Source organism: Pseudovibrio sp. Ad26 (assembly GCF_001623285.1).
Taxonomy (GTDB): Bacteria; Pseudomonadota; Alphaproteobacteria; order Rhizobiales; family Stappiaceae; genus Pseudovibrio; species Pseudovibrio ascidiaceicola.
The window spans coordinates 55,559-111,373 of sequence record NZ_LMCE01000094.1 but is presented as its reverse complement, the minus strand read 5'-3'; the positions used below and the strand labels follow the sequence as shown (position 1 = coordinate 111,373).

The window sequence follows — 55,815 nt, the reverse complement described above, 5'->3', positions numbered from 1 at the left end:
TGCTTGAGAAGAAGGACCAGAGACTTGATGCTGTTGTGCAGCTGAAAGTTGATGAAGGTATCCTTCTTGAGCGTATCGAAACACGTGCTCGTGAAAGCGCGGAAGCTCGATCCGATGACAATGCAGAGTCTTTGAAGAAGCGTCTTGCAGTTTACAACGAGCAGACAGCCCCGCTTATCAAATACTATGGTGAGCGGAACATGCTGATGAGCGTTGATGGCATGAAGTCCGTTGACGAGGTTGCTTCAGAGATCGATACGATTTTGAGCACGGTTTAATCCGTGCTTTTTGAAGGCAGGCGCTTGCGCTTGCCTTTATAATAAAGTATAGCCGGCGCACATCGACACCATAATCGATTGGCGCCGGTTTTCCTTGGGAAACCGAGGCTGATCTTTTTGCTGTGTGATGGTGCGCCCTCAACCTGCGTGGTTGTAGGTGTGTTATCGGCAAAAAAATGGGAGAGGGAACAAACGTACCCTCGTAATTGGAGAAAACAAACGTGGCACGTATTGCTGGCGTCAACCTTCCGACGAATAAGCGCGTAGTTATCGCGCTGCAGTACATTCATGGCATTGGTGCGAAGTTCGCGCAGGAAATCACCGAGAAAGTCGGTATTGCTGCAGAGCGTCGCGTCAACGAACTTTCTGATGCAGAAGTTCTGAAAGTCCGTGAAGCAATCGACGCTGAATACACCGTTGAAGGTGATCTTCGTCGTGAAACTGCAATGAATATTAAGCGTCTCATGGACCTTGGCTGTTACCGTGGCCTGCGCCACCGTCGTGGTCTGCCTGTTCGTGGTCAGCGCACTCATACCAACGCTCGCACCCGTAAGGGCCCTGCTAAAGCGATCGCTGGTAAGAAGAAATAACTAGCCGGTTATCCGGTGGAGCCGCCGGCTATACGGCGGTGTAGATATCGAAGTTAGGAAATATAATGGCTAAAGAATCGGCGCGTGTGCGTCGTCGCGAACGGAAGAACATTTCTTCAGGTGTCGCGCATGTGAACTCTACGTTCAACAACACCATGATCACCATCACCGATGCTCAGGGCAATGCGATCTCTTGGTCGTCTGCCGGCGCGCTTGGCTTTAAGGGTTCTCGTAAGTCTACCCCTTATGCTGCACAGGTCGCTGCCGAAGACGCTGGTCGTAAGGCTGCTGAACACGGCATGCGTACTCTCGAAGTAGAAGTACGTGGTCCAGGTTCTGGACGTGAATCCGCTCTGCGTGCGCTTCAGGCTGCAGGTTTCGTTATTACATCTATCCGTGATGTAACTCCGATCCCGCACAATGGTTGCCGCCCACGCAAGCGTCGCCGCGTCTAACAGTTCGTTAGGCTAGTTTTCCACCCAGGCAAGGATTAGTTGACTTTTAGGTCAACGGGAAAGCCAGAGGGTTTATGAACGTGACTATTCAAAAAAATTGGCAAGAGCTTATCAAGCCAACTAAACTCGACATTCGTGCTGGCGATGATGCACGCTTTAAGGCTTCTGTGATTGCAGAACCTCTTGAGCGTGGCTACGGCCTGACTCTTGGTAACGCACTGCGCCGCGTTCTGCTCAGCTCCCTTCAGGGTGCTGCAGTGACTGCGGTTCAGATTGATGGCGTTCTCCATGAGTTTTCATCTATTCCTGGCGTTCGTGAAGATGTGACTGACATCATCCTGAACATCAAGGAAATCGCGCTTCGCATGGAAGGTGAGGGACCAAAGCGTATGGTTCTGCGTAAGCAGGGTCCTGGTGCGGTCTACGCTGGCGATATTGAAACTGTAGGTGACGTTGAGGTTCTTAACCCAGGTCTGCTGCTGTGTAACCTTGATGAAGGTGCGGAAGTTCGCATCGAATTCACTGTAAACACCGGCAAGGGTTATGTCCCAGCTGCCGCTAACCGCCCAGAAGACGCTCCAATCGGTCTGATTCCGGTTGACAGCCTGTATTCTCCGGTTAAGAAGGTTTCTTATAAGGTTGAGAACACCCGTGAAGGTCAGGTTCTTGATTATGATAAGTTGACTTTGACTGTTGAAACTGACGGATCTGTGATCCCTGAAGATGCAGTAGCATTTGCTGCTCGTATCCTGCAGGATCAGCTGTCTATCTTCGTGAACTTCGAAGAGCCACAGCGTGAAGTTCAGGAAGATACAGTCGCGGAACTTGCGTTCAACCCAGCACTGCTGAAGAAGGTTGATGAGCTTGAGTTGTCTGTACGTTCGGCAAACTGCCTGAAGAACGACAATATCGTATATATTGGCGATCTCATTCAGAAGACAGAAGCAGAAATGCTTCGTACACCGAACTTCGGTCGTAAGTCTCTCAACGAGATCAAAGAAGTTCTGGCGCAAATGGGCCTGCATCTCGGTATGGAAGTGGCAAACTGGCCGCCTGAAAATATCGATGAGCTCGCTAAGCGCTACGAAGACCACCAATATTAAAGGAACAGGAACTGAGCGCGCTGCGTGAGGTTCCGGCGATCTGATGTACTAGATCGTAATTGACTTAACAAAGGAGAGGGCCATGCGCCACGGTAATTCCGGCCGCAAGCTCAATCGGACGTCAAGCCACCGTAAAGCGATGTTCGCTAACATGGCAGCTTCGCTCATCCAGCATGAGCAGATTGTTACGACGCTTCCGAAAGCAAAAGAGATGCGTCCAATCATCGAGAAGCTCATCACTCTGGGTAAGCGCGGCGACCTGCATGCACGTCGTCAAGCAATTTCCCAGATCCGTGACACTGCAATGGTAGCAAAACTGTTTGATACCCTCGCAGAGCGTTATGCGGACCGTCAGGGTGGTTATTCTCGCGTGCTGAAAGCTGGTTTCCGTCATGGTGATAATGCACCAATGGCTGTTATTGAGCTGGTTGAGCGCGATGTAGAAGCTAAAGGCGCTGCAGATCGTGCACGCGCTGCTGCTGAAGAAGCTGCTGAGACAGCTGAAGCTGCTGCATAAGCTTTTCGCATAAGCGATTTGAAAAAGGGTGCCTTCGGGTGCCCTTTTTTGTTGCCTGAATGAAATTCGCTCAGAGGTCCTCACTTTTGGCAGAGCGAATCTGATGAAATAGTTCGCGTTACGTGAGTTTTGGCAGGTGGAACTGGATTGCTCGTGTCAGGTCAGTGCTGCAACTTATGATAGTACAGCGTGCTTCCAGTTTTGTGAGAAAACACTGCTAAATCATATCGGTATTTCAATTTTTCTTCGATTTGAAAAGCATTTTAAATATTTGTTTTAAGCGGAGATTAACACTATAGCCCGACTATGCTCCCAACGTATTACTCGGGGGCAAATATGCGTTCTAAATCTGATGAGAGCGGCTCTGTATCCTCACCTAGAGTCAAAAATTATTTTAATCGTATTGCTGTTCGTCTTCCATTCATTATGGTTGGGCTTGCAATTATTGCGAGTGCCGTTGTGGCATTCCTTGGGTATACGCGTGCTGAAAGTGCGCTGACTGAAGCGAGCAAGACACAGCTCGTGCTCGTGGCACAGGCTCGTCGGGATACTCTCGATGAAAAGCTGGAGCGCGTTGATAGTGATATCAAGCGCCTGGTCAAAAGTAGCGCGATGCGCGTTACCATGACTGACCTACTAGCTTCTATGGATTCTCTAAGTGCAGATAAGGATGATATCCTTAGCTACTTCCAAAAGAGCGGGTCGTCTGTGGCAGACCGTCTGCAGCTGACTGGGAATGGCAACAAGACGCTTTATTCCTGGCGTCATGCTGTTGTTCATCCAGATTTTGTGGCGAGTGTAACCGGTGGAGGTTATGCGGACATCCTGATCATGGATGCAAACGGTCTGGTGATTTACTCTGCGACCAAGTCCTCTGAGTTTCTTGAGAGCGTGAAGGATGGCAAGCTATCCGGTACATTGCTCAGTCAGGAATTCAATAAGGCGGCGAAAGCTACAGAAGGCGACGTGGTCTATTCTGAGATCGCTCAATATGCGCCTGATGGAAATTCTGCATCCCTTTTGATTTCGGCTCCTGTGTTTGTTGAAGACTTCAATCAGGTCACGTTTAAGGGTGTGATCGCCATTCGGCTCGGCTCTGAGTTCTTCGATAGTGTCTTGCAAAATCGCGAGAACATGGGTGAGACAGGTCAGACGTATCTGGCACGCATTGACGGTACGATCCTTTCTAATCAGGTTCTGTCTGATGTGCCGACAGCGCTGGTGAAGAAAGATGATCCAGAGGTTGTTGCGAAAGTTGTCGAAGATCTGCAGGCGAACCTGGAAAGCAATGTTGGCTTTGCGGAAGTGAAGGAACAGTTTATTCTGGCCCTGCCACTTGGCTTTGAAAAACTGCCGACTGTTATTGTCGCAAAGACTGATGTGAGCGAAGCGCTGGCTGTTGTGCATGCACTCGCCAAAGAAATCATTATCAGCGGATTGATCGTATTGTCAGTCGTTGCTGCGATTGGCATCTTCATGGCACGTAGTCTGTCTACTCCGCTTAATCGCCTGTCTGCCAATCTTAATAAGATTGCGAATGGCAATCTGGATGTGGAGATTGTCTCTGCTCAGCGTAAGGATGAGATCGGTGATATTGGCCGAGCTGTTCAGTCCTTCCAAGCTGGTCTTGTCCGTGCAAGAGAGTTGGATGAGAAACAGGTGCGTGAGCAGCATGAACAGGAAGAGCGCGTGAAACGTGTGGATGCCTTGAACGAGAACTTCGATGTGGGCGTTCGTGATATCCTGACCACTGTGACTGATGCTGGCGGTAATCTGGAAACCACCGCGAAGAGTATGGCAAGCATCTCTGAGCAGACCAACACTGAAGCTCAGACAGTGTCTTCTGCTTCTGAGCAGTCCCTGATGAACCTTCAGGCTGTTGCTGGTGCCGCTGAAGAGCTTTCTGCTACTGTTGGTGAGATTGACCGTGAGGTTCGGCGTTCTGCTGACGTCTCCAAGCAAGCGGCTGAGAAAGCTGCTGCGGCTGAGGTGTCTGTGAACGGCCTTATGGAAGCGGCGCAGCGCATTGGTGAAGTTGTCTCTCTCATCAATGATATTGCTGATCAGACCAACCTGTTGGCGCTGAATGCGACGATTGAGGCTGCACGTGCTGGCGAAGCTGGTAAGGGCTTTGCGGTTGTTGCATCCGAAGTTAAGGGCCTTGCAAACCAGACTGGTCAGGCAACTGGCGAGATCAGTGTTCAGATCCAATCTGTTCAGGCTGAGACCGAGAAAGCCGTTGCAGCTATCAAGGAAATCAGCACGGTTATTGGTGACGTGAATGAAGCGGCGACTGCGATTGCAGGTGCTGTTCAGGAACAGGCTGTAACCGCAACAGATATCTCCAGCAACATTCAGCAGGTGACTTCTGGTAGCTCTGAGGTTGCTCAGGCTATTACTCGCGTGAGCATGATCGCAAGTGACGCCGGGCATGAAGCTGAAAATGTTCTTGGCGCTGCAAACCAGCTGACGCATCAGTCCGAAGAGCTAAAGAACATGGTTGAGCAATACCTTGAGAATATCCGGGCAGCCTAAGTTCTGTCAGGTTTAGTTGAGATGAGTGAGGCGCCGGGGAGACCCGGCGTTTTGCGTTTTGAGCAGATGTGTTCTGTTTAGTGCACTCAAACTGTTATTGGTTTGAAATCCACATGCAGTTTTCGGGGATGCGAGCCCGCTGCTTAAAACCGACAGATTGGCCTTTTCATTTCCATATTGCAGACTTATCTGTAACCTGCTGCTCCCGAATTTTTTGAAAGAAAATCATTTTGAACTGGGGGCTCTTGCCGAAGGGATTTAAGAATGGGTCAAATCAGGAAGTCTGCTGCTCACCTGCTTTTTTGTGCAGTTCTTGGGACTACTGGCGTTGTTGCAACGCAAAGCACTGGTGCGCTGGCCAGTGAGAAGACTGTTCCAACATCTCAAGCTGAGATTTCACTTTCCTTCGCTCCCATTGTGAAGAAGGTCGCCCCTGCGGTGGTGAATGTGTACGCAAGTCGTACCGTTCAAGAGCGCCGCAGAGTTTCTCCATTCTTTGATGATCCTTTCTTCCGTCGTTTCTTTGGTGAGCAATCTGATCGGTTTGCACCTCGTTCGCGCAGTCGGGTTCAAAGCTCTCTGGGCTCTGGTGTGATTGTGTCTGCTGATGGGACAATTATTACCAACCATCATGTTATCGCCGGCGCTGATGAGGTGCGCGTAGCACTTTCTGATCGGCGCGAGTTTGATGCCGACATCATCTTGATGGATGAGCGCACAGATCTTGCCGTTTTGAAGGTACGCAACGCAGAAGGGGCGTTCCCTGTTGTGCCGTTTGCCAACTCAGATGAACTTGAGGTGGGTGATCTGGTACTGGCGATTGGTAACCCGTTTGGTGTCGGGCAAACTGTGACGCAAGGGATTGTATCCGCTGTCGCCCGAAACCAGGTAGGCGTCTCGGATTATCAGTTCTTCATTCAGACAGATGCCGCCATTAATCCGGGCAACTCGGGTGGAGCGCTGGTTGATCTAAACGGGCATCTTGTTGGCGTGAATACTGCGATCTTCTCGCGCTCCGGAGGTTCCAACGGCATTGGATTTGCAATCCCTGCCAATATGGTGGAAGTGGTTGCTTCGGCTGCTGATGACGGCGGTATCGTGCGCCGCCCGTGGGTTGGCACCAGTGTGCAGCCAGTTAGCTCTGATATTGCTGCCAGCCTTGGGCTGGAGCGTCCCAGCGGGGTTTTGGTGACGCGTATTCAGGAAGGAAGCCCTGCTGACCGTGCTGGTATTCGTGTGGGTGACCTGATCCTGTCAGTTGGTGGAACCCAAGTGGATGATCCGGATGCTTATGGCTATCGTCTTGCCACGAAGAAAGTTGGCGGTGTAACGAACTTTGAGATGTTGCGCGGTGGCGAAGCTTTTGCCGTTGAAATCAGTCTTGAGCGTGCTCCGGAAACTGTGGCTAGAGATGAAAGAGAGATCAAAGGGAACTCGCCATTTACTGGTGTACGGGTTATGAATCTTTCTCCTGCTGTGGCAGAAGAGTTGCGCATGTACAACGAGTTTTCAGGCGTTGTAATTGCTGATATTAAAGCTCGTAGTACTGCGGCCTATGTCGGCTTTAAACCCGGTGATATCGTGGTTGAGATCAATGGTGCTGAAGTTCAAAGCACCAAAGACCTTTCCAAGCTGACTGGCAAGAAGCAGCGCACCTGGAACATCACCTTCAAGCGTGATGGTCAGCTACGACAGGTAAGTTTGCGATAATGCTGTTTTGAGAGGCTTACTCTCCACGACAGCTTAAAGGAATGTTGAGAGACCATGAGTGATCTGTTTTCCGCCAATGGGATGGATCAGCTGGAAGACAGGCCGCTTGCAGACCGCATGCGGCCTCGTGTTCTGGAGGATGTTGTCGGACAAGGCCACCTTTTGGGTGAGGCTGGTATTTTAAGCCGTATGCTACGGTCCGGCTCTCTGGGATCTCTCATCTTCTGGGGGCCTCCGGGTACTGGTAAAACCACGGTTGCCCGCTTGCTTGCAGATGCAACGGAATTGGAGTTTGAGCAGATCTCTGCCATTTTCTCCGGAGTTGCCGATCTCAAAAAGTGTTTTGAGCGCGCAAGAGGACGTCAGATTTCTGGTAAGCGGACCTTGCTGTTTGTTGATGAGATCCATCGCTTCAACCGTGCTCAGCTGGATAGTTTTTTACCTGTGATGGAAGATGGCACCATCACACTCGTAGGTGCGACTACTGAAAACCCAAGCTTTGAGCTGAACGCAGCGTTGCTGTCCCGTTCGCATGTTCTGACGTTCCATTCTCTTGATGAAGATGCGCTGATTGATTTGCTTAAGCGCGCAGAAGAGGTGATGGGGCGTGACTTGCCTTTGGATGAGGATGCGCGTTTATCTCTTGTACGTATGGCGGATGGTGATGGCCGGTCTGCTTTGACTTTGGCGGAAGACGTTTGGCGTACGGCTGGCGATGATGAGATCTTCGACACAGAACGCCTGGCGGAAGTAGTGCAGCGACGTGCGCCGATCTATGACAAGACCAAGGACGGGCATTACAATCTCATTTCTGCGCTTCATAAGTCCATTCGCGGGTCAGACCCGGATGCTGCGCTCTACTGGATGTGCCGGATGTTGGAAGGCGGAGAAGATCCGCTCTATATCATCCGTCGCCTGACAGTGATGGCTTCTGAAGATATTGGCATGGCTGATCCCAATGCGCTGGTTCAGGTGAATGCTGCACGTCATGCGTTTCAGCTGGTAGGCTCGCCAGAAGGGGAGTATGCGCTGGCTCAAGCTGCCGTCTATTTAGCCACGGCACCCAAATCCAATGCGTCCTATCTGGCTTATAAGGCCGCTCGCATGGATGCGCGGGAATATGGATCTCTTGTGCCGCCAAAACACATTCTGAACGCACCGACCACGCTCATGAAGAAGATGGGCTATGGTGACAGCTATCGCTATGACCATGATGAGCCAGATGCGTTTTCTGGTCAGGATTACTTCCCTGAGAAAATGGGCCGTCAAAAATATTATGAGCCGAATGCCCGTGGGTTTGAGCGTGATGTTCAAAAACGTTTGAGCTATTGGGATCGGTTGAGAAAAGAGCGGGGCACTTCCTAGAGCTATCTGTCCGGTTTCTCTTTAGGACGTTGTCGCGGAACTTGTTGTTTCGCCTTTTTCGAAAACTGACGGTCATTTTTCAAGACGACACATAAACTACACGTAACTTTGTTTGGGTTTCCCGATTGCAATCGGGCATCTTAGTTCGCACACTGACATATGAGCTTGTTGCGTTTATTTACGTCTGCGCATCATGCTCTGACTTCTTTTTATAAGCGAATTTTGGTGCATGCATGAGGCAACTTGAGCTGAGATTGGGACTGGTGCTGTATGGCGGGGTTTCACTTGCCATCTATATGCATGGTGTCACCCGTGAACTCCTAAATCTTCAGCGTGCCTCCCATGCTTTGCATCAATTGCGGCGGGACCGAGAGCGCGGTGTTGAGAGTGATGTTGCTCTCGAAGGCTCGGCAAAATCTTACTTTGATCTTCTGGAAAGCTTTGGGCCGCAACTTGACCTGCGGGTTGTGATTGATGCGATCTCTGGTGCTTCTGCGGGAGGTGTGAATGCGATCATGCTGGCGCGAGCACTGGCGCATGATTTGCCGCTCAAGCATCACAGTGATTTGTGGCTGTCGCTTGCTGATGTCGATAAGCTGGCCAATGAGACCTCCGGGGTTAGCAAACATGCCAAGCGGGTGCTCGCACCCATTCTGGATAAGCTGCTGGTGTTCCTCGGAACTGATGTTCCCCAGAACAAGGAAACGCGCACTAAACTGCGAGATTTTATCAGTTCACGATGGTTTACGCCGCCGTTCTCAGGTGAGCGATACTCAGGGTGGTTAGTGGATGCATGCCGCGCGATGGATGAAGAGGATCGCGGAGAAACGCTGATCCCTTATGGACAGCGGTTGGAGTTGTTCGTGACACTCACTGATTTTCACGGTGTGCTGCGGCGTATTGCGTTGCATGATCCGGAGTTCATTGAGGAGTTGGATCATCGCCGTATTGTGAAGTTCAATGCCATTCATCGTGTTTCCAGCGGTTTGCATAGCCAAATGAGTGCAGAATGTATTCCTGATCTGGTTTTTGCGGCCAGAGCGACCTCAAGTTTCCCCGGAGCCTTTCCTCCCATGAGTGCTGAGGAGATGGATGGGGTTCTTGAGCGTCAGGGCCTTGAGTGGAGCGGGCGTGAGGCATTCCTGACCAACGTGCTCCATGCTAATTGTGATGCAGAAGGGGAGCGGATCTTCATTGATGGCTCGCTCGTGATGAACAAGCCCTTCGAGCCGCTCATTAGCTCCATTGCGCAGCGACCAGCTGCCCGAGAAGTTGTGCGTCGGTTGCTTTATCTGGATCCGTTGCCCTTTTCGCACCGAGATGTGCCATCAGAGCTAGAATCTCCCGGTTTCTTCAAGAGTATCTTCGCGTCGCTTGCTCATATTCCGCGCAATGAACCGATTGGTGATGAACTGCAAGAGATTGAGCAGATCAACATGAAGGTGCGGCGAATACAGGAAGTTGCTGAAGCTGCATTGCCAATGGTGCGCCATGAAGTGCGGCTGTTGCTTGAAAAACATGGCAGCCTGCCGGAGACTGAGGGTGACTTCTCAGTTGTGCGACAAGGGGCTGAGCTGGCGGCGATGGAGCAATCTGGTTTCGCCAATGCTGGTTATCTTCAGCTTCGTTTAGGGCATCTGGCCCACCGTGTTGTCTTGTTGATTTCTGAGCTTTCCGGCACGCAGCAAGAAGGGTGCGTTCAAAAGGGCGAAGAGGTTGCTCTCTGGTCCTGGGAAAGCGTGGAAGACGTGGTGGTGAATGCGTTGACCTTCTCCAAAGAAGAGGAGGGGGAAGCGCAGCGGGATCAGGCTAAGATTCTTCGTGAACTGAAGAGCCTTGATGTTGACTATCGCATTCGTCAGTTACGGTTCTTGATCGAGCAGATCAACAAGTTCTATCACCATGAAGAGATTGCTGGTTCTGTTGAGTTTGCACGTCATCTGGACGTGTTTAAGCGTGAACTTTATGGGCAGATTGCCAACTTGCGGAGCCGTTGGTCCCAGGAGTTTTATGGCACAGAAACCATCTATCTTGCGACATTGCTGAAAGAAGCATCACCGCAGTTGGAGACGGTGCGCAAAGTGCTTGGGGTCCTCAGCCTTCGTATGGGGCTTTCTGATCTTGATAAACTGACAGATTCCATCGTGTTCGAGGGAGTTGGTAAACTAGGCGATCTGAAGGCGGCGCAAGGTATTCTAGAAGGCTATATCGGCTTTCCATTCTTCGACACCAGCATGTTTCCAGTTCAGCAAGCCCTAGATGCTTTTGAGCTTCGTAAGATTGAGGTGGGGCGCATCAGCCCAAAGGATGCGCAATTGCTTTGTCCCGGCGGCGTTGATTTGAAAGGCGCGCAATTGCAGATGTTTGGTGCCTTCTTCAATCGCGGATGGCGTGAGCATGATTATCTATGGGGACGGCTCAACGCTGCTGAACGGTTGGTGCGGTTACTGCGGGATGTTTATCATCAGTGCCATGGTTCTGCTCAGCGTATTGCTCCTGTTGATGATATGAACCTGCGCGCGATATTCCTTGATATTCTGGATGAGGAAGAAGCACATTTGGAAGATCATGAAGAGTTGGTGGAAGCTTGCCGGGAGAAGGTTGATGAGGTCTTCTCTAAGGGATGTTAGTTACACCACAATTTATGCAAGACATGCCATTCAAAATCCGATAGGGAGAATGCATGAAAAATCTCATCCTGATTGCACTTGGTGGCGGGGCAGGAGCGGTTTGCCGGCATCTGGTTTCAATGGCCGGACTTCGCCTTCTTGGTCCTTCTTTTCCGTGGGGCACTGTCACCGTAAACATTCTTGGTTCATTGTTGATGGGGATCTTTGTTGAGGTTCTTGCTCAGCGACTGAACGCTTCTTCTGAACTGCGTTATCTGATCGCGACTGGTTTCCTTGGCGGCTTTACCACCTTCTCAACCTTCTCGCTGGATGTCGCTGTGTTGTGGGAACGCGGAGAACCTATTGCGACCGCTGCTTATGTGCTGGTCTCACTTGTTCTTTCTGTCTCAGCCTTGTTTGCAGGTCTTTATCTCACGCGGCAGGTTCTCGCCTAATTTGCAAGTTGCCGGCAAAAACTCATAGAAACTTGATGGTTTTTCGTTTTTAGCGGCTGAATCTGCGTGAAAGACTTGCATGTTGTGCCTTCAGCTGCCAAATGAGCGCCAACGGATTTAATAGGAACGGCTGGCGCACCCTTCGTGCTGCCGCCGCGTTAGAAGTCAGGACCTTCACCCATGAGTGGCTCCCAGAACAAAGCAGCGCCGCAAAACAACGGTGGCAGCCCAGTTAAAATTGAGATGCGCCGCGTTGATGCCGACGAAGCTGGCATGCGTCTTGATCGCTGGTTTAAAGAAAACTTCCCGGAACTTGGCTTTGGCCGCTTGCAGAAACTGCTGCGCACTAAGCAGGTTCGTGTTGATGGCAAACGTGCCGAAAGCTCTACCCGATTGGAAAAGGGGCAAGAAGTCCGCATTCCACCGCTCGGTGTTGAGCTTGCTGCTGATGACCGCAAGAATGCCAGACCTCGTCCGCGCAAGCTGGTTGACAGTGACCGTGAAGCCATTGAGCAGATGATGCTCTTTGAAGATGCACATGTGATGGTGTTGAATAAGCCAGCCGGTCTTGCTGTGCAGGGTGGCTCAGGTCTGACGCGTCACGTAGATGGAATGCTTGATGCCTTCACCAACCAAAAGGGCGATAAGCCACGTCTGGTGCACCGTCTTGACCGCGAGACCTCCGGTATTTTGCTGGTTGCGAAGACCCGCCGTGCAGCTCAGGAGCTGACAAAGGCATTCCGTCATCGCAATACGCGTAAAATCTACTGGGCGATGGTTGCTGGCGTGCCAAAGCCGCGTCAGGGTCGGATCTCGACCTATCTGGCGCGTGATGAGGGCGAAGAGCGTATGCGTGTTGCCCGTCATGGCGATGATGAAGCACAGCACGCAGTCAGCCTTTACAATGTGGTTGAACAGTCCGGTCAGAAGCTTTCCTGGGTATCACTGAAGCCTGTAACAGGCCGTACGCACCAGCTGCGTGCCCATGCAGCGCATATTGGTTGCCCTATCGTCGGTGATCCAAAGTACTTCAATATCAAGAACTGGGAGCTGCCCGGTGGCATCCAGAACAAGCTGCACTTGCTGGCTCGCCGGATTATGATCCCGCATCCGTCAGGCAATGGTGTGATTGATGTTTCTGCTCCGCTGCCATCGCATATGCAGCAAACCTGGAACTTGCTTGGTATGGATGTGAAGGACTATGATCCAGACATCAATGAACCAGAATAAGTAATAGCAAAGTTACGGGCTGATCTTCATGTATCTCATTGTGTTTGATTGCGACGGTACGCTTGCGGATAGTCAAGACAACATCATGATTGGTTTTACTGCTGCGTATCGGTTTGTCGATCTGCCTATGCCATCGCGAGATGAAATTCTTGCAACGGTTGGCCTGACACTGGATGTAGCGTTTGAACAATTGCTAGGGCGGAATGATCCAGACTTGATTGAGCATATGGTCAAGGGATACCAACAGATCGTCTGGGAAATGCGTTCCAAGGGGCGCGATTATGACCCCCTTTATGAGGGGGCGATTGACGCTTTGCGAGAGTTGGATAGCCGAGAGGATGTGCTTCTTGGTATCGCAACAGGCAAGCATTCCTGCGGTATGAAACACCTGATCAGCTTACATGAGCTGGAAGGGTTTTTTACCACCATGCAGACAGCAGACGTTGCGCCATCCAAGCCAAATCCAGGTATGATTTTTCAGGCGATGAGCGAAACCGGCGTTGATCTGGAAAACACGATTATGATTGGTGATACGACTTTCGATATGCACATGGCGCGTAATGCGGGTGTGAAATCTGTCGGAGTTACATGGGGTTATCACAGCGCTGAAGATGTGAAGAGCGCTGGAGCCACCTATATCATCAATCAGTTTAAGGAACTCATTCCGGTGCTTAGTGAGCACTTCAAATGGAATAAGGAAGTTGCATAATGCGTGACATTTTTGAGCAGATTGCAGATGACATTGCAAAAGGGCCTGTTGATGCTGTTCAGGCTGCGCGTGAACACACCAAACGGAACTTGCCAAAACGCTTTTACGAGCGTGTGAGTGTTGAACTGAAAGATGACGTCTTCGCTGTTCTGCTAGATGGACGCTCCATTAAAACACCTGGTCGCAATGCGCTGGTGTTTAAGGATGAAGTGATTGCTGAAGGCGTGGCTGCCGAATGGGAGCTGCAGGAAGAAGAGATCGACCCGGCGACGATGCCGCTGACGCGTATTGCCCATTCTGCGATTGATGCCGTTGAAGATAAATTTGCGGAAGTTGCAGACGAGATCACACGGTATGCCGGAAATGATCATTTGTGTTACCGCGCAGATTCCCCTGCAGAACTGGTCACACGGCAGAAAGATCAGTGGGACCCAGTCTTGGATTGGGCAGAAAAGTTGTTTGCTGGTCGCTTCAAGCTCGTTGAAGGGATTATGCATGTTGCGCAAGATGAGGCGGTTACAGCTGCCTATCGCGTGCAGCTGGATAAATATGATGCGCTTCAGTTGACTGCGATCCACACTGTGACGTCCATTAGCGGCTCTGCTTTGCTGGCGCTGGCGTTGGCTGAAAAAGCCCTTGAAGCGGATGTTGTCTGGTCTGCTGCTCATGTTGATGAAGACTGGAACATTGAGCAATGGGGACAGGATGAAGAGGCTGCTCGTATTCGTCGTTTCAAAAACGACGAGTTTAATGCAGCAGTGCTTATTCTCGTTGGGGCACCAGAAGAAAGCTAAACACGGTTTCTTCGCTAAATTGTTTTAAAGCGCGGCTCTTGGCTGCGCTTTTTTGCTGGAGTTGTGGTTTCTCCTGATATCGTAGAAAGAAATCAATAGTTTGTAGTATGTGGGCAAGTGGAATTTGGTTGCCGTATTACTATCGAATCTGTTGAATTATGCACTCCTGCTGCACATATGGGTTCAGGGCTCTCGTAAAAACGAGAACATCGCCAAATATTGCCCTAATCAAGAATATTGAGGAATTCCGCCGATGAAACATAATGAGAAAGTTATTGAGCGGCTTAACGAAGCTCTGAAACTGGAGCTTGGTGCCGTCAACCAGTACTGGCTGCATTACCGCCTGCTGGATGACTGGGGTTTTGGAAAGTTGGCGCAGAAAGAGCGCGAAGAATCCGTTGAAGAGATGCAACATGCCGACAAGCTGATTGAGCGCATTCTCTTCCTTGGTGGTCATCCAAATTTGCAGACTGTTGGCGCTTTGAAGATCGGCACCAATCTTAAGGAAGTTCTGGAAGCGGATCTTGCTGGTGAACATGAAGCTCGCACCTCTTATAAGAAGAGCCGTGAGATTTGTGATGCTGAAGGTGATTACGTCACCATGAAGCTGTTTGATGATCTACTGGCTGATGAAGAAGGTCACATTGACTTCCTTGAAACTCAGCTGGATCTCCTTGAGAAGATTGGTGAACAGCACTACGGCGCATTGAATGCGAACTCGGCTGATACTGGCGAATAAGTTCGCCTAACCGTTTGTTTTGATTAGAAAGAGCTGTCCTGTTGGGCGGCTCTTTTTTGTTGGGTTAAAGTTGTTTGTTTCAGACTAGCGCTTCATTAGGAACGATAGGGGATTTGGGTTGGCGGCGGGTTAGGCTGATCTATGTTTATGGGATCAAAGCTCGTTTTAGGGTCGGTTCAAAACGAGTTGTGTTTCACCTGCATTCCCTAAGGAGCAGTGCTTGCACTGAGAACTCATGAGAGCAAAAGACGGTGTCATTGAACGTTTAAACAAAGCCATTTCCATGGAACTTGGAGCTGTCAATCAATACTGGGTGCATTTCAGACTTCTTGAAGATTGGGGTTATACCAAACTCGCAAAGAAAGAGCGGGCTGAATCGATTGAAGAAATGCATCATGCGGATCGGTTGGTGGAAAGAGTTGTCTTTTTGGAAGGGCACCCAAACCTGCAGCATATCGCGCCCTTACGCATCGGTTCCTCAGTGAAGGAAGTGCTGGAAGCTGATCTGGCAGGGGAGCGTGAAGCGATTGTGTATTACAGCGAATCTCGTATGTTCTGTGAGCAGCAAGGTGACTTCGTGACAATGGCTCTTTTTGACAGCTTACTGGCAGATGAAGAAGGCCATTGTGATTTCCTTGAGACTCAATTGGGGCTTCTTGAGAAAATAGGCGAAGAAAAATATGGATTGCTCAATGCTGGCAGTGCTGATGAGGCAGAGTGAGTTTTAGCTGTCAAAGCATCAAAGAATGCTTGGTTTCCCAAGGATTATTGGTTGTTGGGTTGAGGCAGTAATCAGTTGCATTGCATGAGGCTTCTCAATCCAACGGCTTACTAGTTTTTGTGCGTAGGGGCGTGCTAGGAGATAACTCAGTTAGATTGGGAGCTGAGATATCTGATGAAGGAAGTTCTAGCTGAATTAGAAAAAAGACGTGATGAAGCGCGGCTTGGTGGGGGACAGCGCCGAATTGATGCGCAGCACAAACGCGGAAAACTCACCGCACGAGAGCGCATTGAAATTTTGCTAGATGAAGGTTCCTTCGAAGAATTCGATATGTTCAAGCAGCACCGCTGTACCGAGTTTGGTATGGAGGAAACGCACTTTCCAGGTGATGGTGTTGTTGCTGGTTGGGGAACAATCAACGGTCGTACCGTTTACCTCTTCTCGAAAGATTTCACTGTGTTCGGCGGCTCTCTTTCTGAGACTCATGCCGAGAAGATCATGAAGATCCAGGATATGGCGCTGCAGAACCGCGCGCCGATTATCGGGATCTTTGATGCAGGTGGTGCTCGTATTCAAGAAGGTGTTGCTGCGCTTGGCGGATATGGTGAAGTGTTCTGGCGCAACATTCAGGCATCTGGCGTTATTCCGCAGATCTCCGTGATTATGGGACCTTGTGCTGGTGGTGATGTTTATTCGCCAGCCATGACCGATTTCATCTTTATGGTGCGCGATACCTCCTACATGTTCGTCACTGGTCCTGATGTTGTGAAAACAGTGACCAATGAGACCGTGACGGCTGAGGAGTTGGGCGGCGCGAGTATTCATACGACCAAATCCTCCATCGCAGATGGTGCGTTTGACAATGATGTGGAAGCGTTGCTGCAGATTCGTCGTTTGGTAGATTATCTGCCGATGAACAATCAAGCTCCGCTGCCTGAACTCTCCGTTTATGATGATCCATCTCGTTTGGATGAGAGCCTCAACACGCTTGTTCCAGATAATCCAAACAAGCCGTATGACATGCGAGAGCTGATCCTGAAGACAGTTGATGAGCAGGATTTCTTCGAAATTCAGGAGAGTTTTGCAGGAAACATCATCACTGGCTTTGGCCGTGTCGAAGGACGCACAGTTGGTATTGTTGCCAACCAGCCGATGGTTCTTGCGGGTGTTCTGGACAGTGATGCAAGCCGTAAGGCTGCGCGTTTTGTTCGTTTTTGTGACTGCTTCAACATTCCACTGGTGACCTTCGTTGATGTTCCGGGTTTCTTGCCAGGAACTGCTCAGGAATATGGTGGGCTGATCAAGCATGGTGCAAAGCTGCTGTTTGCTTATGGCGAAGCGACTGTTCCGAAAATTACTGTGATCACGCGTAAAGCCTATGGCGGTGCGTATGACGTGATGAGCTCCAAGCATATTCGCGGTGATATGAATTATGCATGGCCATCTGCTGAGATTGCTGTGATGGGTGCCAAGGGTGCCGTTGAGATTCTCTATCGCAACGAACTGGGTGATGCTGAAAAGATCGCGGAGCGTACCAAGGACTATGAAGACCGGTTTGCAAACCCGTTTGTTGCTGCAGAGCGCGGTTACATTGATGAGGTGATCATGCCGCAGTCCACACGCATGCGCATTTCCAGAGCGCTTGCAATGCTACGGACCAAGAACCAGCAGATGCCTTGGCGCAAGCACGACAACATTCCGCTTTAAGGATTGTTGTCTGATCGAGCTGAATAACAAAAAACCCCGGCCTTCTTACGAAGGCCGGGGTTTTTTGATGGGAAGGGGGACTAACTTGGGGCGAGTTAGGTCTTATCTTTCGTCATTTTCGACGACGCAGGTGTAACCAATGAGGGAACGATTGGAGTCTTTGGTTACGACGTAGGCGCGTTGTGTTTCTTCGCTTGGGCTACAGTAAGAGCCATTTGCAACGTAACGGTCATAAAGGCCAGGACCGGTTGAGAGAACGATCGCGCCTTTGTCTTGCACCAGAGACTTAACCTGAGAACCTGTGAGGTCAGTTGTGCTGGTGAGTGGAACGTTCATAGCCTGAGCAACAGAAGCAACAGATACGAGGCTGAGGACGGAAAGGGTTAGGGCGATCTTTTTCATTGATTTAGCTTTCGGTTCTTAATTCTTATGGGGATGGGAGAGGGAAAGGCTAGAGGCATAGCCTTTCCCTGAGGCATGTTGATGGGGGAGTGCTTCTAACTTGGGGCGAGTTAGAAAATTAGCTGTTTTTGTTGTCAACCACGCAGGTGTAACCAATGAGGGAGTGGTTGGAGTCTTTGGTTACAACGTAGGCGCGTTCTGTTTCTTCGTGTGTTGCGCAGTAGGAGGCGTTTGCGACATAGCGGTCATAAAGACCTGGGCCGGTTGAGAGAACGATTGCGCCTTTATCCTGTACAAGTGACTTTGCCTGGGAAGCGGTCAGGTCACCAGTATTCACCAGGGCAGCCTGAGCGATGGAAGCAGCAGATACGAGGCCGAGTACGGATAGGGTCAGAGCGATCTTTTTCATTGGTCTTACTTTCAATTTATAATTCGGGTCATTTGGGGAGGGAAAGACTGGGGAGGAACAGTCTTTCCCTAAGAGGGTGATGGGGGAAGCTCTCTAACTTGAGGCGGGTTAGACGCTTAGTTGTTTCTGTTTTCTACGACGCAGGTGTAACCGATGAGCGAGCTGTTGGAGTCCTTGGTTACGACGTAAGCGCGCTGTGTTTCTTCGTGTGAGGCGCAGTAGGAAGCGTTTGCAACGAAGCGGTCATAGAGGCCTGGGCCAGTTGCGAGGACGATTGCGCCTTTGTCCTGTACGAGTGACTTTGCCTGGGAGGCAGTCAGGTCACCGGTGTTTACCAGAGCGGCCTGAGCGATAGAAGCAGCAGATACGAGGCCGAGTACGGATAGGGTCAGAGCGATCTTTTTCATTTGTTTTACTTTCAGTTCTAGTCATTTTCAGAGCGAAAGACCGGGAGGAGCAGTCTTCCTGATGGGGTTTTGCCGATGTTGGTTGTTATTTCGGCGTGTCTTTTCAATTTAGACTGATACAAGGCAACTCCGTGCCGCCTTATATCTTGTAACTTGTAGTTATATTGTTTTTGTTCAAGCTTATTTTTGTTGTATGCTTTGTGTTTTGATGTTTGTGGTTTGTTGTTGTTCGTTGATGATTGTATGTTTACTGGAAATTTTTGAGTAAGATGTGTTTTGGAACACAAAATTTTCTTTTCACAACTATGAATTTTGGCCGGTAACGAATTCGTGTCTTCGTGTTCTTGGGGATTACTTGCCTGTCTGTGATCAAACGCACATTTTTGCTTGATGGTGGTACAGAAAGGAGTTCTCAACCGCTTGTTGGTCATGCTGAACGGGCAAGGTGAGTTTCGCAGGATGTGGATGAAGGATTCGCATGTGGGTAACTGCAGCTGCGTTTTGTGGTGCAACTGCAGTGTATTTGCTCGAAACGTGGATCTTCAGAGGACTCAGTCGAAGATATCGGAGCCGAATGGTCCTTCGCCGCTGTTGTAACCCGGTTCACATGAATAGCCGATGAAACAGCGCTTTTGATCTTTCGTGGGAACCCAACGGCTCATCAAGCGTTCGTAAGGCTGGCAGAACTGGAGGCCTGCGACGAACCGATCATAGGTACGGACGCCAGTGCTCAATACAATGCCGCCTGCGCGTTGCACGACAGAGCGGGCTTCCAGACAGGACATTTGCCGGGTATCAGGCCGTGCCTGTGCAGCGGTGGAAACTATGAGGGCCAGAGTGCTCGAAAGAACGAGTAATGTTGATATCCGCATAGTCTCCTCCCTCTTTATTGGTTACGGCGAGTGCGTGGTGAGCAACGATAGCCGATCTGGCAGGCGTTGTTATCTTTGGTCTGTGCCCACTCTCGGCGCAGTACTTCGTTGTGCAGGCAATACCTGATGTCGCTCACATAACGCTCATAGGTTCGCTGACCCGTGGTCAGAACAACGCCTCCACGGCTGTTGACCAGCTGCTTGGCCTGTTCACAAGTCAGGCTCCTTGCATCCGGGCGTGCCTGAGCATTGGCTGAGGCTACCCACAACAGAGTTATGAGACTACTGGCAATAATGGTGGAGGAGGCATTACGCATGGGATCAGTTGCCTTACAAAGCAGATGTTGGTGCTGGCGTGAACGCCGCAGTTCCATATGTTTTGAAGGCAATAGCCCAAAAGTGCGAGTATCAAGGTGAGCGGTGGTTAGCCGGTTCTAAAGAAGATGCCGTTGATTTAACTTTTTGCAGCAGGGCGTGCACGTGTGACTTCTACGCCAAACCCGCCTGTATGAACCGGCACCGGGGCAGAGGGTTTATTCACTTTCACAGTGATCTTGGAGATTCGCTGATCCATCGCGAAAACGGCCTCACAAATAGCTCCGGCAAGACGTTCCAGCAGATTGAAGCGGGAGTTGGTCACAACATCCTCGACAGTTTTTGCAAGGGTGCCGTAGCAGATGGTGTCTTCGTAGTCATCTGAAACAGTTGCCTTTTCAAAATCGGCCCAACAGGTCAGATCAATGATAAAGCGTTGGCCCAATTTAGCTTCTTCATCATGGAGACCATGGAATGCATAGAAAGACAGGCCTTCCAGAAAAATCTTGTTTTCATTCATTGTTTGGCTCCTGAGGACTTTCCGACTGTTGGAAAACTGTGTTGCCAGAGGTGAGCGAGAAACTCAACGCATTTTAAGAGATAATGCTCTGTATTCGGGTGAATATCCGTCAAAATTTAGATGCTCTATGCATCCATTGCCCCTACGAAAGTGCGATGGTTCTTCGCCCAATTGTGAGGTTGCGGAAGTGCGTAGAGATGCCTACAACCCTGCACTGTAAATAAAGAAGGTGTGTATGTGGGATGGGCATGTTTTCAAAGATTCTGATCGCAAACCGTGGGGAAATCGCTTGCCGTGTTATCAAAACGGCAAAAACGATGGGGATCAAAACGGTTGCTGTTTACTCCGATGCTGACCGGGATGCGCTTCATGTGGAGATGGCTGATGAGGCCGTTCACATTGGTGAACCGGCTGCAGCGAAATCATACCTTGTGATCGACAAGATTATTGAAGCATGTAAGCAGACCGGTGCTGAGGCTGTGCATCCAGGTTATGGCTTTCTTTCCGAACGCGCAGAATTCTGTGAGCGTTTGAAGCAGGAAGGCATTGTCTTTATCGGCCCCAATCCAAAAGCGATTGAGGTGATGGGAGATAAGATTACCTCCAAGCGATTTGCGGCTGAAGCTGATGTTTCCACTGTACCTGGTTATATGGGGCTGATTGAAAGCCCTGAAGATGCCAAGCGGATTGCCTCCGAGGTTGGTTACCCGGTGATGATTAAGGCCTCCGCTGGCGGCGGCGGTAAAGGCATGCGTATTGCCTGGAATGATGAAGAGGCCATGGATGGCTTCGAGCGCGCAAAGTCTGAAGCTATCAGCTCCTTTGGCGATGATCGTATCTTCATCGAGAAGTTTATTGAGAACCCGCGCCATATTGAAATTCAGGTGCTGGGCGATAAACACGGCAATGCAGTTTATCTGGGTGAGCGCGAGTGTTCCATTCAGCGTCGTAACCAGAAAGTGATTGAAGAAGCACCTTCTCCTTTGCTGGACGAAGAAACTCGCCGCAAGATGGGTGAGCAGGCAGTCGCGCTTGCCAAGGCTGTTGACTATGACAGCGCGGGTACTGTTGAGTTTGTTGCCGGACAGGACAAGAGCTTCTTCTTTCTTGAGATGAACACCCGCCTTCAGGTGGAGCATCCGGTGACTGAACTGATCACTGGTGTGGATCTGGTTGAGCAGATGATCCGTGTCGCGGCTGGAGAAGAGCTTTCTTTGAAGCAGGATGAGGTCAAGCTGAATGGCTGGTCTGTTGAAAGCCGGATCTATGCTGAAGACCCGTACCGCAACTTCCTGCCATCCATTGGCCGCCTGACGCGCTATCGTCCGCCTGCAGAAGGTGATCACGGTGCTTATGTGGTGCGTAATGATACTGGCGTGGTGGAAGGCTCTGAAATCTCCATGTTCTACGATCCGATGATCGCAAAACTGGTGACCTATGCGCCGACACGAGCTGAAGCGATTGAAGGCATGAGCACTGCACTTGATGAGTTTCAGGTGGATGGTATCCAGCACAACGTGCCGTTTCTTGCATCTCTCATGAAGCATCCGCGCTGGCGGTCTGGTCAGTTGGCAACCGGCTTTATTGCTGATGAGTATCCTGATGGGTTTGAACCAGCTACTCCTGATGCTGAGGCTCGTAATGTGTTGGCGTCAGTTGCTCTTTCCATGCATCTGATCGAGCGTGAGCGTCTGGATCACTTGCCGGGTCGCCTGCGTCCGCATCATGGCGGTGTGCGCCGTGAGTGGGGTGTTCTCATCAATGGTGAGAAGTTGGATGCTGAGTTGATTGAAGGCATGGCGGCAACACCACTTGATATTGATGTGTGTGTTGAGGGTGGTGCTCGCGAACGTGTTGCGTCCTCCTGGGTTCCGGGCGATATGCTTTGGAAAGGTCACGTTGGTGATCGTGCTGTAAGTGCCCAAGTGCGGTCTGTTGAGAATGGCTACCAGCTGGACTGGCAAGGCTACTCTGTTGTTGCCAAGGTGATGACGCCTCGTAATGCTGAACTTGCAGCACTGATGCCTGAGAAGGTTGCACCGGATACATCCAACCTGTTGCTTTGCCCAATGCCGGGCCTTGTTGTTTCTCTTCATGTAGAAGAGGGGCAGGAAGTGAAAGCTGGAGAGCAGCTGGCCATTGTTGAAGCCATGAAAATGGAAAATGTGCTTCGGGCCGAACGCGATTGTGTGGTAAGCGCTATCAAGGCTGCACCGGGTGACAGTCTGGCAGTTGATGCTGTTATCATGGAATTTGAATAAGGAGTTGGTGCGAAGCCAATTCCTATGTTGAGGATTTGGCTTTGCGCACTCTGCTTTTTGATCTGGATGGAACGCTGACAGACCCTTTTGTCGGCATTGTAACGAGCGTGCAATACGCGCTTGAAAAGCTTGGTCGCGACGTTCCTCCCGCTGAAGATCTTGCCTTTGTTATCGGGCCACCTCTCACAGAAACATATCGCCAGCTTCTGAATACGGAAGATGAAGAGCTGATCCTTGAGGGGATTCGCCTTTATCGTGAGCGCTTCACCACTGTTGGGCTTTATGAAAACGTGCGTTACGATGGGATCATTGAGCTGCTGCAGGCTGCTAAGGATCGCGGAGATCGCTTGTTTGTTTGCACATCCAAACCTTGGGTTTATGCAGAAAAGATTGTCGCGCACTTTGAGATGGATGGTTTTTTTGAGAAAACCTACGGCTGCGAGCTTGATATGACCCGTGGCAACAAGGTGGACCTTCTGGCTTACCTGTTGGAACAAGAAAATCTGGACGCGTCTCAGTGTCTTATGATTGGTGATCGCAAGCACGACATTATCGCAGCGAAGGAAAATGGCGTCCGCTCCGTTGGTGTGCTCTGGGGCTATGGCTCTGAGGGGGAGCTTGCAGATTGCGGAGCTGATACAGTGGTTGCTTCGCGTGAAGAGCTTGCTGCTCACCTTGCTGACAGTCTTGTCGCTTGACCTTCTTTGTAATGAGTTGAATTGATGCCGATTTATTTCGCTTATGGCCGCCTGATGAACCTGAAGACCATGGCAAGCCGCTGTCCTCACGCCAAAGCGCTGGGGCCAGCTTCCATGGATGGTTACCGCTTTATCGTGACTTCTGAGGGTGTTCCTTCCATGGTGAAAGCGCCGGGGAAGCGTGTTCACGGTGTTCTTTGGGATTGCCGCATCGGGGAAGTTGCGATTCTGGATGGCGCAGAGGCGCTTTTCCGCAAGGGTCTGGATAAGGTCTTTCTTCCAGTTCGCAGCGACGGGCAGAATAAATCTGCCATCATGTATATGAGCCGCACAGTGCGGACGGGTAAACCTCATGTGAAAGCGTGGGAAGGTGTTCTGGAAGCTGCAGAACACTGGGATTTCCCCGAGACATATCGTGAGGAACTGCGCCAGTGGGATCTGCGATAGCAGCTCTACTGCCAGCAGGTTGCGAGGCTGTCTTCGGGTGACAATCCGTTCACAAATGTGTTTTCAGTTAGACTGAAAGACAACTCGCAATTTCCTGAGAATCTGTTAGAAATCAGGTCTCCCTATGATGGGAGATAATTCTCAGGGCGGGGTGTAATTCCCTACCGGTGGTGATGGGCCTTCGAGTCATAAGTCCGCGAGCGCCTTCCATGTTCAGGAAGGGTCAGCAGATCCGGTGAGAACCCGGAACCGACGGTTATAGTCCGGATGAAAGAGAATGTAGGTGAGGGGTGCTTAGAAGAGCACTGTTGGCTTGCGCGTCCTGATTCAATGAAACGTGGCTGTTGTTGGCCCTTTGGATCAGAAAGATTTCTTATGTTTAATCCGTTTTTATCTCGTGAATTTGAGGTGCGTGCATGAGTTCAACACGCAGTTCTACTCGTGCGTCTGCAGCCGTTGTGGGCGCAAGCTGGATGGTTTTTGCCGGTGCTGCTTTTGCTATCACCAACTCAGCTATGCAGTATCTGACGATGGTGCAGGGATTGAGTTCTACCAGTGCAACCTTCTGGCAATACCTGATCTCGCTTGTTGCGATGCTGCCGGTGATCTGGCGCATTGGTGTTGACGGATTGCACACAGAACAATTGGCGCTGCATATCTTCCGCGTCTTTCTAGCAGCGCTGGGCGTTCAGTTCTGGGTCGCCGGTTTGGCGAATGGTGTGCCAATCTGGCAGGCAATTGCGCTTTTGATGACCTCTCCGTTCTTCGTGACGATTGGAGCGGCGTTGTTCTTGCGAGAGACCGCAAGCAGGCAGCGCTGGGCGGCGACGGCGGTTGGCTTTGTGGGCGGCATGATCATCCTGAGCCCATGGGATGATGCCTTTCAACTGGTTGCTTTCCTGCCGATTATTGCCGCTCTGCTGTGGGGTTCTTCTATTCTTTGTATGAAGAAGCTGGAAGAGCGTGAGAGCCCGCAGTCTGTAACGCTATATCTTCTTCTGCTGCTGACACCAGTTAATCTTGTTCTGGCTTTTCTGGCCCCAGGTGGCCTTGCAATGCCGGTTGGCATGAACATGTGGTGGTTGATTATCCTGGCTGGGCTTTTAGGGGCGATTGCACAAGGCTCGCTGGCTATGGCCTATGAAAAGGTGGATGCAGCTTATTTGCAGCCGTTTGATCATCTCAAGTTGCCGCTTAATGTGCTTTGCGGTTTTCTCATCTTTGGCTGGGTGCCACCGGGCAACTTGTGGCTTGGGGCTGCGCTGATCATTGGCGCATCGCTTTATACCGTGCATGTGGAGCGCAAGCAGAACTAGTTGAAAAGCCCGGCCAAGTTGCCGGGCTTTTTCTTTGTGTGAGCAGTTAGTTGAACCAGATCGCAAATGAACCGAAGTTTCGGCCCATTGGGCGTGTGATTGTGCGCATGAAATTTCCTTCCCAAACAGGGCCTTGTTGCACATAGTCAACGGAGTTTGGTCCGGTGATGAAGAGCACAAGATCGAAGGTCTTTGCGGTTTCGAAGAAGGTCTTCATATTGATCCCGCCGTCAAACACCATGGACGGAATCAAAAGCTCTCCGTTCAGTACCTGTTCGGAGGCTTTGACGGCTTCCAGCCAGCTGTCGATGGTCTCTTGGGTGACGGGGAGCGCTTGAAACGGACTGGTCTGATTGGGGTTTGGCAGCCATTCATTGTCGTCATCCGTTTCTTTCTGAATTAGATCCCATGTCTCGTAGTTCAGTTGCATTACCTTCAAGAGGTTTTGGCGTGTTGCCTTGAGGCGATCGGGGTTCTCTACAGTCCAGTTAATGGAATGCAGAAAATTGATTGGGGTAGCGAAGGAGCCAGAGCCGCGCCCGTTGTCTGCTTTGCCCCTCTCCTCCAGCTGCTGGCCGTAAGTGGTTGCTGATGGGCCGAAGACGCTATGAAAGGTCAGGTCGTAAGTGTTCTCATAGTCAAAGGTGAGTAGGAAATTGCCCATTGACATGAGTAGGTTAGAGTACCCCTGTAGCCATTTTGCGTCCGCCTGGTCAAAGCTGATAGGAAGCGTTGTTGGATCATCCTCAAGCTGAAACGGGCTTCTTCTGGAAAGGCCTGAGAGAATTGTGGCGAGGTTTTCGTGGGGGTCCACGGTTCTGCTGTTGTCTGCATCTAAGCCGATCTTCAACAGGTCTACCGTAAGCTTCACAGGCTGCTCGGAGATGCCACTGAGTGTTTCATTTGCCTGTTCCAACTGGGTAACGAACTTCTCCAGTATCTCCCGGGTTTTGTCGTAGGAAACGGGTTCTGGCGTTGGATTGGGGGCAACAGGAATTCTGAAGACTGGGAGGATCGACCTTAGGCTTCTGTTTGGGGAGGAGTTTCCGGCGCCGTATTTATATAGGTCCTGCTGGATGCCTTGGAGGGCATTGAGAAACTGGAGTGCGCCCAATGCGAGCTTTGCCTGGTTGTTTTCCGGGTTTTGCTCTGAGGTGCTTACAAAGGATGCGATACCAGTTTCATAGTCAGCGGTTTCGATGATCTCGTTGAACTGATTGCTGAAATCGCTCTGCGCAAAGGCTTGCACTGGTAGAAATACCGTGACTGCAGATAAAGAAAGTGCTGTCAGGCGGGATTTGAGAAAATTCATAAAGTCTCTCCTAAAGGTCTGCCTATTAGATATAGGAGTTGATGTTTTTTTTATGGCTTGCAATCTAGGGCTGTGATGAGACTGGGCAGTGTTGCCAATTTCGCCCTCTGAATCGAGAAAAGCTTTATCTGTGAAGCCTTTAAGCGCACCGGGAGATACCAATGAAAACCAAACACTTTTCCATCACGGGATTGGTGCAGGGTGTTGGATATCGTGCGTGGCTTTATAAAAAGGCCGGAATGCTCGGTGTTTCCGGTTGGTGCAAGAACAATGAAGATGGGTCGGTGGAGGCAGTTGTCACCGGTGATCCGGAGAAAGTGGATGCCCTGCTGATGGCTGTTCAGCAAGGGCCAGTCGGGGCACAAGTTGAAGCGGTGACACTGCTGGCGGATGCCCCTGACGAGAAGGGGTCTTTCCGCATCGAGTACTAGTTATTCGCTCTCTGGTTTTTGGACGAGGCCGGACGGGCCAAAGGATTCCGTTGCGCCAAAGATCTCTTCGAACTGTTCGCGCAGGATGATATCCACTTCTGGCATCGTGAGCGGAAGGCCAAGATCTACAAAGCTGGTGACGCCATGCTTTTGCACGCCGCAGGGGATAATGCCTGTGAAGTGCTCAAGGTCTGGGTCTACATTCAGTGAGATGCCGTGGAAGGTTACCCACTTGCGCAGGCGAATGCCGATGGCGGCAATCTTGTCTTCTACGTCTTTGCCTTTTTCAGGGCGCTGAACCCAGACACCAACGCGATCTTCCCGTCGTTCTCCGCGGACGTGATGCTGCCATAGGGTGTCGATGAGCCATTTTTCCAATGCTGCGACGAAGGCGCGGACGTCTTGCTGGCGGCGCTTCAAATCGAGCATAACATAAGCAACACGTTGTCCGGGACCGTGATAAGTATACTGCCCTCCGCGGCCTGTTTCATAAACCGGGAAGCGATCTTTGGCGATCAGGTCGACTGGGTCGGCGCTTGTGCCTGCTGTGTAAAGGGGCGGGTGTTCCAAAAGCCAGACGCGTTCGTTGGCTTCGCCAGCTGCGATTGCGGCAACGCGCTCTTCCATTTCCTTCTGGGCAACTTCGTAAGGCACGAGATCGTCGTCGATCACCCACTCAACAGGGGGAGATCCCTCTAGGGGGAAGAAGTCTGTTTTAAGGGTTTGACGATCGGCCATGTTGTTATCCCAAAATGATCTGCGGATTTCGGTTAGTTGGTTTGCCCTAATGAGATGTAAGCGTCTACACTAAAAATAACAGGGCACCAACTCACAGAGATGAGACGGGTGCATTTTATTCCCTCAGATGGAGGCAGACAGAGATGAACAGGTTCGATGATATCTCCGTCGACATATCAGTGGTGCTGGGCAAATCTGAAATGCCAGTGCACCAGTTGTTGCGCATGGGACGTGGTGCGGTGATTGAGCTGGACACCCATGAAGCTGATGATGTTACGATTTTGGCAAACAGTACACCTGTTGCTGAAGGGCAGGTGACCGTGGTTGGCGATAAAGTTGGCATTGTCATCACAAAGGTATTGCAGCGTGCTGTGGATATGCGGCCTGTAAACATGGAAGATCGGATCTGAAATATCTCGTGCAGTGGATAAGTGCCCGTCTAAAAGAGGTTTTTTCGATTTTTTTCCTCTGCGCTGTGAATTTTTGAAAAAGGGTACTTGCGCAGGTTCGAGGGGTTGGCTATATCACCGCTCACCAGCCGACGGGGCGAGGCCAACGAGCCAAACAAACCGGAGGCAAGCCAAGGTTTTGCGGCCGTGGCGGAATTGGTAGACGCGCAGCGTTGAGGTCGCTGTGGGGTAACACCCGTGGAAGTTCGAGTCTTCTCGGCCGCACCAAAAGCCCCGAGCTCTTTATGAGACGGGGTTTTTTGCTATCTAAGCCTCTGTTTTTTCTCAGTATAAAAATGCATATGCCATTCCCTGAAAAGGGGAGTGTCGCTGTTTTGCGTTGCTTTGTGATTTTTTGCGCGAATTTGCGTTATTTACGTTTTTGATGCGTTCGTTGGTTGAACGTGCGTTCTCATTCTGAGTGCGGGCGCTCAAACAGAATGCGTTTTGATGTAAATCGCGAATTCTTCGTAAAAGGATTGCACGGTCTGCGAAGGTCGCTATAAACACAAAACTGTGCATAGGGACGATGGTACCACGTGCATTTCAATTTTCAGCAATCTCGAAGGACGATGCTCACGCCAAGCATTTGACACTAGAACGCGTCGCGGTCATTTACATTCACGCACCGCAATCTAGCATCTTTGGTGGAGCGAGTTCTTGTCGTTTGATTGAATCCAATCAAACGGAACGCGCTCTAACTTGTGGAGGTCACATGACCCAATCGGAAAATCCCGGTGCGCTTCATGCCGCGCCCCCTCCACCACATGTTCGAGATGCAAGCGGACACCTTGATACGGACTTTGTTGCGCGTGTCGAAGCTGCTCTGGATACTCGGGATGCGGCTGTTGTGCGCGAGCTGGCGGGTAATCTGCATGATGCGGATATGGGTGACCTGCTGGAGATGCTGCGCGAAGATGATCGCGTCCACCTGATTCAGCTGCTTGGTGAAGAGTTTGACTTTGCAGCCTTGACTGAAACCGAAGAGCCTGTGCGTGCGCAGGTTCTGGAGGCATTGCCGGAAGGGGATGTTGTTGAGGGGATTGGCGAGCTTGAGTCAGATGATGCTGTTTATCTGCTTGAGGACATGGAGCAGGAAGAGCAGGAGAAGATCCTTGCTCAGTTGCCCAATGTGGATCAGGTCCAGATTAAACGTGCGCTGGAGTTTCCCGAGGATACTGCTGGACGTATTGTTCAGACTGATTTTATTGCCGTGCCGCCGTTCTGGACTGTGGGGCAGGTGATTGACCATCTGCGCAGTTCTCAAGATCTGCCGGACAGCTTTTATGAGCTTTACGTGGTTGACCCCGGCTTCCATCTTTTGGGTGCTGTGGCGCTGGACCGGCTGTTGCGCACGAAACGATCTAAAAAGATCTCCAAAATCATGGAGGAAACCCGTCATTCTGTTCTGGTCACCGATGATCAGGAAGATGTGGCGCGTTTGTTTGAGCGCTATAACCTTGTTTCTGTTGCGGTGACTGATACCTCCGAGCGACTGGTCGGTATTGTGACCGTTGATGACATTGTTGATGTCATTCAGGAAGAGGCTGAGGAAGACATGCTGGCGATGGCCGGTGTGGGTGATGAGGAGATCTCAGACAGTGTGCTTGAGATTGCCAAGTCTCGTTTCTCCTGGTTATCGGTAAATGTGTTTACCGCAATCTTTGCCGCTTTTGTCATATCGCTCTTCACGGCCACGATTGAGCGCATGGTGGCTTTGGCTGTGTTGATGCCGATTGTGGCGTCCATGGGCGGAAACTCCGGTACGCAGACCATGGCGGTGACGGTGCGCGCAATTGCGACTCAGGAATTGAACCGTCGTAATATTCTGCGCGTTTTGCGACGTGAGTTGCTGGTGGGCCTCATCAACGGTGTAGGCCTCGGATTCCTGATTGGTGCTATTGCGGGGGGATGGTTCCTCAACCCAGAACTTGGGGTGGTTATTGGCAGCGCAATTCTGATTAACTCAATCTGCGCTGGTCTGTTTGGATTGCTGGTTCCTATGGGCTTAGAGAAAATTGGAGCGGATCCTGCCATTGCTTCTTCAGTTTTTGTGACCACCATAACGGACGTTGTTGGCTTCTTTACATTTTTGGTCCTGGCTGCGTGGTGGTTCGGTCTGCCATACTAGCCAATCAGGAGGTTAGGAATGGACGCCCCAGGTATTAATGGAATTGTCGAAACTGCCGTTTACGTTGACGATTTTGCCAGTGCGCATGATTTTTATGGTGAGTTTTTGGGGTTGAGGCGGGTTGTTGAAGGCGAGCGCATGCATGGGTATGACGTTGGTCCCAATCAGATGCTTCTGGTCTTCAGGCGCGGTGTGTGCCGTGAGGATGTTGAAAGCCCTTATGGCATGGTGCCGGGGCACAGCACTGACGGCCCTTCTCATTTTGCATTTGCGATCTCCAGAAGTGCATTGATCGAGTGGCGTGAATACCTTGAAGAGAAAAAAGTTGCGATCAGCAGTGAGGTGCGATGGCCTCAAGGCGGTGTGAGCCTGTTTTTCCATGATCCGTTTGGCAATGTGGTGGAACTGGCAACGCCGGGACTGTGGCCCAACTACCAGGATTAGAGCACGTCTCGTGTTTTGCGATGTAATCTCCTTTTGTGGTTCCAGTCTCAGGATTGGCAGATGACTTTTTGTCGAAAGGCTGGAGCTATGGTTCAGGAGTGCAAGATCATAATCAGAAACCGGTCAGATCAGACCTGTGGTTTCTATCTCTTTCAGTTGCAGCCCTCCTATGTGGTGCTGGGTGGTGTGCCTCCAGTTGTGCAGTCCTGCTGTGTTTGTTCTGGAAATGTCGCGCCTTATAGCGCTTCGGGACCTCAGCTTGAGTTTGCGTTTCGTGAGCATGTTTTGGCTGGTGCTGTGCGTGAGAAAAGGTCGGCTTCTAGCAGTGGTCGCTACGTTTCTACAACGGGGCAAGATGAGACAGATGCCTTGGAGTTCGTCTCGCAACGGATGTTGGGGACACAAAGTTCCGCTGATCGTGTTTCCCTCAACTGCACTCGTTTAAACGCAAAGCTGCTGGGCTTGTCCCCTTCTGCTAATGAAGCTGGTGTGACCCTTCGCAGTTTCAGGATATCGATCCTATCTGATTCTGATGATGACTTGCTTGGGGTTGGCTGCGGGAATGCCATTCAACATTCAGATGGGCGTGTGGTGCTTTCCAGCTTTGTACGGCCTGTTGCTGGAACTCAGATTGATTGTGCGCCGCTGTTTGCTTTTTGGCTGAGTATCGGATCCTACGATGAGGGTGAGGTTGTGCCTTACAATCTCGCTGGTTCCGCACCTGTGCTGATTGAGTTTGCTATTGATGGGCCGCAAATCGTTGTTGTTGACTACAATACTGATGGCACGTTCTCTCCAGGAGAGTAGGGCGCGTTGTTGTCCGGGAATACGCTTTCTTGTTCCCCTGAGTGTTCACTGGGATATGCTAGGACTTACTGAGAGATGTTTTGAGTGCTGAGAGAGGGAGCCATTGGGTATGACAATGCGCGGCGGACTGGATTTGCAAGAACTTCTCGCTTCCATGGAAGCCTCTCTTTCTGAAGAGAGCTTTGTGTTTTGCTGCTTTCCCAATGGCAGTGTTGAGAGTTTAGCTGAGCACTCACCTCTCGGGTTGTTCTGGGAGAACGAGGGCCTGACAGCCATTTTATCTATTGAGAATGCAGGCAAGGCTGGTGTTGATACTGAGCCGTGCTTCCGGCGTATTTCGCTTGCGGTTCACAGTTCGCTGGAGGCTGTAGGTCTGACAGCAGCGCTTTCCAAGGCACTGGCAGATGTGGGGATCTCTGCCAATGTTGTGGCTGCGTATTATCACGACCACATCTTTGTGCCGGAAGAAAAGGCCGAGGATGCGTTGTCTGCTCTGGAAGAGCTGAGCCGCTCCGCGAAAGCTGGGTTAAGCTAAGGCGCCGACTGTGGGGGGAGACGTGACGGTTTGCTGCCCTTTGAGCAGACACTCGAAGGTGTGAGGGGAGACCGCAGGGGAATACAAGTATCCCTGATATTCATGGCACTGCAGTTTTTGGATCTGGCGGAGCTGCTCTCGTGTCTCGATGCCTTCTGCCACCAGTGTCAGGTTCAGCAAACGGCCCATCTGCACAATCATTTGTACGATTGGCCAGCGTTTGGTGTCGGCGATGAAGGAGCGGTCGATCTTGAGGGCTGTCACCGGATAACGCTGGAGATAGCCCAGATTCGAGTATCCGGTTCCAAAATCATCAATTTCCAGCGTAAAGCCCAAGTCGCGGAGTGCGGTGAGTTCCTTCAGCGTTTCATTGGCATCACTGAGAAGAGCGCTTTCGGTGATCTCAAGGCGGATTGATCTGGCAGAGGCGCCGGTCTCAATCAGTATGCGGTGGAGGCGCTGGGATATGCGTCCGCGCCGGAACTGTGCCGGAGACAGATTGATTGAGATTGCGATGTCGTGGCCAGACAATGCCCATTGTTTTTGCTGGAGCATGGCTTCGCGCGCCACCCAGTCTCCGATTTCATCAATCATGCCCGCTTCTTCAGCGATCTCGATGAAGCTGGCGGCGGATACAAGGCCTCGCGTTGGATGGTGCCAGCGCAGCAGGCCTTCTGCTCCCACAATGCGATTGGTTGTGAGACACACACGCGGCTGATAGTGGACGGCCAGCTCCTGATTGCGCAGAGCCTGACGCAGTGCTGTTTCCAGACTGACACGCTCTTCCGCTTCGCGGGACATGGACACATCAAAGAAGCAGATGCGGTCGCGGCCCAGATCCTTGGCTTTATACATGGCAAGATCGGCTTTACGCATGAGCGTGTCCAGATCAACGCCGTGTTCGGGATAGGTGCACACGCCAATGGATGGGGTCACCTGCAGCATATGTCCGCGTACTTTGCAGGGCTTGGACAGGGCGGTTCTGATTTCGCGGCTGATGTCGTCGAGCAGGTCGTAATCTGCGAAGTTGGCAATGAGGACTACGAACTCATCCCCTCCGAGACGGGCCACAAAGCCTATGCCTTCAACAACCTCTTTGAGGCGCTTGGCGATGACGACGAGCAGGTCGTCGCCGACCAGATGGCCGAGTGTGTCGTTGATTGTTTTAAAGCGGTCGAGATCAATGAAGATAAGTGCGCCGGGATTTCCGGTGATACGCGTTTCATCCAGATAGCGTTCAGCTTCAATCTCAAGAAATGTTCTGTTGGCAAGGCCTGTCAGAGTGTCATGGTGGGCCAGGTAGCGGACTTCGTGTTCTGCTTTCAGGCGTTTGGTGACATCTGTGGCGCTGAGCAGGATGGCCCGGGAGCCGGAATAAGGATCGTATCCACTGCGGGCGTTGAGATCGAACCAGCGTTCTCCCTGAGAGGAATGCATGAGTGAGACCAGATTCGCTCTGCCTGTTTTGCGCAGTTCATCCAGCAGCGCATCAAAATCGCGGCGGTTGCACATGCGGTTGATCAGGTCTTCGCAGCCGTCTGGACGGTTGAGGCGGCTTGCCGGATTTTCAAAGATGAGTTTGCCGTTCTCATCGAACATGCTGATCATGGACGTGGTGTAAAGCAACACCTGCGCACTGCGGACTTGTTCAGGCTCGTTTCCAACTTCCGAGAGGACCTGCACCAGAAGCGCTGGGTTTCCGGTGGTCAATGGCTGTGGGGAGATGGAGCAATACACAGAGATCGGCTGTGAATTGGGAATAACGGTGATGCACTCTGTAATGCGGCCTTCTTCGGTGACCCGGCTCAGATAAGAATGAAGCTGGCGCTGATAGGAGAGGTCATCGAACGGCGCTGGCAGGTCCATTCTGAAGGTTCCGGAGGCGTCGATGCATTCGCGCAGGCTCAGGCCCAGGAAGGAAAGACCTGCGGAATTTGCCCAGACGAGCTTGGTCTGGCTGACGTCAACAATGTACATTGGAACGTCCACGCGCGCAAAAGCCCGCTGGTCTTCCGCCGGGACAGGCGAATGATATTGGACGTTGGCATCCAGCGCTTCAGTAAAACCAGTCAAACCCGAAAATCCCTTTGTGCCGTGTCCAAGGACTAGACACCGTCCCCTGCATGTCTATATCAGCTATAGGTAGATCGTTATTTTTACCGATTATGTGAGTTGCAAGGTTATTAAAACGTTATTCCTTTGCCTTTAAGTTGGAACAAAGGAACTGAAAATGTGCAAATTGCATTGATTAGAAGTGGAGAAACGGCGGTTTTCCGAAAGGCCTATCAAAAGTGAGGGGAGAACACCCTCTTTTTCCTAGGGAATTTCTGTTAGGCTATGACTTTGCGTGTTTGCGGTCTGCCGCAGTATCTTTTAGTTATGTTTGATCACAGTCTGCCGCGTGGGGCGGTAGCTAATATAAGGGAGCATGTCATTCGCATGACGGACATTTGTGCTTCGACGTCAGTTCGCCTCGAAGGTGATGAAGACGCGCCAAAGAATCCTGACAAGTCCATCCCGGTGGACAAGCATCTTTTTGATGCGCGTACAGTGCTGATTACAGGACCTGTGACTCAAGAGATGGCTCAGGAAGTCTGTTCCCGTCTGCTTGCGCTTTCCCAGGTTAGCAGCGACCCGATTACCGTTATTGTTTCTTCTCCGGGTGGACACGTTGAGTCCGGTGACATGATCCATGACATGATCAGGTTCATTCAGCCGGAAGTTCGCATTCTCGGTATGGGCTGGGTCGCAAGTGCGGGCGCTCTGATTTATGTGTCTGTGCCTAAAGAGCGTCGTTCCTGCACTAAGAACACACGCTTCCTGCTTCATCAACCATCTGGTGGTGCTGGCGGTATGGCAACTGATATTGAAATTCAGGCCAAAGAAATTTTGAAGATGCGTGATCGCTTGAACCAGATCTTTGCAGATGCAACTGGTCAGCCGATTGAGCGCATTGAAAAAGACACTGACCGTGATTACTGGATGAGCCCGGAAGAGGGCATCGAGTACGGTCTTGTTGGCAAAGTCATCAACAACGTCTCCGAGCTTGGCTAAACGGGCTCTTTAATACTTTAAAGAAAAGGCGCTCTTTGGGGCGCCTTTTTTGTGAGATGAAGGTGCCGTTTGCGTCACTGTTTCTTAAATGACGCAGGAAGAATGCACATTATGTAAAATACCGTATTCTTTTTGAATTCGGACATTCCCTTAGGTAATGCGATTTTATCGATAAAGCCAAAAGGGGTGGTAAAAATGAATAAGAAACTCTGCGGCCTGACGCTGCTTTCATCACTTATGCTTTGTTCCGCAAGTGCTTCTTTCGCCGAGGACATTGGTGTGCAAGTTGACCTTGAAGGGCTGTTCCTTTCCAGTGCAGGCACTGGGAAAGGTGCTCTTGCTGTCAATTACAGAACTGAGGAAGTGTTCCGTGCTGATGTTCTAGATCGCTTTCGATTGGCGCCGGGTGGGCGGTTGAGTGTTGTGGTGCCAGGGCAGGGAGAGTGGGCAGACTATAGCCTGCAATTTTCTGGTCTGTATTCTGGTCAAATTAAAGCTCAGCGGGATGTAATCAACGAGCGCGAAAATCTCTCGGCTGCTTACGACAGCGATTATGATCACGTGTCGGATCCAGAAAATCCGCATTTTAGCAACTCTGACGCTGCTTATGCTTCATCTTTTGACTATCAGCGTGAGCTGTGGGGAGGTGAAGTTAATGTACAACGCCAAACGGACTTTTATGGCCTGACTGTTCTTGGTGGGCTTCGCTACATCGGTCAGCGTAACAAGCTCAATGCTGCGACCTTTGATGAGGTGGAAGAGTATCAGGGTACGGATGATCAAACTGACCGTGTTAAGCTAACAACGAACAATCACATCTTTGGTGCCCAGTTTGGTGTTGAAGGAAGATATGAGATTATCGAGAAGATATATCTAGGTGGTCGTGCAACGGTAGGTGCTGGGGTAAATCGGATTGATTTTAGTAGCCGTCTGACGAGTGACAACAATAGCTCAGTTGATGTTCGTAAGAAGGAAAGCTTGAGCCACTTTGCTGCGTATGCAGAGATCGCACCGAAACTGACCTATCAGTACTCAGAGCGGCTTGCCTTTAACCTAGGCGGTTATGCGATGTTGTTGAGTGGTGTTTCTGATGGAACAGAAGAGTATCATCGCGTCGGCTTGCCTGACTATGATGTGCTGGAGGGGGATGATATCCTGCTGTTTTATGGATTTAGCGCAGGTGCTTCGATCCGCTTTTAGAGCTTATGCCTGAAATGAGAAAGCCGCCGCGCTGAGATTGCCGAGGCGGCTTTTTGCTTCTACCGTTGCCAGTTTTTAGAGGCTTGGAGCCATTGAGTGGTGCGGTGTTCTGGGTTTGGCGCGCTGGTGACGTCGGAGATGGTGGCGATGGAATCGGCGCCGCTTTCGAAGACTTCGACAGCGCGGTCCAGGCTGATGCCACCGATAGCGACTAGATGTTTACTTGTGCGGGCACGCCATCTCTTGATTGTTTCGAGACCCTGGGGCTGCCAGCGCATTTCTTTTGTTGCGCTATTGTAAATTGGACCAAGGGCCACATATTCAGGATCTAGTGCCAGGGCTGTGTCCAGCTCGGCTTCATCATGGGTGGAAACACCGTAGTAGATTCCTGCGGAACGGAGTGCGCGGAAATCGGCGGTTTTCAGATCTTCCTGTCCTAAATGCACATAGCCCACGTTTGCGTCGTAGGCGGCTTGCCAGTGATCGTTGACGATAAGCACTGTGCCGGCTTTGTCGCAAAGCTGTTTTGCTTCCCGGACCTGAGATCGGATTTCATCCTCTGACTTGTCTTTGATGCGGAGTTGGAGACATTTGACGCCAAGAGGAAGGATACGTGGCAGCCATTGGGTGCCATCGATGATCAAATAAAAGCGATCTAACATTGCAGGGTTTCTCGGTTAAAAGCGCAGTGATTGGATGGACAATCACCAAATGCGTGCTGCGTTCATATTTTGAGCGAAAATAGGAGTTGTGCAGGTTGTTGGCTACAAATTTTTAAAATTTGAAGCATTTACACGTTGCGCGTGTGTTGAATTGTGGAGAAAGTCTAGCAAAAAAGGCGAGAGTTTCTTGATGGGATTCCTGTAAATGTCTGAGTTGAAAAGTAAATGATAAGAAATATTGAAATTTTCGCCGTATTTGCTTGCGAGTTTGGTGATTTTACGTGGTCTTCTTTTCCGCTCGTCTCTGGGGTGTAAATGTCTAATAGTGAGTCTTTTTCCCTCTGCGATTTAATGGAATGGCTGTCCAAGGACGCAAAAATGCTAGGGCGTCCCTGTCGTATCTTTGCGGCATTGGGCGAGCATTTGCAGGACCTTGGCGTTGTTGTGGACCGGATCTCGACTGGTATTTCTATTCTGGATCCGAACTATCATGGTGAAGGGCTTATTTGGGAGCGGGGCGTTGGCCCGCGTGTGCGGTACTTCCAGCATACACCTGAGATGAGTGAGTCCTACAATCAAAGCTTATGGAAGCGGTCTATTGAAGCCGGGCATATGATCCGGCACAAGTTTGGCCATCATGATGAGTACGACCGGCTTAAAGTCATTCAGGAGCTTAAAGAGCAAGGGTATACGGATTACGTTGCTGTTCCCATGGTGTTCTCTGATGGTGAGGTGCATGGACTGGCCTTTGCCTCACGTGCAGCTGCGGGTTTCAAGGATGAAGATATCAGCGTGTTTGAGCAAATTTCTGCTCCGCTTGCGCTGATTTGTGAACTGTTCAATTCCCGGCAGGCTTCTGAGAATATTCTCAATACCTACCTTGGAACACGTGCCGGGCGGCGGGTGATGAATGGTGAGATCCGGCGGGGAGATGGGGAGCATATCAACGCCATTGTAGCGTTTTGTGATATCCGCAACTTCACTGGCTTTTCTAATTACCTACCAGATACAGCCCTGTTGCAACTGCTTAATGAGTATTTTGGCATCGTTACGTCGCGGGTTGAACAGCACGGCGGCGAGATCCTGAAGTTTATCGGCGACGAAGTTCTGGCGGTGTTTCCTTATACGGATGAGCAAAGCGCCAGAATAGCGGCGTTTGAAGCCATGTCGGCACTGCGAGAAAGCATGGCGGATCTGACGATTGTGAATGCGCGCGGGTTTCCTGATTTGCCTGCCATCCATGTTGGTATGGGCGTGCATTCAGGGCGTGTGTTCTTTGGCAATGTTGGTGGTCAGCGGCGACTGGACTTTACGGTTGTTGGACCTGTGGTGAATGAGGCCGCACGGATTGCCGACCTTTCAAAGCGCCTTAATCAGGAAATGTTGATTTCGCAGACAGTTGCGGAAGTTCTCAGCTGTTGTGAGGATACCTATGTGGGGACATATCCGCTTAAGGGCTTCCCCACACCGGTGAAAGTTTATCAAGCGCCGGAGTTGACGCGGTCTTGTGTATTTGGACCCGGTAACACGGCTTTTCTCGCCTTTGAGAAGAACTGACGGCGCAGCAGCACCAATGTCACCATCAGGGTCGTTCCGATGAACACGAACGGCCCTGCATACCATCCCAGATAACCTACTGCGAAGAAGAGCGCTTGCTGGCCGTTGCTGAAATGGCGGCCCGCGAGGGTTGCCAGCCGTGCTGCACGCAGTGATGCTTCAACAGCCTCTTCATTGTCTTCATGGCAATCATCCGGGATCGAGCCCATGACAATGGTAGTGTAGTTAAACAAGCGGTAAGCCCAGCCGAATTTAAAAAACGCGTAGGCCAGAATGATCATCAAACCGAAGGTCTTGGCTTCATTCTGTATTGGGTCATCCAAAAATGGCAGGTCGAGCGTGCGGGCGAGGGCGGTGACCTCGTCCATTGCGCTGAGCAAAGTGACCGTGCCACCGATGGCCAGAAGGGAGGCTGAGGCGAAAAATGCGGTGCCTTGCTGCAGGCCGGACGCAATATTGGTGTCAGCAATGCGGACCTCTCGTTTGAGCATAGCGCGCATCCAGCGGTAACGGTACGCATCCATGGCATGAGAGAGCGTGTTTTTTGACCAGCGGCTTCGATAGGCCAGCCAGCTGTACAAGCCCCATGAGGAGACGAAGACGAGGATGGCAATGAAGTTGGAAAACTGGATCTGAAGCATTGGTCTTTCTGTTTTTAAGCCTGAGTCCGGACATGAGCCCATTTTGATGGAAACGGACAGGTTTATGTTTGGCATGATTTGCGGAGAGGGGCTAGTGGGCGCGCATGATATGCGGCTGTGTGAACCCGGCAAAGTTGCGTGAAAACAGACTCAGAATGGTCAAAAAATGGAGTTTGAGTTGTCCTGTAAGGTACCCAATTCTCAATAAAGTCGAGTTTTGAACGAATTTTTGCATAAAAATTTTGAGTGAATTTTTTTATGGTTATCGATAATTTTATTAATTCTAATGAGCCCTAACTCTTTGGAGCTATGAGTTTTTATGGTGTAGGTATATCTGACTGGTGAATGAGTAATGAATTATATCTAGTAAGGTGTGGCAGTCTGCCAAGCCAAATTTTGCCATTTTGCTGTTGCGCTTTGATCACGGAAGGGATATTCCGAGCGCCCTGTGCTGACGGGGTTTCCTCGGCGCACGTGTATCAACCATTAAACGGTGTTTTATGGATCACGAAATTCAGAAGTCCTGCTGGGGGTTCACTGTGTGGACTGTCGCAACCCTCGGCGGCGTTATGGCGCTGCTTTATGTATTTGCAGGTGCCGGCAGTTAATCCCAAGATAACTGCTTGAACGCGGATTTTGGTAGGGATGCAGATGTGACGTCTGCATCCCTTTTTTCTTTGAGCTGGTTCTAGTGTAACTTCAAAATCGATAATGTGCTTTTTGTCACGTAATGGACGCTAGGGCAGATTGCGTGCGTTTTTCTCGCCAGAGCAATCGCCTGCGACTGCCAGCACAATCTTTCCCAGATGCTTCTTTTGCTCAAAAACCTCTTGTGCTTTGCCAATCTCAGCAAGCGGGAAGGTTTGCGCGACCAGAGGCTGTATGCTGCCTGCTTCAATGTGAGCAACAAGGTTCCCGAAGACTTCGGGTTCCAACACGGTGCAGCCGAAGAAGCTCAGGTCTTTCAAGTAGAGTGTGCGGACATCCAGTTCTACGATAGGGCCAGCCATCGCTCCGGCGACTGCATAGCGGCCCCTGGGCTTGAGAATGGCGAGGAGGTCTAGCCATTGCGGGCCGGCGACCAGATCAACCACCACATCAATGCTGTTGGAGCCAAGGCTCTCAATCAGATCATCACTGCGATCCAGCACACGGCTTGCTCCGAGCTCCTGAAGCAGCTGAGTCTTTGAGGTGGAGGAGATGGCGATGACGTTTGCACCGCGTGCGCGTGCCAGCTGGAGGGCCGCTGAGCCAACGCCTCCTGAGGCCCCTGTCACCAGAACGGTCTCTCCGGCTTTGAGGTTGGCGCGTGTCAGCATGTTCTCAGCGGTTGAATACGAGCAGGGGAAGGATGCCAGCTCCAGATCGTTCAGCTGGCTTTGGATTGGGTAGACGTGACGGTGATCGATTGAAACAAATTCAGCAAAGCCGCCATCACACTCTGATCCCATGAACCATGGAGACTCCAGCTTTTTGCCATTGGCATATTGCAGGCAGGGCTCCACCGGTACGCGCTTGCCCAGAAGGACCTGATCGACCTTAGCGCCTGCCGCGACGTCCCATCCGCACACGTCTATGCCCTGAATGCGGGGGAACTGGAGTGGTTCGCATGACCATGTGGCATCTTCTGCCTGATTATCATGACGCGAGTACCATGCTTTTCGTGTGTTGATGTCTGTGTTGTTGATGCCTGCTGCCAGAACCTCGATCAGCACATCTTCAGAGCCGATGGCAGGCAAGGGCAGGTCTGTACGCAGCTCCAACATGTCCGGTCCGCCGTGCCCGGTGAGCGTTACTGCAGTCATTGTGGTGGGGAGGGTGCTCATCATGTTGCTTTCTGAGTGAGTGACTGAATTGCGGATTTGGCCCAGGTGAAGACAGTGGATCCGTGAAGGGGGTAGGTTGAGACGATGCCTTCATGGATCATGAAGAGCTCTCCAGCATTGGACACAAGGCCGAGAAGAGCTGCCAGCTGATCTTTGGTTTGCTGCTTGTGGCGTGTGACGCATTCTCTGACGAGTGCGCTGTCTGGATAGGCAGCAAGAGCCGCCTGATCCATGCAACCGTGTGGTGCGTTGTTTGCCATCCAATGTTCGATGGTGCGGAGAATGCTCTCCAGTGGATCATCAGGGGACTGTGTTGCTGCCTCACTCAGGAAGGACAGGTAGCGCTGATTACGGACTTCCAGTGCGCCGATGATCATATGCTCTTTGGAGGGAAAGTATTTGTAGAGCGTGCGCAGGCTCACATTGGAGCCGCGCTTGAGTTCTGCCACGCCGGGAGCTGTGAAGCCGCGCGTTGCGAAGACGCCTTCCAGGCCCGTGCAGATGGAATGTTCAAGATCAGTCATGATTAATTGGTAGAGCGATCATTCTACCGAGTCAAATTAGAAAATGGAGAGCGTGGCTGCGCGATCACCGATATGTTTGTGCAATGCGTTAGCTATGGGGGCTGCTATGACTGGAAAAAGCCAGAGCTTCCTGCTATTTGAGCGCTATGACGTTACATCTGGTGAAACTCTGTGTTGGCGTGGAAAGCGTTGACCAGCTGCGGAATTACATTGAACAGCGACAGATTCTGGCGCTGTCACACGGTTTGAGTGACGAGCAGATCCATACCACTCGTATGGTGCCGACTCGCATTGACGAGCTGCTGGATGGTGGTTCGCTGTACTGGGTGATCAAAGGCAATGTTCAGGTTCGCCAGAAACTGATTGATATCCGCGTGCACAAGGATGATTCCGGCAAGAAGCGCTGTGACCTTGTGATGGAGCCTTTCCTCCACCAGACACAGCTGCAGCCGCGCCGTGCCTTTCAGGGCTGGCGGTATCTGAAAGTGTCAGATGCACCGCCGGATGTGAGCGGGCCAATGCTGGATGGGGATCAACTTGCCGAAATGCCAGAGGGTATGCGCCGCGAGTTGCAGGAGCTTTGCCTGATCTAAGCGGTCTCTTTTTTGCGGCTTGCATCTGTAAAGGCTGGATGAGATAAACACGGCATGTGGCTGTCTGTTCGGGAGAACTATGCTGTGACCGAGCTTATCGCATCGATTGCCGGGCCGTATCTTTTCGTGACAGGTCTTGGCTTCTTTATTTCCAGCAGTTTTTACCAGCGGATGATTGCTGCCCAATCAGATGCGAATCCGATCTTGCTCAATCTGTCTGGTGCTGTGCATTTTGTGGTTGGTATGGTTGTGCTTGCCAACCATCTCAACGTGTCCAGCATGGCCGGCGCTCTCGTAACATTGGTTGGAGCTGCTGCCGTGCTGAAGGGGGCAAGTCTTATTGTCATTCCGGATTACATGACAAAGTCACAGCAAATGGGGAAGAGGGGAATTCTCGCCACAGGCACCGCTTTTACCGCAATAGGTGCTTATCTGAGCTATGTCGGGTATTTTTAGGATGCCTTGTGCGGGCAAGCTGTTCTCAAAGTAAGATGCGAATTGAAAGCTTCTGAGACGCGGTAGGGTTCCGGGCAAATGCATTCATTCGCCCGGAGAGTCGTTTTATACTTCGATATTGTCGATCAGGCGGGTATCGCCAACTTTGGCGGCGACCAGAATACGGGCACCTTTGGCGTCGATGGGTGTGCCCAGATGCTGGCCGTGGCGCAGCTCGAAGTAATCTGTCGCAAATCCTGAGAGCTTGAGGACAACAAGCGCTTTCTTGCGCACTTCAATCCAGTTTTCACCGTTATGGAGTGCATTGCGCGCAGTCTGCAGCGTTTCAGAAATTGTTCTGGCTGTCGTGCGTTCCTTATCATCCAGATACTCATTGCGGGAAGACATGGCGAGGCCATCCTCTTCACGCACGGTTGGAGCGCCGATGACTTTGGTTGGCAGGTGCAGGTCTCTGGCCAGTTGCTTGATGACGCGCAGCTGCTGATAGTCTTTTTCGCCGAACACAGCGATATCTGGCAGAACAGCCAGCAACAGTTTCGCCACCACTGTGGCCACGCCGTTGAAGAAGTGCGGTCTGTGATCTGTTTCCAGACCAAGGGCCGGGCCTTCGATCTGAATAGATGTGGCAAAGCCGTTCGGGTACATTTCCCGTGCATTTGGAGCAAAGACACCAAACACGTCGTAGCCCGCCAGCTTTTGCAGGTCGGTCTCTTCCGTTCTTGGGTAGCTCTCGAAATCTTCGCCCGGCGCGAACTGCTTTGGATTCACAAAGATTGAAACAATCACGATGTCCGCATATTCCCGGGCCTTTTCGACCAGAGACAGGTGGCCTGCATGCAGCGCCCCCATGGTTGGAACCAGAGCGATTGTTTTGCCTTCTCGTCTCAGAGGTAATAGTGCAGCCCGCAGGTCGTCTACACCACGGTATACGTCTGGGAGATTTCTCATAGGCGTCTCCATGTGGGACCTCATCCCTTAATTTCTTTGCTTTGCAGCGTTTTTATCTGTTGTTGGTAATGGGTTTGCCCAGAAACTGTTGAACCCAATTGCAAGCAGAAACTGATATAACTGATTTTAGCAGATTTTGTGATTATTCTCATTGCACCAATAGTGGGTATTGGTCTTTAGCGAGCGAAATAACCAATCTGTCCCAATAATTGTTAAGTTGTTGGAATAAAATGCCTTCGTAATCCTTTGTGACGTGAATACAGGTACGCCCATGTCAGATAAGCTCTCCAAAAGATCCGGATCTTTAAACAGTCCTGCAGACAGCAAGAGTGATCTTTCCAACTTTCTGGAGGCTGCCAAAGACGCGGTTGCAGCGCCTGCCGGGGATGAGCGGGGCCGTTTGATCTTTGCACTGGATGCCACAATGAGTCGGCAGCCCACGTGGGATCAGGCTTGTCACCTGCAGGAAGAGATGTTCATCGAAGCGGGCCGGGTTGGGTCGCTTGATGTGCAGCTGGTGTTCTTTCGCGGGTATGGCGAGTGTAAATCTTCGCGCTGGGTCAGCAATTCCAAAGAGCTGGGTGGAATGATGCGCAAGATTCGCGTGCAGGCCGGACGGACACAGATTCGCAAGGTGCTGGATCACGCCCTGACTGAGACGCGGAAAAAGCGGGTGCAGGCGGTTGTCTATATTGGTGACTGTATGGAGGAGAACCCTGATCTGGTCTGCGATAAGGCAGGGGAGCTCGGATTGTTGGGCGTGCCGGTTTTTGTGTTTCAGGAAGGCAAGGACATCCTGGCAGAGCGAGCGTATCGCGAGATCGCCCGGTTGAGCAACGGGGTCTATCTGAACTTTGATGAGGGATCTGCTGCGAGCTTGCGCGGATTGCTGGCTGCGATTGCAACATTTTCCGCCGGGGGCAGACAGGCCCTTGAGCGCCTTGAGCAATCGGGGCATAAAGGTGCTCAATTCTTGATTGAACACCTAAGCTAGAGCACGCTGTATTCACGTATCAAGCTCGAGCTCTCTAATTTTGTGCGTATTCTGATCCGGAAACCGGAACCACTTTTTGGGAATGCGCCTAATACATGTCAGGTACTAAATGGGCTATTTGGTCATGGGAGGATTGGCGCTTGCCATCCTCTATTTCTTCGCAAAGTGGCTGACGCAGTCAAATCCGGCAAAACTTAAAGAAGTTTTGAAAATGCTGATTGGCGGACTGCTGCTGGCATTCTGCGCTTTTCTTGCCGTCACTGGCAGATACGTTATTGCGCTGCCACTTGCGGCCTTTGCGCTGTCCCTTTTGGGTTGGGGGTCTGCGCAGAGTTTCAAGTTTCCCGGTGGTTTCCCTTTCGGAGGACTGGGTGGTGCCTCCAAGAGTGCCGGTCAGACTTCCAATATCTCCTCCAGATTTCTCCATATGGAGCTGGATCATGATAGCAAGAAGCTGGAGGGCAAAGTGCTTGCCGGTTCCTTTGCTGGCCGCGCGCTGAGTTCTTTGCAGGTTGCAGAGCTCAAACAGCTTTGGCGCGACGTGCAGCCGGACGGCGACAGCGTTGCCTTACTCGAAGCTTACCTCGATAGCAGGCTCTCCAACTGGCGTGTAGACTTCCACGCGGATTCCACAGCGGGGCAGAGAGACACGTCGAGCTCGAGCGCTCTGACTGAGAAGGAGGCCTACGAGGTTCTTGGACTTGCGCCGGGAGCCTCCGTGGAAGACATCCGTGCTGCTCACCGCAGACTGATTAAACGATTGCACCCCGATAGTGGGGGTTCTGCTTTCCTGGCTTCCAAACTCAACGAGGCGAAGGATCGGCTTCTCAACAGACATTAGACTCACCGTGACTGATACGAGTTACTGATAGACGGCATAGCAGGAGTACTTGACCTTCTTGAGTTTGGCACAAGCATCCCAGGCTGCTGTTTTGGTTTCAAACCCGATGAACCGCGCGCGGTACAGGGTTTGTTTCTTAGATTTGACCGGCTCTGTGTAAATGCGTTTGTTACGCAGGGTGGCCCCTGTCGCAGCGCGCGCATTTTCCAGGATCTTGATTGCTTTATCCTGGCTGTCGGTCGCAGAAATCTGAATGTGCCAGCCGGAGGTGTCGATGTCCTCTGGCTTCAGGCTTGCAATCTTCTGCTGAATTGGAGCGGAAGATGGTGCAGCTGTTTTCGCTGGCTGCTGCAGCTTTGCCGAGGCGGAAACGGCAGGTGCGGCCAGTGAATTGGCAACAAGGTCCTTACGCGGTGCCGGAGCAGGGGCCGAGGCCTGATGTTCCAGCATTTTTGCGATTGGATCAGATGGCTTCGAATTCGGTTTTGTACCGGTCGCGTTGGCATAAGCCAGCAGTGTCGACTGCTTTGCAGCTGGTGTGTCTGCTTTGGCAACTGGAATAGCCGGAGCAACTTTTGGGAACTGATAGCGTTTTGTTGTTCCTGCGTAGAGCATTGGCGTGGTGCGACGACCACGGGATGCTTTTGGCAGGTACTGGCTGATCAGCTTGACCATCTGTGCATCACGGCTTTTGCCTGTACGGCCACCCAGAACCACAGCAACAATCTGGCGATTGTCACGTTTAACGTTGGTCACGAGGTTGAAGCCGGAGGCATTGGTGTAACCAGTTTTGATTCCATCGACACCACGGACACGACCGAGCAACTTGTTGTGGTTGCCCATGCGGCGGCCGGCGTAAGTGTAAGAGCGGGTATTGAAGTACTTATAATACTTCGGGAACCGATCCTGAATCGCGCGGCCGAGCAGAGCGAGGTCTGCTGCGGTGGTCACCTGCTTGGAATTTGGCAGGCCATGTGGGTTTCTGAAGGTGGTGTTGCGCATGCCAATCGCACGGGCCGTCTGCGTCATGCGGCGCGCAAATGCTGTTTCAGAACCGGAGATATGCTCTGCGATTACAGTCGACGCATCATTTGCGGACTTGGTAACGAGTGCATAGATGGCATCCTTAACGCGCAAAGAGCCGCCAACCTTCAAGCCAAGCTTTGTTGGTGGGCGACCTGCTGCGTAGCGGGAGACCTTCATTTTAGTATTTAGTGTGGCGCGGCCAGCTTCCAGTTCCTCAAAGAGCACATAAAGTGTCATGATCTTTGTGGTGGACGCAGGGTAGCGTCGTGCATTGGCGTTGTTGGCGTACAAAACCTTTCCGGTTTTTGCATCAACGACAATACCAGCATATTTGGAATTTGCCTGGGCAACAGTCGGAGCTGTAGCGATTGCTAAGGATACGGCAAGAATGCCGACAGCTTGTCCCAATGCCTTTTTTAGGCGCCCAAATGGCCCAAAATTACGCAGACCCATGTTCTTTTCGCCCCGTGAGCAATAATGGCGGTTACGCGCTCTGTACTAAATAAATTCTCTCATTGCTAGCGGAGGTGTGTTCAGAAAGCCTCAACCGCAAAAAATGCGGCGCAGGTGACTCCCCCCGTTCGCGTCATACCCAGAATGATGCGATTACGGTTACAATTCTGTAAATACGATAAGGCAGATTGCAAAAATATTGTTTTTATCCGTTTTTTGTTTGCGGCTACGCCCCTGTCTTTTCAAGATATTGCAGCGCAAAATAAAAGTTGACAAAATTTGTGCAGCGCATAATATCGTAGCGTAAGTTTAGAAATGTGGCGTTTGCTCCCCAAGAGACAAAAACCTAATCATCGAAATACCGGCGCCGCCCAATTGATGAGGTAATTTTCATGGTCACAGGATTTGAGAATATGCAGAAGCTTGGAAAAGATAACATGGACGTAGCTATGCAAAGCTTCGGCGCGTTTTCCAAGGGCATGCAGGCGATCTCTGCTGAGGTTGCGGACTACTCTAAGAAGTCAATGGAAGAGAGCAGCGCAGCAATGGAGAAAGTTGTTGGCGCGAAGTCTCTTGATAAGGCTATGGAAGCTCAGGCAGATTTTGCCAAAGTGAGCTACGAAAGCATGGTCGGTCAGGCAACTAAAATCGGCGAAATGTACGCTGAGATCGCTAAGGACGCTTACAAGCCCTATGAGGGTATGCTGTCTAAAGCTGCCAAGTAATTTACTGGCATAATTGAGATTGAAAGCCCGAGGTGCGTTAGCGCTTCGGGCTTTTTGGTTTTGCGTGTTTTAAATAGATTGCTCTGGTTGTTTCCATTTTCAGACAACCTATCTCTCTTCTTCAAGGCCCTCTCAAAACATTGTGATTCAGTATCCTGAATTCTGGCGGGCGTGTTTGGGTCCGCAGAATGGCCCGAATATGCTCATCTTACGTTGGGAGCAGGGTTTAACCCTTCGGATAGTCTGTGCGTTTTCTCTTCTTATTGGTTTGCATTTTCCAGTTTGCTTGGGGAATAATCAGTACTAACAATGAAAGAGAAGGCTTCGCGTGTCCTGAATGTCTGCAATTGATTGATCTGGCAGGTACATTCGGGAGGCTGCTGATGCCGCCGGGTGCGGGGCGTTGGCGCCAGCAAGTCTGTAAACCAGAGCGAAAAGACAGCGCAGATGCTGTAGCGAGAGTGTGAATGAGAGACCAGCGACAGGCAATGAGTGTTCTCAGGGGAGATAATCTTATGCTTACGGTGTATAATGAAACAGAAAATGAAACGCTGTTTGATTTTTCTGGAGTTGTTGGTGTGCCCTATGAAAATGCATATCCCTTGAATTCGCAGGGGGTACGTTTAAATACTATAAAGTCCTCTGCGTTATACATGGAGGGACAAAGAGAACAAATGAGCAGCGATTTCGACCTGGATAATGACGATGATGGCGGGACGATAACCGTTACCAAACCTAAGCCAAAAACAAAAAGGCCCAGTTTGTATCGCGTGTTGTTGCTCAATGATGATTTTACGCCGATGGAGTTCGTGATCCACGTTGTGGAGCGGTTCTTTCATAAGGACCGTGAGGATGCGACGCAGATTATGCTCCATGTCCATCATCATGGCGTAGGGGAGTGTGGAGTCTTCACCTATGAAGTGGCCGAGACAAAGGTCACACAAGTTATGGATTTCGCCCGAAAACACCAACATCCATTGCAATGTGTAATGGAGAAAAAGTAATAGGGGGCGCCTGTGCCGTCATTTTCTCGCAGTCTGGAGAAAGCTCTCCATCAAGCTTTGGCGTTTGCTAATGAGCGCCATCAGGAATATGCGACCCTGGAGCATCTGCTGCTTTCATTGATTGATGATCAGGATGCTGCTGCGGTGATGCGTGCATGCAATGTGGACCTCGATCAACTGCGAAAAAGCATTGTCGAATATATTGATACTGAACTAGAGAACCTCGTCGTTGACGGGGATGATGATTCAAAACCAACCGCCGGTTTCCAGCGTGTCATTCAACGCGCTGTCATTCATGTTCAATCATCAGGGCGTGAAGAAGTGACTGGTGCCAACGTTCTTGTCGCCATTTTTGCTGAGCGTGAAAGCCATGCTGCTTACTTCCTGCAAGAGCAGGAAATGACACGGTACGACGCTGTCAATTATATCTCCCATGGTATTGCAAAACGGGCTGGCTTGTCTGAACCACGTCGGGTACGTGGTGCTGAAGAAGAATCCGATAGTGGCGCTGACCCTAATGTGAGCATGCCGCAACCTCCATCTGGTGGTTCTTCTGACCAAACAAAGCGGAAAACAGAAGCTCTTGAGGCTTATTGTCAGAATCTCAATGACAAAGCGTTTTCCGGTAAAATTGATCCGCTCATCGGGCGTGAGAAGGAAATTTCGCGCACCATTCAGATCCTGTGTCGCCGTGCCAAGAACAATCCACTTTATGTGGGTGATCCGGGCGTTGGTAAAACAGCAATCGCTGAAGGGCTTGCGCGCCGCATCATTGTTGGTGATGTGCCTGAGGTGCTGAAAAACGCGACGATTTTCGCGCTGGATATGGGGTCTCTGCTTGCAGGTACTCGTTATCGCGGTGATTTTGAGGAACGTCTGAAGCAGGTCGTCAAGGAAATCGAAGATTATCCGGGCGCGATCATGTTTATTGACGAGATCCACACCGTGATTGGTGCGGGTGCGACGTCAGGTGGTGCGATGGATGCATCTAATCTGCTGAAGCCTGCGCTGGCATCCGGTACGATCCGTTGTATCGGTTCCACCACATATAAAGAGTATCGCCAGTTCTTTGAAAAGGACCGTGCGCTGGTGCGTCGCTTCCAGAAAGTGGATGTGAACGAGCCAACCATTCCAGATGCGATCGAAATCCTGAAAGGGCTGAAGCCTTATTTTGAGGACTTCCATAACATCAAGTACACCAATGATGCGATCAAGGCAGCAGTTGAGTTGTCCTCTCGCTACCTTGCTGACCGGAAGCTTCCGGATAAAGCGATTGATGTGATTGATGAGTCTGGTGCATCGCAAATGTTGTTGCCAGAGGGCAAACGTCGCAAGACAATCGGCCTGAAGGAAATTGAAGCAACCATCGCGACCATGGCGCGGATACCGCCTAAGTCTGTTTCCAAGGATGATGCTGCGGTTCTGTCCAACCTTAAGGACAGTCTGAAGCGCGTTGTTTATGGGCAGGATCCGGCGATTGAAGCGTTGTCTGCTTCCATCAAACTGGCCCGTGCCGGTCTGCGTGAACCGGATAAGCCAATTGGCTCTTATCTGTTCTCTGGTCCGACTGGTGTTGGTAAGACGGAAGTTGCGCGCCAACTGGCATCGACACTGGGTGTTGAACTGACCCGATTTGATATGTCCGAGTACATGGAACGCCATACGGTTTCCCGCCTGATTGGTGCACCTCCAGGTTACGTGGGCTTTGATCAGGGTGGCTTGCTGACGGACGCTGTTGATCAGCATCCGCATTGTGTGCTGCTTCTGGATGAAATCGAGAAGGCTCATCCTGATCTGTTCAACATTTTGTTGCAGGTTATGGATCATGGTAAGCTGACGGACCACAATGGTAAGTCTGTCGATTTCCGCAATGTGATCCTGATCATGACCACCAACGCTGGTGCGGCTGATCTGGCGAAAGCTCCTATGGGCTTCAATCGCATTGACCGTGATGGCGATGATATGGATGCGATCAACAAGATGTTCACTCCGGAGTTCCGGAACCGTCTTGATGCGATCATTCCGTTCGCAAATCTGGATAGTGACGTTATTCATCGTGTGGTTGAGAAGTTCGTTATGCAGCTGGAAGCTCAGCTTGCTGAGCGTAACGTGACCTTTGAACTGACACCTGAAGCTGTGGCCTGGCTTTCTGAGAAGGGCTACGACCGTCTGATGGGCGCGCGTCCGCTGGGCCGTGTCATTCAGGAGCACATCAAGAAGCCGCTGGCTGATGAGGTTCTGTTCGGCAAGCTTCAGAAGGGCGGGACTGTGAAGGTCTCCGTTTCTGAGGATCTTGAAGGTCTGCTTCTTGAAAGCGTTGAGGAACGTCCGACACCTAAGGCGAAGGCTGCCAAAAAAAAGCCGGTTGCCAAAGGCAAGGGCAAGTCCGTTGTTCCAAAAACGGGTCGGGGCGCTGATGCCACCAAACGTGGTGATGTTCCCGGTATTCCGATTGCGGATTAAAGCATTGATAGTTGAGAAAAAGCCGGAGCATCTGCTCCGGCTTTTTTGTATGGTGGGGCTACGTAGTCTTGTGTAGGATTCTTTATGCAGCTTCAATAGATTGCGTTTCTTCTTCCCCAAAGGCTCTTCTTTCTCGTGAGCCTCCGAGTTCTTAAATGACCAGTTCAGACATGGATATCGACGAAGGAGAGGATCCTTCGGAATTTGAGGGAGGTGCCTATTGGTTCCGCCAAGGAGCTAAAGGCGCGTTTTGCCTCCCGACACTTATTTTGATGATGGCCTTTGTGGGGTTTACCTCGCTGGCCCGCGAAGTTGGGCTTACGCTCACTGAAGTGCTCTTGATGAGCCTGTTCATGTGGGCGTTGCCAAGCATTGTTGTTTTGACGGGCGCTATGAGTGCCGGGGCGGGGTTGATCCCCGCTGCGATTGCAGTGGCTCTTTCCGCTGTGCGTTTGATGCCGATGACGGTGGCGCTGATGCCCGTTCTGCGGGATGAGAAGCGCACCAAGACGTGGCATATGCTGGTTGTGTCCCACTTTGTGGCTGTGACGGCGTGGGTGTTTGCCATGCGCAACCTGCCAAGTATGCCAAGGGCGGCGCGTTTGCCCTTCTTTGCCGGATTTGGGTCCACAGTGCATTTTGTGGTGCTGTGTTCGACCGCGTTGTCTTACATGGTGCTTCCAGCGGTAGAAGGGCCGATTGCGGCTGGTCTGGTTTTGCTGACTCCGATCTACTTCATGTTTTCCATGTATCAGGCTTCTCGTACGAGTGGTGATAAGGCCGCGCTCATTCTGGGTCTCATTCTCGGGCCTGTCTTCTATCACTTCTTTCCGGGAGCTGATTTGCTGCTGACCGGATTTGTAGGTGGCACAGTTGCCTTTGTGGGCTGGTTGTTTGCAACACGGAGGGCTGAGCTGTGAGTGAAGTTTATGGCAGCTGGTGGTGGCCTTATGTGATGATCCTTGTTGCAGGCTTTCTGGCGACAGAGTGCTGGCGCTGGATTGGTGTGTTTGCCTCCGGCAAGCTGCGCGAGGACAGTCTTTTATTCGCATGGGTGCGGGCTGTTGCGACGGCGTTGATTGCTGGCATCATCGCGCGATTGGTTTTGTTTCCCGAAGGTGTGCTGGGCGACGTGCCTGTATGGTTGCGTCTTGCTGCGGTGGCTAGTGGCGTTGTTGGATACAAGCTTCTTAACGACCGGCTGATGGCCGGGATTATCTCAGCTGAGTTTGTGCTGATTGGTGGCTGGGCCTTTTTGATTTAACGGATCTTGCTAAGCTTGATCGCACGCATTGCTGATCATTGTTTCTCGCTCTAACGTAAGTTAGCGACTGGGGAGCTGACGATGACTTATATTGCATTGAATGAGCAGACGATTTGTGACGAGCATATCTGCTGTGCAATCTCGGACAAGAAATGTGCGCAGGGCTACCAGTTGAAGAAGGACTGGCTGAGCCAGCAATTCTCTTCAGGCTATCAGTTTATTCGGTTGGATGAGCGCGCAAAGGTGTTCATTGAACTTGGTCCGGCGGAAGCTGGCTGGGCGCCTGTGGTTGCGTCTGGACACCTGCTGGTGAACTGCTTCTGGGTTTCCGGCAAATACAAAGGGCAGGGTCATGGCAAGGCGTTGCTGGCCAAGGCCATAGAGGCTGCGCGTGAGGCTGGCGCAACGGGTCTGGTTACGATTGCTGGCGCTAAGAAGATGCCCTTCCTCTCAGATGGTAAATGGTTCAAGCGGCAAGGCTTTGAGGTCTGTGATACGTCGCCGGATGGTATTGAGCTGTTGCGGCTTGGTGTTGACGGACAGACTGGTTCTGCATCGTTTTCAGAAGCCGCTCAAAAAGGTGCTGGACCTAAAGAGGAGGGGCTGGTTGCTTACTACTCCAATCGCTGTCCGTTCACGGATCATCATGTGATGCAGAACCTGAAAGAGACTGCGCAGAAGCGTGGGTTGCCGCTCAAGATCGTTCATCTGGATACACTGGAAAAAGCGCAGAGGGCGCCGACACCTGCCACAATTTTCTCGCTGTATTGGAGTGGGAAGTTTGTGACGACGGACGTGAGCGTTTGCATGGATTCCCGTTTTGATAAGATCATGCAAAAAGCACTGAATGAGAAAGTGTCTATCGAAGTTGTCTGATCATTTCAGGTGAATCGAAATTCTGGGTGCCTTGAAAATCTGATTCAAGCGTGCGGGTTAGTGCGTTGTAAATAGATTCAAAATTGCAGGTCAGGGAGGTCGGTCGTTTCAAGTGAATCGACTTTTCCTCGCGCAGTCTGGTGGGAATGCGCGAGGTTGTTTCATCTGAAATGATCAAGAATGAGCAGCAACAGCTGCGCGAATTTTCTCTGCGTTTGCTTTGAGCTTTTCACCGTCTTCCATCTCGCCAGTGTGCGGGCGTAGAGAGATGCCCTCGGTGCGTGGGATGACGTGGAAGTGGGTATGAAACACCATTTGTCCGCCAGCGCCTTCGTTGAACTGGTGGATGGTGATGCCGTCCGCAGCAAATGCCTGCTTGAGGATGCGAGCCATCTTCTGGGCCGTCTTTGCGACAGCGGCAAGGTCAGCTTCTTCAATATCGAGGATGTTTCGGGAACCGTTTTTAGGCAGAACCAGCACATGACCATCTGCGCGTGGCATGATGTCCATGATTACAATGGTATTTTCGTCCTCAAAGACCTTCTCGGAAGGCAGTTCGCCGCGTAAAATTTTGGCGAAGATGTTTTGTTCATCATATGCGGAGCTGGTCATTGTGGGGTCCTCAATGGTCTCAATAATGTTTGGCCCCATTCATATCGCGATTCACTGCGGAAATCCCAATAAGAAATATATGTTGCGATCTGGTAGGTGTTGAGAACCTGAGTGGACTTAAGAAACTGATTCAAGTTTGGCGAGATTCGTGAGTCTCTTCAGAATCTTGTGGGGGTGTCTTAATGTAGGTTCTAGGAGCCCTGCTGGCGAAACGGTCCGTGTTCCGACAGGATTTTCTGTTCATGCAGAACGGCTTGGCGCTCCTGATCCAGATAGTGTGCGACTGCATTCCTTAACGAAGGGTGTGCAATCCAGTGAGCGGAGTAGGTGAGGTTGGGCATGTAGCCACGGGCGAGTTTGTGGCTTCCCTGCGCGCCAGCCTCAACACGTTGCAGACCGCGCGACAAAGCAAACTCAATGGCTTGATAATAGCAGATCTCGAAATGCAGGCAGGGGTGGTTCTCGATACAGCCCCAGTTGCGACCATACAGGGTGTTGCCGCCGATCATGTTGAGGGCGCCAGCAATATAGCGGCCATTGCGCTTTGCCATGATGAGCAAGGTGTGGTCAGCCAGTCTTTCGCTGAGGAGCGAGAAGAATTCCCGGTTGAGATAGGGCGAACCCCATTTACGATTGCCAGTGTCTACGTAAAACTCATAGAACGCGTCCCAGTGGCTTTCTTGTAAATCCGAGCCGGTAATCCATTCCACTTCAATATCGTGGTCCAGCGCGGTCTTACGCTCCTTACGGATGCTTTTGCGCTTGCGGGAGGATAAGACCTCCAGAAACTCGGTGAAGTCGCTGTAGCCGTTGTTCTCCCAATGGAACTGCTGGTCTGTTCGTAGCAGGAAGCCTTCGTCGCCCAGTTCCTTCCACTCCTGCTCAGTGAGGAAGGTGAGATGAGCTGATGAGCCTTCGATGCGTGTTGCCAGCTCTTTCAAGCCTGTGGTGAGAATCTTGATCGTTTCTGGTCGGTTGGCCTCTGGTGAGATCAGCAGACGGCGTCCCGGTACTGGCGTGAAGGGAATGGAGCATTGCAGTTTGGGATAATAGTTTCCGCCAGCACGCTGAAATGCTTCAGCCCATGGATAGTCGAAAACGTATTCGCCCTGACTGTGGCTTTTTGCATAGGTTGGGATGGCAGCGATTGGCTTGCCATTTTCTTCCCACCAGATGTGTTGCGGAATCCAGCCTGCGTCCCACCCGACGCATCCGCTTTCTTCTAGCGCCTGTAAAAAAGCGTGTGAAAGCATTGGGTTAAACTCGCAAACTTGAGAAGTTGATTCAGTTTGCGAGTTTGGTGCGGATTGGATCGTTTCAGGTGAATCGATCCAATCCTGTTGATCGTAAAGGATCGGCGGCGTGCCGGGATTTGCCAGTGTGTCCCAGTCGGTGCTGGGTATCTCATCCAATGATGAGAGAACTTTCAGAACGGGTGATGGTGGTACTGGCAAATCAATTGGTCCTAAAGTGGATCTTCGTCTGGATTGAAACCTTCGAAGACAATCTGGTCAGCGTGTTTGGCCGCGTTGAGACGATCTTCTTTGGTTCTGACAGTCCATGTCATGGTTGGCAGGCCGTAGAACTCACGCAGGAAACTCGGACCATCTGCTGGCAGATCTTTCACGAAGAATGAGACGAAGTGTGGGTCTGTTCCTGCCATGTGCACCATCCAGGAGATTTTCTCGATCTCGTGTTCTGTCAGGTGCAGATGATCGTTCTCGCTCAGCGTGGTCATGGAGATGCAGCCGCGCGGGATTTGCGGTGCGACATCCTTCATGGTCCGAAGCATCTTCGGGTCAAAGGATTTTATTGCCGCCGAACCTTTATAATCAATGAGGATTTTGGCGATGGTTTTAATGAACCCATCCTGCCCTTCTGCGAGGTTCAGGGTTTTGATTTCAATAACCAGCGGCACCTTGCCGTCGACCAGATCGAGCAGCTCTTGCAGGGTCCACATTGGATCAGTGGAGCCTCGCATGGAGAGGTTGCGCAAGTCAGCCAGGTCGAAGTCGATGACTTTGCCTTCGCCGTGTGTCAGGCGCTCAAGGTTTGGATCGTGGAATACGATGACCTGACCGTCTT

The 55,815-nt window shown here is 51.2% G+C and carries 57 protein-coding genes, 1 tRNA gene and 1 riboswitch (2 of these 59 only partly in view); of the genes, 40 read left to right on the top strand and 18 right to left on the bottom strand.

The window, feature by feature from the left end:
* The 16 genes from PsAD26_RS20145 to PsAD26_RS20070 form a co-directional block, all read left to right on the top strand.
* Positions 1-278, top strand: partial view of an adenylate kinase gene (locus PsAD26_RS20145; protein WP_057463420.1) — the 3' end only. 295 nt of this gene lie to the left of the window's left edge; only the last 278 of its 573 coding nucleotides appear in the window; its start codon lies off the left edge, out of view; its stop codon occupies positions 276-278.
* A gap of 221 nt (positions 279-499) precedes the next feature.
* Positions 500-868: a 30S ribosomal protein S13 gene (gene rpsM, locus PsAD26_RS20140; RefSeq protein ID WP_063289475.1), complete on the top strand. Its 369-nt coding sequence runs from the start codon at positions 500-502 to the stop codon at positions 866-868.
* A 65-nt stretch (positions 869-933) separates the two neighbouring features.
* A complete protein-coding gene (gene rpsK, locus PsAD26_RS20135) occupies positions 934-1,323 on the top strand; it encodes a 30S ribosomal protein S11 (RefSeq protein WP_063311860.1) in 390 nt (129 codons plus the stop codon).
* Between the two features lie 74 nt (positions 1,324-1,397).
* Positions 1,398-2,426 (top strand): DNA-directed RNA polymerase subunit alpha, encoded by a 1,029-nt coding sequence (locus PsAD26_RS20130; protein ID WP_057463419.1) that lies wholly within the window; start codon positions 1,398-1,400, stop codon positions 2,424-2,426.
* 82 nt (positions 2,427-2,508) lie between these two features.
* Positions 2,509-2,943, top strand: coding sequence for a 50S ribosomal protein L17 (gene rplQ, locus PsAD26_RS20125; RefSeq protein ID WP_057463418.1), 435 nt, complete (start codon positions 2,509-2,511; stop codon positions 2,941-2,943).
* A 336-nt stretch (positions 2,944-3,279) separates the two neighbouring features.
* Positions 3,280-5,478 (top strand): methyl-accepting chemotaxis protein, encoded by a 2,199-nt coding sequence (locus tag PsAD26_RS20120; RefSeq protein ID WP_063311859.1) that lies wholly within the window; start codon positions 3,280-3,282, stop codon positions 5,476-5,478.
* Between the two features lie 264 nt (positions 5,479-5,742).
* Positions 5,743-7,188 carry a DegQ family serine endoprotease gene (locus PsAD26_RS20115; protein WP_063311858.1) on the top strand — a complete coding sequence of 482 codons (1,446 nt, stop codon included), beginning with the start codon at positions 5,743-5,745 and terminating at the stop codon, positions 7,186-7,188.
* Between the two features lie 54 nt (positions 7,189-7,242).
* Positions 7,243-8,553 carry a replication-associated recombination protein A gene (locus tag PsAD26_RS20110; RefSeq protein ID WP_063311857.1) on the top strand — a complete coding sequence of 437 codons (1,311 nt, stop codon included), beginning with the start codon at positions 7,243-7,245 and terminating at the stop codon, positions 8,551-8,553.
* 233 nt (positions 8,554-8,786) lie between these two features.
* Positions 8,787-11,183: a patatin-like protein gene (locus tag PsAD26_RS20105; RefSeq protein WP_063311856.1), complete on the top strand. Its 2,397-nt coding sequence runs from the start codon at positions 8,787-8,789 to the stop codon at positions 11,181-11,183.
* 53 nt (positions 11,184-11,236) lie between these two features.
* Complete coding sequence (crcB, locus tag PsAD26_RS20100) at positions 11,237-11,617, top strand: fluoride efflux transporter CrcB (RefSeq protein ID WP_063289470.1); 381 nt, start codon at positions 11,237-11,239, stop codon at positions 11,615-11,617.
* Positions 11,618-11,797: 180 nt separating this feature from the next.
* Positions 11,798-12,847 carry an RluA family pseudouridine synthase gene (locus tag PsAD26_RS20095; RefSeq protein ID WP_063292669.1) on the top strand — a complete coding sequence of 350 codons (1,050 nt, stop codon included), beginning with the start codon at positions 11,798-11,800 and terminating at the stop codon, positions 12,845-12,847.
* A gap of 28 nt (positions 12,848-12,875) precedes the next feature.
* Positions 12,876-13,556 carry an HAD-IA family hydrolase gene (locus tag PsAD26_RS20090; RefSeq protein ID WP_063311855.1) on the top strand — a complete coding sequence of 227 codons (681 nt, stop codon included), beginning with the start codon at positions 12,876-12,878 and terminating at the stop codon, positions 13,554-13,556.
* Positions 13,556-14,350: an ATP12 family protein gene (locus PsAD26_RS20085; RefSeq protein WP_063311854.1), complete on the top strand. Its 795-nt coding sequence runs from the start codon at positions 13,556-13,558 to the stop codon at positions 14,348-14,350. Before PsAD26_RS20090 ends, PsAD26_RS20085 begins: the two co-directional genes overlap by 1 nt.
* 253 nt (positions 14,351-14,603) lie before the next feature.
* Complete coding sequence (bfr, locus tag PsAD26_RS20080; protein WP_057463409.1) at positions 14,604-15,089, top strand: bacterioferritin; 486 nt, start codon at positions 14,604-14,606, stop codon at positions 15,087-15,089.
* A gap of 235 nt (positions 15,090-15,324) precedes the next feature.
* The gene (bfr, locus tag PsAD26_RS20075) at positions 15,325-15,810 is read left to right on the top strand and encodes a bacterioferritin (RefSeq protein WP_063311853.1); all 486 of its coding nucleotides are present in this window, start codon (positions 15,325-15,327) and stop codon (positions 15,808-15,810) included.
* Between the two features lie 174 nt (positions 15,811-15,984).
* The gene (locus PsAD26_RS20070) at positions 15,985-17,517 is read left to right on the top strand and encodes an acyl-CoA carboxylase subunit beta (RefSeq protein ID WP_063311852.1); all 1,533 of its coding nucleotides are present in this window, start codon (positions 15,985-15,987) and stop codon (positions 17,515-17,517) included.
* Between the two features lie 102 nt (positions 17,518-17,619).
* Here the strand turns inward: PsAD26_RS20070 and PsAD26_RS20065 are convergent, their stop codons facing one another.
* The 6 genes from PsAD26_RS20065 to folB form a co-directional block, all read right to left on the bottom strand.
* Positions 17,620-17,919, bottom strand: a complete 300-nt coding sequence (locus tag PsAD26_RS20065; protein WP_063311851.1) for a hypothetical protein — start codon at positions 17,917-17,919, stop codon at positions 17,620-17,622.
* A gap of 118 nt (positions 17,920-18,037) precedes the next feature.
* Positions 18,038-18,328, bottom strand: coding sequence for a hypothetical protein (locus PsAD26_RS20060; protein WP_063311850.1), 291 nt, complete (start codon positions 18,326-18,328; stop codon positions 18,038-18,040).
* 116 nt (positions 18,329-18,444) lie between these two features.
* Positions 18,445-18,735 carry a hypothetical protein gene (locus tag PsAD26_RS20055; RefSeq protein WP_063311849.1) on the bottom strand — a complete coding sequence of 97 codons (291 nt, stop codon included), beginning with the start codon at positions 18,733-18,735 and terminating at the stop codon, positions 18,445-18,447.
* Positions 18,736-19,286: 551 nt separating this feature from the next.
* Positions 19,287-19,607 (bottom strand): hypothetical protein, encoded by a 321-nt coding sequence (locus tag PsAD26_RS20050; RefSeq protein WP_093523430.1) that lies wholly within the window; start codon positions 19,605-19,607, stop codon positions 19,287-19,289.
* Between the two features lie 14 nt (positions 19,608-19,621).
* Positions 19,622-19,924 (bottom strand): hypothetical protein, encoded by a 303-nt coding sequence (locus PsAD26_RS20045; protein WP_063312021.1) that lies wholly within the window; start codon positions 19,922-19,924, stop codon positions 19,622-19,624.
* 137 nt (positions 19,925-20,061) lie between these two features.
* Entirely contained in the window at positions 20,062-20,442 is a 381-nt protein-coding gene (folB, locus tag PsAD26_RS20040) for a dihydroneopterin aldolase (protein WP_063289462.1), read from the bottom strand.
* Positions 20,443-20,690: 248 nt separating this feature from the next.
* Between folB and PsAD26_RS20035 the strand changes: the two genes are divergently transcribed.
* The 4 genes from PsAD26_RS20035 to PsAD26_RS20020 all read left to right on the top strand — a co-directional run bounded on the left by PsAD26_RS20035 (position 20,691) and on the right by PsAD26_RS20020 (position 25,164).
* A complete protein-coding gene (locus PsAD26_RS20035; RefSeq protein WP_063312020.1) occupies positions 20,691-22,703 on the top strand; it encodes an acetyl/propionyl/methylcrotonyl-CoA carboxylase subunit alpha in 2,013 nt (670 codons plus the stop codon).
* Positions 22,704-22,744: 41 nt separating this feature from the next.
* Entirely contained in the window at positions 22,745-23,401 is a 657-nt protein-coding gene (locus PsAD26_RS20030) for an HAD hydrolase-like protein (RefSeq protein WP_063311848.1), read from the top strand.
* Positions 23,402-23,425: 24 nt separating this feature from the next.
* A complete protein-coding gene (locus PsAD26_RS20025) occupies positions 23,426-23,848 on the top strand; it encodes a gamma-glutamylcyclotransferase family protein (protein WP_063311847.1) in 423 nt (140 codons plus the stop codon).
* Between the two features lie 133 nt (positions 23,849-23,981).
* Positions 23,982-24,131: riboswitch (FMN riboswitch) on the top strand.
* A gap of 133 nt (positions 24,132-24,264) precedes the next feature.
* A complete protein-coding gene (locus tag PsAD26_RS20020) occupies positions 24,265-25,164 on the top strand; it encodes a DMT family transporter (protein WP_063311846.1) in 900 nt (299 codons plus the stop codon).
* A 46-nt stretch (positions 25,165-25,210) separates the two neighbouring features.
* Here PsAD26_RS20020 and PsAD26_RS20015 read toward each other — a convergent pair whose 3' ends face one another.
* Positions 25,211-26,476 carry a hypothetical protein gene (locus tag PsAD26_RS20015; RefSeq protein ID WP_063311845.1) on the bottom strand — a complete coding sequence of 422 codons (1,266 nt, stop codon included), beginning with the start codon at positions 26,474-26,476 and terminating at the stop codon, positions 25,211-25,213.
* A 161-nt stretch (positions 26,477-26,637) separates the two neighbouring features.
* Here PsAD26_RS20015 and PsAD26_RS20010 point away from each other — a divergent pair, with 161 nt between their 5' ends.
* Positions 26,638-26,907 carry an acylphosphatase gene (locus PsAD26_RS20010; protein WP_063311844.1) on the top strand — a complete coding sequence of 90 codons (270 nt, stop codon included), beginning with the start codon at positions 26,638-26,640 and terminating at the stop codon, positions 26,905-26,907.
* On the opposite strand, the gene lipB is transcribed toward PsAD26_RS20010, so the two are convergent.
* Positions 26,908-27,645: a lipoyl(octanoyl) transferase LipB gene (gene lipB / locus PsAD26_RS20005; RefSeq protein ID WP_063311843.1), complete on the bottom strand. Its 738-nt coding sequence runs from the start codon at positions 27,643-27,645 to the stop codon at positions 26,908-26,910. It abuts the gene before it with no gap.
* A gap of 143 nt (positions 27,646-27,788) precedes the next feature.
* Between lipB and PsAD26_RS20000 the strand changes: the two genes are divergently transcribed.
* The 6 genes from PsAD26_RS20000 (at position 27,789) to PsAD26_RS19975 (ending at position 32,011) form a co-directional block, all read left to right on the top strand.
* On the top strand, positions 27,789-28,055 hold the full coding sequence (locus PsAD26_RS20000) for a FliM/FliN family flagellar motor switch protein (RefSeq protein ID WP_063289457.1): 267 nt from the start codon (positions 27,789-27,791) through the stop codon (positions 28,053-28,055).
* Positions 28,056-28,235: 180 nt separating this feature from the next.
* Positions 28,236-28,322, top strand: a tRNA-Leu gene (locus PsAD26_RS19995).
* Between the two features lie 487 nt (positions 28,323-28,809).
* Positions 28,810-30,225 (top strand): magnesium transporter, encoded by a 1,416-nt coding sequence (gene mgtE / locus PsAD26_RS19990; protein ID WP_063300680.1) that lies wholly within the window; start codon positions 28,810-28,812, stop codon positions 30,223-30,225.
* 18 nt (positions 30,226-30,243) lie between these two features.
* Positions 30,244-30,669 carry a VOC family protein gene (locus PsAD26_RS19985; RefSeq protein ID WP_057463394.1) on the top strand — a complete coding sequence of 142 codons (426 nt, stop codon included), beginning with the start codon at positions 30,244-30,246 and terminating at the stop codon, positions 30,667-30,669.
* 60 nt (positions 30,670-30,729) lie between these two features.
* Entirely contained in the window at positions 30,730-31,476 is a 747-nt protein-coding gene (locus PsAD26_RS19980) for a hypothetical protein (RefSeq protein ID WP_208985783.1), read from the top strand.
* Between the two features lie 109 nt (positions 31,477-31,585).
* A complete protein-coding gene (locus PsAD26_RS19975) occupies positions 31,586-32,011 on the top strand; it encodes an ACT domain-containing protein (RefSeq protein ID WP_084403753.1) in 426 nt (141 codons plus the stop codon).
* Here the strand turns inward: PsAD26_RS19975 and PsAD26_RS19970 are convergent.
* On the bottom strand, positions 32,003-34,084 hold the full coding sequence (locus tag PsAD26_RS19970; protein WP_208985782.1) for an EAL domain-containing protein: 2,082 nt from the start codon (positions 34,082-34,084) through the stop codon (positions 32,003-32,005). The genes PsAD26_RS19975 and PsAD26_RS19970 overlap by 9 nt on opposite strands.
* A gap of 366 nt (positions 34,085-34,450) precedes the next feature.
* Here PsAD26_RS19970 and PsAD26_RS19965 point away from each other — a divergent pair, with 366 nt between their 5' ends.
* Entirely contained in the window at positions 34,451-35,065 is a 615-nt protein-coding gene (locus PsAD26_RS19965) for an ATP-dependent Clp protease proteolytic subunit (RefSeq protein ID WP_063312017.1), read from the top strand.
* A 195-nt stretch (positions 35,066-35,260) separates the two neighbouring features.
* Positions 35,261-36,265, top strand: a complete 1,005-nt coding sequence (locus PsAD26_RS19960; RefSeq protein WP_063311841.1) for a hypothetical protein — start codon at positions 35,261-35,263, stop codon at positions 36,263-36,265.
* A 59-nt stretch (positions 36,266-36,324) separates the two neighbouring features.
* On the opposite strand, the gene PsAD26_RS19955 is transcribed toward PsAD26_RS19960, so the two are convergent.
* The gene (locus PsAD26_RS19955) at positions 36,325-36,927 is read right to left on the bottom strand and encodes a thiamine phosphate synthase (RefSeq protein ID WP_063311840.1); all 603 of its coding nucleotides are present in this window, start codon (positions 36,925-36,927) and stop codon (positions 36,325-36,327) included.
* Between the two features lie 378 nt (positions 36,928-37,305).
* Between PsAD26_RS19955 and PsAD26_RS19950 the strand changes: the two genes are divergently transcribed.
* Positions 37,306-38,484 carry an adenylate/guanylate cyclase domain-containing protein gene (locus PsAD26_RS19950; protein WP_193758320.1) on the top strand — a complete coding sequence of 393 codons (1,179 nt, stop codon included), beginning with the start codon at positions 37,306-37,308 and terminating at the stop codon, positions 38,482-38,484.
* Here the strand turns inward: PsAD26_RS19950 and PsAD26_RS19945 are convergent.
* The 3 genes from PsAD26_RS19945 to PsAD26_RS19935 form a co-directional block, all read right to left on the bottom strand.
* Positions 38,409-39,125, bottom strand: a complete 717-nt coding sequence (locus tag PsAD26_RS19945; RefSeq protein WP_063300642.1) for a DUF599 family protein — start codon at positions 39,123-39,125, stop codon at positions 38,409-38,411. The genes PsAD26_RS19950 and PsAD26_RS19945 overlap by 76 nt on opposite strands.
* Positions 39,126-39,862: 737 nt before the next feature.
* On the bottom strand, positions 39,863-40,954 hold the full coding sequence (locus tag PsAD26_RS19940; RefSeq protein ID WP_343228995.1) for an alcohol dehydrogenase family protein: 1,092 nt from the start codon (positions 40,952-40,954) through the stop codon (positions 39,863-39,865).
* Complete coding sequence (locus PsAD26_RS19935; protein WP_063300643.1) at positions 40,951-41,475, bottom strand: TetR/AcrR family transcriptional regulator; 525 nt, start codon at positions 41,473-41,475, stop codon at positions 40,951-40,953. The genes PsAD26_RS19940 and PsAD26_RS19935 overlap by 4 nt, the downstream gene beginning before the upstream one ends.
* A 146-nt stretch (positions 41,476-41,621) precedes the next feature.
* Between PsAD26_RS19935 and PsAD26_RS19930 the strand changes: the two genes are divergently transcribed.
* Both PsAD26_RS19930 and PsAD26_RS19925 read left to right on the top strand, forming a co-directional pair.
* Positions 41,622-42,068, top strand: a complete 447-nt coding sequence (locus tag PsAD26_RS19930) for a DUF1489 family protein (protein ID WP_057463384.1) — start codon at positions 41,622-41,624, stop codon at positions 42,066-42,068.
* An 84-nt stretch (positions 42,069-42,152) separates the two neighbouring features.
* Positions 42,153-42,524 (top strand): hypothetical protein, encoded by a 372-nt coding sequence (locus PsAD26_RS19925; RefSeq protein ID WP_153039949.1) that lies wholly within the window; start codon positions 42,153-42,155, stop codon positions 42,522-42,524.
* 105 nt (positions 42,525-42,629) lie between these two features.
* Here the strand turns inward: PsAD26_RS19925 and panC are convergent, their stop codons facing one another.
* The gene (panC, locus tag PsAD26_RS19920) at positions 42,630-43,472 is read right to left on the bottom strand and encodes a pantoate--beta-alanine ligase (protein WP_063312015.1); all 843 of its coding nucleotides are present in this window, start codon (positions 43,470-43,472) and stop codon (positions 42,630-42,632) included.
* 271 nt (positions 43,473-43,743) lie between these two features.
* Here panC and PsAD26_RS19915 point away from each other — a divergent pair, with 271 nt between their 5' ends.
* Positions 43,744-44,466, top strand: coding sequence for a hypothetical protein (locus tag PsAD26_RS19915; RefSeq protein ID WP_063311838.1), 723 nt, complete (start codon positions 43,744-43,746; stop codon positions 44,464-44,466).
* 109 nt (positions 44,467-44,575) lie between these two features.
* Positions 44,576-45,307, top strand: a complete 732-nt coding sequence (locus PsAD26_RS19910; protein ID WP_063311837.1) for a DnaJ domain-containing protein — start codon at positions 44,576-44,578, stop codon at positions 45,305-45,307.
* A 21-nt stretch (positions 45,308-45,328) separates the two neighbouring features.
* Here PsAD26_RS19910 and PsAD26_RS19905 read toward each other — a convergent pair whose 3' ends face one another.
* Positions 45,329-46,786, bottom strand: coding sequence for a D-alanyl-D-alanine carboxypeptidase (locus tag PsAD26_RS19905; RefSeq protein ID WP_063311836.1), 1,458 nt, complete (start codon positions 46,784-46,786; stop codon positions 45,329-45,331).
* Positions 46,787-47,178: 392 nt separating this feature from the next.
* Here PsAD26_RS19905 and PsAD26_RS19900 point away from each other — a divergent pair, with 392 nt between their 5' ends.
* The 6 genes from PsAD26_RS19900 (at position 47,179) to PsAD26_RS19875 (ending at position 53,118) form a co-directional block, all read left to right on the top strand.
* Entirely contained in the window at positions 47,179-47,511 is a 333-nt protein-coding gene (locus PsAD26_RS19900; protein ID WP_057463379.1) for a phasin family protein, read from the top strand.
* 674 nt (positions 47,512-48,185) lie between these two features.
* Positions 48,186-48,515, top strand: coding sequence for an ATP-dependent Clp protease adapter ClpS (clpS, locus tag PsAD26_RS19895; RefSeq protein ID WP_057463448.1), 330 nt, complete (start codon positions 48,186-48,188; stop codon positions 48,513-48,515).
* Between the two features lie 12 nt (positions 48,516-48,527).
* The gene (gene clpA, locus PsAD26_RS19890) at positions 48,528-50,978 is read left to right on the top strand and encodes an ATP-dependent Clp protease ATP-binding subunit ClpA (RefSeq protein WP_063289444.1); all 2,451 of its coding nucleotides are present in this window, start codon (positions 48,528-48,530) and stop codon (positions 50,976-50,978) included.
* A 155-nt stretch (positions 50,979-51,133) separates the two neighbouring features.
* Positions 51,134-51,898: an AzlC family ABC transporter permease gene (locus tag PsAD26_RS19885; protein ID WP_063304123.1), complete on the top strand. Its 765-nt coding sequence runs from the start codon at positions 51,134-51,136 to the stop codon at positions 51,896-51,898.
* Positions 51,895-52,242: an AzlD domain-containing protein gene (locus PsAD26_RS19880; protein ID WP_063300649.1), complete on the top strand. Its 348-nt coding sequence runs from the start codon at positions 51,895-51,897 to the stop codon at positions 52,240-52,242. Before PsAD26_RS19885 ends, PsAD26_RS19880 begins: the two co-directional genes overlap by 4 nt.
* An 81-nt stretch (positions 52,243-52,323) precedes the next feature.
* Positions 52,324-53,118 (top strand): GNAT family N-acetyltransferase, encoded by a 795-nt coding sequence (locus PsAD26_RS19875; RefSeq protein ID WP_063311835.1) that lies wholly within the window; start codon positions 52,324-52,326, stop codon positions 53,116-53,118.
* A gap of 174 nt (positions 53,119-53,292) precedes the next feature.
* On the opposite strand, the gene PsAD26_RS19870 is transcribed toward PsAD26_RS19875, so the two are convergent.
* From PsAD26_RS19870 to PsAD26_RS19860, 3 genes are all read right to left on the bottom strand, one after another.
* Complete coding sequence (locus tag PsAD26_RS19870) at positions 53,293-53,730, bottom strand: HIT family protein (protein ID WP_063311834.1); 438 nt, start codon at positions 53,728-53,730, stop codon at positions 53,293-53,295.
* Between the two features lie 191 nt (positions 53,731-53,921).
* Positions 53,922-55,160 carry a GNAT family N-acetyltransferase gene (locus PsAD26_RS19865; protein ID WP_063312014.1) on the bottom strand — a complete coding sequence of 413 codons (1,239 nt, stop codon included), beginning with the start codon at positions 55,158-55,160 and terminating at the stop codon, positions 53,922-53,924.
* 35 nt (positions 55,161-55,195) lie between these two features.
* Positions 55,196-55,815 carry the 3' portion of a glycerophosphodiester phosphodiesterase family protein gene (locus PsAD26_RS19860; RefSeq protein WP_063311833.1) on the bottom strand. 148 nt of this gene lie beyond the right edge of the window, so the window shows 620 of its 768 coding nt (coding positions 149-768); its start codon lies beyond the right edge, outside the window; its stop codon occupies positions 55,196-55,198.

What these genes read in the sequence shown, in the direction of transcription:
- PsAD26_RS19905 (WP_063311836.1), bottom strand. Translation starts at nt 46,786, where the DNA reads ATGGGTCTGCGTAATTTTGGGCCATTTGGGCGCCTAAAAAAGGCATTG.
- PsAD26_RS19885 (WP_063304123.1), top strand. Translation starts at nt 51,134, where the DNA reads ATGACCAGTTCAGACATGGATATCGACGAAGGAGAGGATCCTTCGGAA.
- PsAD26_RS19985 (WP_057463394.1), top strand. Translation starts at nt 30,244, where the DNA reads ATGGACGCCCCAGGTATTAATGGAATTGTCGAAACTGCCGTTTACGTT.
- PsAD26_RS19960 (WP_063311841.1), top strand. Translation starts at nt 35,261, where the DNA reads ATGAATAAGAAACTCTGCGGCCTGACGCTGCTTTCATCACTTATGCTT.
- PsAD26_RS19875 (WP_063311835.1), top strand. Translation starts at nt 52,324, where the DNA reads ATGACTTATATTGCATTGAATGAGCAGACGATTTGTGACGAGCATATC.
- PsAD26_RS19915 (WP_063311838.1), top strand. Translation starts at nt 43,744, where the DNA reads ATGTCAGATAAGCTCTCCAAAAGATCCGGATCTTTAAACAGTCCTGCA.
- PsAD26_RS20105 (WP_063311856.1), top strand. Translation starts at nt 8,787, where the DNA reads ATGAGGCAACTTGAGCTGAGATTGGGACTGGTGCTGTATGGCGGGGTT.
- rplQ (WP_057463418.1), top strand. Translation starts at nt 2,509, where the DNA reads ATGCGCCACGGTAATTCCGGCCGCAAGCTCAATCGGACGTCAAGCCAC.
- PsAD26_RS19965 (WP_063312017.1), top strand. Translation starts at nt 34,451, where the DNA reads ATGACGGACATTTGTGCTTCGACGTCAGTTCGCCTCGAAGGTGATGAA.
- PsAD26_RS20090 (WP_063311855.1), top strand. Translation starts at nt 12,876, where the DNA reads ATGTATCTCATTGTGTTTGATTGCGACGGTACGCTTGCGGATAGTCAA.
- crcB (WP_063289470.1), top strand. Translation starts at nt 11,237, where the DNA reads ATGAAAAATCTCATCCTGATTGCACTTGGTGGCGGGGCAGGAGCGGTT.
- rpsK (WP_063311860.1), top strand. Translation starts at nt 934, where the DNA reads ATGGCTAAAGAATCGGCGCGTGTGCGTCGTCGCGAACGGAAGAACATT.
- PsAD26_RS20110 (WP_063311857.1), top strand. Translation starts at nt 7,243, where the DNA reads ATGAGTGATCTGTTTTCCGCCAATGGGATGGATCAGCTGGAAGACAGG.
- mgtE (WP_063300680.1), top strand. Translation starts at nt 28,810, where the DNA reads ATGACCCAATCGGAAAATCCCGGTGCGCTTCATGCCGCGCCCCCTCCA.
- PsAD26_RS20070 (WP_063311852.1), top strand. Translation starts at nt 15,985, where the DNA reads ATGAAGGAAGTTCTAGCTGAATTAGAAAAAAGACGTGATGAAGCGCGG.
- PsAD26_RS20035 (WP_063312020.1), top strand. Translation starts at nt 20,691, where the DNA reads ATGTTTTCAAAGATTCTGATCGCAAACCGTGGGGAAATCGCTTGCCGT.
- PsAD26_RS20025 (WP_063311847.1), top strand. Translation starts at nt 23,426, where the DNA reads ATGCCGATTTATTTCGCTTATGGCCGCCTGATGAACCTGAAGACCATG.
- PsAD26_RS20020 (WP_063311846.1), top strand. Translation starts at nt 24,265, where the DNA reads ATGAGTTCAACACGCAGTTCTACTCGTGCGTCTGCAGCCGTTGTGGGC.
- bfr (WP_063311853.1), top strand. Translation starts at nt 15,325, where the DNA reads ATGAGAGCAAAAGACGGTGTCATTGAACGTTTAAACAAAGCCATTTCC.
- PsAD26_RS20120 (WP_063311859.1), top strand. Translation starts at nt 3,280, where the DNA reads ATGCGTTCTAAATCTGATGAGAGCGGCTCTGTATCCTCACCTAGAGTC.
- PsAD26_RS20085 (WP_063311854.1), top strand. Translation starts at nt 13,556, where the DNA reads ATGCGTGACATTTTTGAGCAGATTGCAGATGACATTGCAAAAGGGCCT.
- PsAD26_RS19870 (WP_063311834.1), bottom strand. Translation starts at nt 53,730, where the DNA reads ATGACCAGCTCCGCATATGATGAACAAAACATCTTCGCCAAAATTTTA.
- PsAD26_RS20045 (WP_063312021.1), bottom strand. Translation starts at nt 19,924, where the DNA reads ATGCGTAATGCCTCCTCCACCATTATTGCCAGTAGTCTCATAACTCTG.
- PsAD26_RS19935 (WP_063300643.1), bottom strand. Translation starts at nt 41,475, where the DNA reads ATGACTGATCTTGAACATTCCATCTGCACGGGCCTGGAAGGCGTCTTC.
- PsAD26_RS20050 (WP_093523430.1), bottom strand. Translation starts at nt 19,607, where the DNA reads ATGCGGATATCAACATTACTCGTTCTTTCGAGCACTCTGGCCCTCATA.
- PsAD26_RS20095 (WP_063292669.1), top strand. Translation starts at nt 11,798, where the DNA reads ATGAGTGGCTCCCAGAACAAAGCAGCGCCGCAAAACAACGGTGGCAGC.
- PsAD26_RS19940 (WP_343228995.1), bottom strand. Translation starts at nt 40,954, where the DNA reads ATGATGAGCACCCTCCCCACCACAATGACTGCAGTAACGCTCACCGGG.
- bfr (WP_057463409.1), top strand. Translation starts at nt 14,604, where the DNA reads ATGAAACATAATGAGAAAGTTATTGAGCGGCTTAACGAAGCTCTGAAA.
- PsAD26_RS20055 (WP_063311849.1), bottom strand. Translation starts at nt 18,735, where the DNA reads ATGAAAAAGATCGCTCTGACCCTATCCGTACTCGGCCTCGTATCTGCT.
- PsAD26_RS19945 (WP_063300642.1), bottom strand. Translation starts at nt 39,125, where the DNA reads ATGCTTCAGATCCAGTTTTCCAACTTCATTGCCATCCTCGTCTTCGTC.
- PsAD26_RS19975 (WP_084403753.1), top strand. Translation starts at nt 31,586, where the DNA reads ATGACAATGCGCGGCGGACTGGATTTGCAAGAACTTCTCGCTTCCATG.
- PsAD26_RS20130 (WP_057463419.1), top strand. Translation starts at nt 1,398, where the DNA reads ATGAACGTGACTATTCAAAAAAATTGGCAAGAGCTTATCAAGCCAACT.
- PsAD26_RS19950 (WP_193758320.1), top strand. Translation starts at nt 37,306, where the DNA reads ATGCTAGGGCGTCCCTGTCGTATCTTTGCGGCATTGGGCGAGCATTTG.
- PsAD26_RS19900 (WP_057463379.1), top strand. Translation starts at nt 47,179, where the DNA reads ATGGTCACAGGATTTGAGAATATGCAGAAGCTTGGAAAAGATAACATG.
- PsAD26_RS20115 (WP_063311858.1), top strand. Translation starts at nt 5,743, where the DNA reads ATGGGTCAAATCAGGAAGTCTGCTGCTCACCTGCTTTTTTGTGCAGTT.
- PsAD26_RS20010 (WP_063311844.1), top strand. Translation starts at nt 26,638, where the DNA reads ATGAAAACCAAACACTTTTCCATCACGGGATTGGTGCAGGGTGTTGGA.
- PsAD26_RS19910 (WP_063311837.1), top strand. Translation starts at nt 44,576, where the DNA reads ATGGGCTATTTGGTCATGGGAGGATTGGCGCTTGCCATCCTCTATTTC.
- clpS (WP_057463448.1), top strand. Translation starts at nt 48,186, where the DNA reads ATGAGCAGCGATTTCGACCTGGATAATGACGATGATGGCGGGACGATA.
- panC (WP_063312015.1), bottom strand. Translation starts at nt 43,472, where the DNA reads ATGAGAAATCTCCCAGACGTATACCGTGGTGTAGACGACCTGCGGGCT.
- folB (WP_063289462.1), bottom strand. Translation starts at nt 20,442, where the DNA reads ATGAATGAAAACAAGATTTTTCTGGAAGGCCTGTCTTTCTATGCATTC.
- PsAD26_RS20015 (WP_063311845.1), bottom strand. Translation starts at nt 26,476, where the DNA reads ATGAATTTTCTCAAATCCCGCCTGACAGCACTTTCTTTATCTGCAGTC.
- PsAD26_RS19980 (WP_208985783.1), top strand. Translation starts at nt 30,730, where the DNA reads ATGACTTTTTGTCGAAAGGCTGGAGCTATGGTTCAGGAGTGCAAGATC.
- PsAD26_RS20065 (WP_063311851.1), bottom strand. Translation starts at nt 17,919, where the DNA reads ATGAAAAAGATCGCCCTAACCCTTTCCGTCCTCAGCCTCGTATCTGTT.
- PsAD26_RS19930 (WP_057463384.1), top strand. Translation starts at nt 41,622, where the DNA reads ATGACGTTACATCTGGTGAAACTCTGTGTTGGCGTGGAAAGCGTTGAC.
- PsAD26_RS19955 (WP_063311840.1), bottom strand. Translation starts at nt 36,927, where the DNA reads ATGTTAGATCGCTTTTATTTGATCATCGATGGCACCCAATGGCTGCCA.
- PsAD26_RS20060 (WP_063311850.1), bottom strand. Translation starts at nt 18,328, where the DNA reads ATGAAAAAGATCGCTCTGACCCTATCCGTACTCGGCCTCGTATCTGCT.
- lipB (WP_063311843.1), bottom strand. Translation starts at nt 27,645, where the DNA reads ATGGCCGATCGTCAAACCCTTAAAACAGACTTCTTCCCCCTAGAGGGA.
- PsAD26_RS20000 (WP_063289457.1), top strand. Translation starts at nt 27,789, where the DNA reads ATGAACAGGTTCGATGATATCTCCGTCGACATATCAGTGGTGCTGGGC.